36 protein-coding genes and 1 other annotated feature are annotated in these 45,696 nt (G+C 38.3%); of the genes, 12 read left to right on the top strand and 24 right to left on the bottom strand.

The genetic code is table 11. The annotated features are described in order from the left end of the window. Positions 1 to 250: 250 nt before the first annotated feature. The 5 genes from H514_RS0103340 to ezrA all read right to left on the bottom strand — a co-directional run bounded on the left by H514_RS0103340 (position 251) and on the right by ezrA (position 5,713). Positions 251 to 451: an alpha/beta-type small acid-soluble spore protein gene (locus H514_RS0103340; RefSeq protein ID WP_027445667.1), complete on the bottom strand. Its 201-nt coding sequence runs from the start codon at positions 449 to 451 to the stop codon at positions 251 to 253. An 86-nt stretch (positions 452 to 537) separates the two neighbouring features. After that, positions 538 to 1,740 (bottom strand): tRNA uracil 4-sulfurtransferase ThiI, encoded by a 1,203-nt coding sequence (thiI, locus tag H514_RS0103335; protein ID WP_027445666.1) that lies wholly within the window; start codon positions 1,738 to 1,740, stop codon positions 538 to 540. A gap of 5 nt (positions 1,741 to 1,745) precedes the next feature. Further along, positions 1,746 to 2,885 (bottom strand): cysteine desulfurase family protein, encoded by a 1,140-nt coding sequence (locus H514_RS0103330; RefSeq protein WP_027445665.1) that lies wholly within the window; start codon positions 2,883 to 2,885, stop codon positions 1,746 to 1,748. A 777-nt stretch (positions 2,886 to 3,662) separates the two neighbouring features. Then, positions 3,663 to 4,010 (bottom strand): hypothetical protein, encoded by a 348-nt coding sequence (locus tag H514_RS0103325; RefSeq protein ID WP_027445664.1) that lies wholly within the window; start codon positions 4,008 to 4,010, stop codon positions 3,663 to 3,665. Positions 4,011 to 4,018: 8 nt separating this feature from the next. Beyond that, positions 4,019 to 5,713: a septation ring formation regulator EzrA gene (gene ezrA / locus H514_RS0103320; protein ID WP_027445663.1), complete on the bottom strand. Its 1,695-nt coding sequence runs from the start codon at positions 5,711 to 5,713 to the stop codon at positions 4,019 to 4,021. Between the two features lie 259 nt (positions 5,714 to 5,972). Here ezrA and hisJ point away from each other — a divergent pair, with 259 nt between their 5' ends. Beyond that, the gene (gene hisJ, locus H514_RS0103315; RefSeq protein ID WP_324604027.1) at positions 5,973 to 6,776 is read left to right on the top strand and encodes a histidinol-phosphatase HisJ; all 804 of its coding nucleotides are present in this window, start codon (positions 5,973 to 5,975) and stop codon (positions 6,774 to 6,776) included. On the opposite strand, the gene refZ is transcribed toward hisJ, so the two are convergent. Continuing rightward, entirely contained in the window at positions 6,769 to 7,398 is a 630-nt protein-coding gene (gene refZ, locus H514_RS0103310) for a forespore capture DNA-binding protein RefZ (RefSeq protein WP_036843082.1), read from the bottom strand. The genes hisJ and refZ overlap by 8 nt on opposite strands. A gap of 135 nt (positions 7,399 to 7,533) precedes the next feature. Between refZ and H514_RS0103305 the strand changes: the two genes are divergently transcribed. Further along, positions 7,534 to 8,013 carry a GAF domain-containing protein gene (locus tag H514_RS0103305; RefSeq protein WP_027445660.1) on the top strand — a complete coding sequence of 160 codons (480 nt, stop codon included), beginning with the start codon at positions 7,534 to 7,536 and terminating at the stop codon, positions 8,011 to 8,013. 41 nt (positions 8,014 to 8,054) lie between these two features. On the opposite strand, the gene H514_RS0103300 is transcribed toward H514_RS0103305, so the two are convergent. Next, positions 8,055 to 9,968, bottom strand: coding sequence for a sensor domain-containing diguanylate cyclase (locus tag H514_RS0103300; protein WP_036843084.1), 1,914 nt, complete (start codon positions 9,966 to 9,968; stop codon positions 8,055 to 8,057). A gap of 591 nt (positions 9,969 to 10,559) precedes the next feature. Here H514_RS0103300 and rpsD point away from each other — a divergent pair. Further along, complete coding sequence (gene rpsD, locus H514_RS0103295) at positions 10,560 to 11,162, top strand: 30S ribosomal protein S4 (RefSeq protein ID WP_027445658.1); 603 nt, start codon at positions 10,560 to 10,562, stop codon at positions 11,160 to 11,162. A 141-nt stretch (positions 11,163 to 11,303) separates the two neighbouring features. Further along, positions 11,304 to 13,598 carry an ATP-dependent DNA helicase gene (locus H514_RS0103290; RefSeq protein WP_027445657.1) on the top strand — a complete coding sequence of 765 codons (2,295 nt, stop codon included), beginning with the start codon at positions 11,304 to 11,306 and terminating at the stop codon, positions 13,596 to 13,598. A 50-nt stretch (positions 13,599 to 13,648) separates the two neighbouring features. Here the strand turns inward: H514_RS0103290 and H514_RS0103285 are convergent, their stop codons facing one another. Both H514_RS0103285 and tyrS read right to left on the bottom strand, forming a co-directional pair. Further along, on the bottom strand, positions 13,649 to 14,218 hold the full coding sequence (locus H514_RS0103285; protein ID WP_051255015.1) for a GNAT family N-acetyltransferase: 570 nt from the start codon (positions 14,216 to 14,218) through the stop codon (positions 13,649 to 13,651). Between the two features lie 888 nt (positions 14,219 to 15,106). After that, positions 15,107 to 16,375: a tyrosine--tRNA ligase gene (gene tyrS / locus H514_RS0103275; RefSeq protein ID WP_027445654.1), complete on the bottom strand. Its 1,269-nt coding sequence runs from the start codon at positions 16,373 to 16,375 to the stop codon at positions 15,107 to 15,109. A gap of 168 nt (positions 16,376 to 16,543) precedes the next feature. Continuing rightward, positions 16,544 to 16,754: a binding site (T-box leader), on the bottom strand. Positions 16,755 to 16,982: 228 nt separating this feature from the next. Here tyrS and H514_RS22430 point away from each other — a divergent pair. The 4 genes from H514_RS22430 (at position 16,983) to H514_RS0103255 (ending at position 22,737) form a co-directional block, all read left to right on the top strand. Then, a complete protein-coding gene (locus H514_RS22430) occupies positions 16,983 to 20,072 on the top strand; it encodes a transglycosylase domain-containing protein (protein WP_081672920.1) in 3,090 nt (1,029 codons plus the stop codon). Positions 20,073 to 20,262: 190 nt separating this feature from the next. Further along, positions 20,263 to 20,916, top strand: coding sequence for a GNAT family N-acetyltransferase (locus tag H514_RS0103265; protein WP_027445653.1), 654 nt, complete (start codon positions 20,263 to 20,265; stop codon positions 20,914 to 20,916). Position 20,917: 1 nt separating this feature from the next. Then, positions 20,918 to 21,565 (top strand): acetoin utilization AcuB family protein, encoded by a 648-nt coding sequence (locus H514_RS0103260; protein ID WP_027445652.1) that lies wholly within the window; start codon positions 20,918 to 20,920, stop codon positions 21,563 to 21,565. Next, positions 21,535 to 22,737 carry an acetoin utilization protein AcuC gene (locus tag H514_RS0103255; protein ID WP_051255014.1) on the top strand — a complete coding sequence of 401 codons (1,203 nt, stop codon included), beginning with the start codon at positions 21,535 to 21,537 and terminating at the stop codon, positions 22,735 to 22,737. Before H514_RS0103260 ends, H514_RS0103255 begins: the two co-directional genes overlap by 31 nt. Positions 22,738 to 23,118: 381 nt before the next feature. Here the strand turns inward: H514_RS0103255 and motS are convergent, their stop codons facing one another. From motS to H514_RS0103235, 4 genes are all read right to left on the bottom strand, one after another. Beyond that, on the bottom strand, positions 23,119 to 23,940 hold the full coding sequence (motS, locus tag H514_RS22425; protein ID WP_051255013.1) for a flagellar motor protein MotS: 822 nt from the start codon (positions 23,938 to 23,940) through the stop codon (positions 23,119 to 23,121). Further along, entirely contained in the window at positions 23,930 to 24,751 is an 822-nt protein-coding gene (motP, locus tag H514_RS0103245) for a flagellar motor protein MotP (RefSeq protein WP_027445650.1), read from the bottom strand. Before motP ends, motS begins: the two co-directional genes overlap by 11 nt. 55 nt (positions 24,752 to 24,806) lie before the next feature. After that, positions 24,807 to 25,802, bottom strand: a complete 996-nt coding sequence (gene ccpA / locus H514_RS0103240; RefSeq protein ID WP_027445649.1) for a catabolite control protein A — start codon at positions 25,800 to 25,802, stop codon at positions 24,807 to 24,809. Between the two features lie 214 nt (positions 25,803 to 26,016). Continuing rightward, positions 26,017 to 27,072 carry a bifunctional 3-deoxy-7-phosphoheptulonate synthase/chorismate mutase gene (locus tag H514_RS0103235; protein WP_027445648.1) on the bottom strand — a complete coding sequence of 352 codons (1,056 nt, stop codon included), beginning with the start codon at positions 27,070 to 27,072 and terminating at the stop codon, positions 26,017 to 26,019. A 110-nt stretch (positions 27,073 to 27,182) separates the two neighbouring features. On the opposite strand from H514_RS0103235, the gene pilM reads away from it, so the two are divergent. Next, positions 27,183 to 29,333: a cell division protein FtsA gene (pilM, locus tag H514_RS0103230; RefSeq protein ID WP_027445647.1), complete on the top strand. Its 2,151-nt coding sequence runs from the start codon at positions 27,183 to 27,185 to the stop codon at positions 29,331 to 29,333. A 731-nt stretch (positions 29,334 to 30,064) separates the two neighbouring features. On the opposite strand, the gene ytxJ is transcribed toward pilM, so the two are convergent. The 3 genes from ytxJ to H514_RS0103215 form a co-directional block, all read right to left on the bottom strand. After that, positions 30,065 to 30,394, bottom strand: a complete 330-nt coding sequence (ytxJ, locus tag H514_RS0103225; RefSeq protein WP_027445646.1) for a bacillithiol system redox-active protein YtxJ — start codon at positions 30,392 to 30,394, stop codon at positions 30,065 to 30,067. A 148-nt stretch (positions 30,395 to 30,542) separates the two neighbouring features. Further along, positions 30,543 to 30,983: a YtxH domain-containing protein gene (locus tag H514_RS0103220; protein ID WP_027445645.1), complete on the bottom strand. Its 441-nt coding sequence runs from the start codon at positions 30,981 to 30,983 to the stop codon at positions 30,543 to 30,545. A gap of 27 nt (positions 30,984 to 31,010) precedes the next feature. After that, positions 31,011 to 31,436 (bottom strand): DUF948 domain-containing protein, encoded by a 426-nt coding sequence (locus tag H514_RS0103215; protein WP_027445644.1) that lies wholly within the window; start codon positions 31,434 to 31,436, stop codon positions 31,011 to 31,013. A gap of 209 nt (positions 31,437 to 31,645) precedes the next feature. Between H514_RS0103215 and H514_RS0103210 the strand changes: the two genes are divergently transcribed. Then, positions 31,646 to 32,761, top strand: coding sequence for an aminopeptidase (locus tag H514_RS0103210; protein WP_027445643.1), 1,116 nt, complete (start codon positions 31,646 to 31,648; stop codon positions 32,759 to 32,761). Positions 32,762 to 32,801: 40 nt separating this feature from the next. On the opposite strand, the gene murC is transcribed toward H514_RS0103210, so the two are convergent. The 7 genes from murC to H514_RS0103175 form a co-directional block, all read right to left on the bottom strand. Continuing rightward, a complete protein-coding gene (murC, locus tag H514_RS0103205; RefSeq protein WP_027445642.1) occupies positions 32,802 to 34,091 on the bottom strand; it encodes a UDP-N-acetylmuramate--L-alanine ligase in 1,290 nt (429 codons plus the stop codon). A gap of 247 nt (positions 34,092 to 34,338) precedes the next feature. Then, a complete protein-coding gene (locus tag H514_RS0103200) occupies positions 34,339 to 35,454 on the bottom strand; it encodes a nicotinate phosphoribosyltransferase (protein WP_027445641.1) in 1,116 nt (371 codons plus the stop codon). 105 nt (positions 35,455 to 35,559) lie between these two features. Next, complete coding sequence (locus H514_RS0103195; protein ID WP_231566644.1) at positions 35,560 to 38,352, bottom strand: DNA translocase FtsK; 2,793 nt, start codon at positions 38,350 to 38,352, stop codon at positions 35,560 to 35,562. A 184-nt stretch (positions 38,353 to 38,536) separates the two neighbouring features. Continuing rightward, positions 38,537 to 39,145 carry a YtpR family tRNA-binding protein gene (ytpR, locus tag H514_RS0103190; protein ID WP_027445639.1) on the bottom strand — a complete coding sequence of 203 codons (609 nt, stop codon included), beginning with the start codon at positions 39,143 to 39,145 and terminating at the stop codon, positions 38,537 to 38,539. A 22-nt stretch (positions 39,146 to 39,167) separates the two neighbouring features. Beyond that, complete coding sequence (locus H514_RS0103185; protein WP_027445638.1) at positions 39,168 to 39,983, bottom strand: DUF1444 domain-containing protein; 816 nt, start codon at positions 39,981 to 39,983, stop codon at positions 39,168 to 39,170. Positions 39,984 to 40,095: 112 nt separating this feature from the next. Further along, positions 40,096 to 40,413: a thioredoxin family protein gene (locus H514_RS0103180; RefSeq protein WP_027445637.1), complete on the bottom strand. Its 318-nt coding sequence runs from the start codon at positions 40,411 to 40,413 to the stop codon at positions 40,096 to 40,098. Positions 40,414 to 40,429: 16 nt separating this feature from the next. After that, on the bottom strand, positions 40,430 to 41,446 hold the full coding sequence (locus tag H514_RS0103175) for a PTS transporter subunit IIC (RefSeq protein WP_027445636.1): 1,017 nt from the start codon (positions 41,444 to 41,446) through the stop codon (positions 40,430 to 40,432). A gap of 352 nt (positions 41,447 to 41,798) precedes the next feature. On the opposite strand from H514_RS0103175, the gene H514_RS0103170 reads away from it, so the two are divergent. Continuing rightward, positions 41,799 to 43,994: a methyl-accepting chemotaxis protein gene (locus H514_RS0103170; protein WP_027445635.1), complete on the top strand. Its 2,196-nt coding sequence runs from the start codon at positions 41,799 to 41,801 to the stop codon at positions 43,992 to 43,994. A 38-nt stretch (positions 43,995 to 44,032) separates the two neighbouring features. On the opposite strand, the gene H514_RS22420 is transcribed toward H514_RS0103170, so the two are convergent. Next, positions 44,033 to 44,587, bottom strand: a complete 555-nt coding sequence (locus H514_RS22420) for a hypothetical protein (RefSeq protein ID WP_051255012.1) — start codon at positions 44,585 to 44,587, stop codon at positions 44,033 to 44,035. Positions 44,588 to 44,814: 227 nt separating this feature from the next. Between H514_RS22420 and H514_RS0103160 the strand changes: the two genes are divergently transcribed. Further along, the gene (locus H514_RS0103160) at positions 44,815 to 45,255 is read left to right on the top strand and encodes a YtoQ family protein (protein WP_027445634.1); all 441 of its coding nucleotides are present in this window, start codon (positions 44,815 to 44,817) and stop codon (positions 45,253 to 45,255) included. Positions 45,256 to 45,696: the final 441 nt, after the last annotated feature.

Genomic DNA, 45,696 nt, shown 5'->3' with positions numbered 1-45,696 from the left:
CGCGTGGAGGGAAGGAAACGGCAAACTGTCGTGGTAACAAAGGGAAGACGAGACCCCGCAGGCACGAGGAGGCTCGGCTTTTCTTCCACAACAGGCTTGCCGTTTCACTGACCGGAACAAATTACACAAAAGCAACGGACTCCTCTCAGTTTCAAGTCTTCAACATAACTGCCATATAATTGAATAAATCCAGTCTTAAAGTTAAAAAAGGGTAGTGAGCTAACTCACTACCCTCTTACCATATTATTCATTATTGTTGTTGACCGTTATACTGCTGTTCAGCAGCTTGAACTAAACGCTTGGTGATTTCACCGCCAACAGAGCCGTTTTGGCGAGACGTTGAATCTGGACCAAGTTGAACACCGAATTCTTGTGCAATTTCAGTTTTCATTTGATCTAAAGCTTGTTGTACACCAGGTACTACAAGTTGGTTAGAGTTGTTGTTTGCCATGATGAACTCACCTCCTTGTTACCTAGCATGTGTAACAAACCGAAAATAATCCATTCAGTTATTGGTAGTTCATGAAATCTTAGTCATTATAAAAGATCTGAGAACTCATCTTCTTGCTCTGCTTCTTCTGTGAACTCGATGACTTCAATGGATTCAAGCGTTTCTTCTAACTCCTCAGAGAAGTCAACTTTCGCCTCTAATTCATTAATCTTCTCACGGGTTGGGCGTGTTTTTGGCTGACTTGGCACGAATACTGTACAACAATCTTCATATGGACGAATGGAAATATCATACGTATCAATACGTTTTGAAATATCAATAATCTCAAGCTTGTCCATTGATACCAGTGGACGAATTATTGGATAATTGGTTACTTCGTTAATCGTATTCATACTCTCCATGGTTTGACTAGCTACTTGACCAAGACTCTCTCCAGTCGTAAAGGATAGGATGCCTTCTTTTTCAGCAACACGTTCACTGATCTTCATCATTAAACGACGCATTACAGTCATGCCGTATCCTTCAGGAATTTCACGATAAATCGTTTGTTGCAGCTTTGTAAATGGAACCACATGAACACGTAGCTTATGACCAAAACGAGTGAGTTGCTTTGCAAGGTCCATTACTTTTTGTTTAGATCGTTCACTTGTATAAGGCGGGGAATGGAAATGGATCGCTTCCATTTCAACACCTCGCTTCATTGACAAGAATCCAGCTACCGGACTGTCGATACCTCCAGAAAGCAGTAATAAGCTCTTCCCGGAAGTACCTACTGGTAAGCCACCAGCTCCCGGAATTTTTTTAGATGTAATATAAGTTCCATCTTTACGAATTTCAACTTGAAGCTCAATATCTGGATTATGAACATCTACAGAATATCCTTCTGTATTCGATAAAAGATGTCCACCAAGAACACGGTTCATATCTTGAGAACCAATAGGAAAGTCTTTGTCTACACGTCTTACTGAAACTTTAAATGTTTTCACATCTTCTGGCTCTGTTAAAGCAAACATAACCGCTTCTTTAATTTGTTCTTCTTCACTTTCAGATTTTATTGCTAAACTGAAGGATTGTATCCCAAATACATCTTTAAGCTGTTCCATGATTGGCTCAGGATCTTCTCCATTTAGCAAAATGTACATACGACTTCGATTACGTTTAATTTGGATGTTGGAAAAATTAGCGAGCTTCATTTTAACGTTCTCATACAAACGAGCTACGAAGTGCTTCAAGTTTTTCCCTTTTAACGACATTTCACCGTACCGGATTAATATATGATCATAGTTCATGTTATCTACCCCATTACTTCACTTAATTGATTCATGACGTCTTTAAACGCCTCACAAAAGGTTTTCGCTTCTTCTTTTGTACTATCATAAGATAAACTAACTCTTAGTGCAGATGAAGATCGTTTAAACTGATGTCCACATGCAGATAATACAGCACTTTCATCCGCATTTTTAGAAGAACAAGCGGACTTGGTTGATATATAAATGCCTTTTTCTCCAAGAGCATGAATCACAACTTCAGGTTTATAACCTGGCACTGAAAAATTCAAGATGTGAGGAGCACTATCCTCTGGTGAATTTATCATGACCTGAGGAAGATCCTTAAGACAATCTCTTAACTGTTTATTTAAGTTTTCAAGATGTCTGTACTGACTTTGTTGTTTATCTAAAATCATTCGTAAGGCCTTAACCATTGCCACAATACCAGCTAGATTTTCAGTCCCTGCTCTGTAAGAAGCCTCTTGGCTACCTCCATGGAGCAACGGAAACAAGGAGGTGTTTCGCTTTACAAATAACATCCCTGCTCCTTTTAATCCATGTATTTTATGACTCGACATCGTACATAAGTCAATGTGGGAGCTATGGAAATCAAGCGGAAGTTTACCTAATCCTTGTACGTGATCCACATGGAAAAACATTTTAGGATAATGACTTGCAATACGACCTATTTCTTCTATAGGTTGGACAGTCCCTAGCTCATTATTGACATGCATGACACTTAACAAAATGGTATCGTTTCGGATTGCATTCTTAACTTCCTCGACACGTAATCTTCCTTCTTCGTCAACGGGAAGGTACGTAACTTCAAAACCTAAACTTTCTAATGAACGACATGCTTCCAATACAGATGGATGTTCAATTGTTGTCGTAATAATGTGTTTGCCTCGATTCTGGTGCTGAAGAGCAATTCCTTTAATCGCTAAGTTATTTCCTTCAGTTCCACCAGATGTAAATATGATCTCTTCTTGATTCACATTTAGAAGCTGAGCTGCCTGCTTCTTGGATTGAAGCAAAAGCTTTTCAGTTTCACTTCCAAAACTATGAATGGAAGATGGATTTGCATAATAACGTTCGGAAACCTGTTGAAAACTTTTTAACGCTTCGGGAAAAGGCTTCGTCGTTGCACTATTATCAAAATAAATCATATCGCCCGAACCCCTTTATTATCATTTGCATTCCAATATCGTATCACAACTTGATTACTTTTTAAATATATCTCAGTAGAGAGATGACCTCTCTTTTAATATGGATCCAGAATAGAAAACAAATCCATCTATGATCTTTATTATATCAAACCAATTCCTTAAATAATCAAAAGGTATAGCTATTGGGAGTTATTCCGTTAAATGGCAGGATTGTGGAAGACTTGAAACTGAGAGGAGTCCGTTGCTGTTGTGTGATTTGTTCCGGTCAGTGAAACGGCAAGCCTGTTGTGGAAGAAAAGCCGAGCCTCCTCGTGCCTGCGGGGTCTCGTCTTCCCTTTGTTACCACGACAGTTTGCCGTTTCCTTCCCTCCACGCGATTATGAAGATTAACGGACCATAATTTGGACTTTCTCAACTCATATTGATTGGATATCAGATTCAGAGAAGTTGCTCAGAACCCTGGCATGATAGTGTTACACTACCAGGAATCCGACCACCTCATCCCAGAATTACGGCGGTTCCGTTATTCACCATTCGGCAAAGGTGGGCTGTGGAACGGGTTGACTCCAGCGGAAAAACGGGCTAGCGAGACCCCGCAAGGAGCGTAGCGGATGAGGAGGCTCGATAGTTCGTCCGCAGGAAAGCAACCCGTTCCACAGCCCGCCGCTCTTCACATAGCAACGGAACCATACGCACTCTATCTCGAATCCAAGTCTTCAATATAAGGAGGCTATAGCGGAATAAGAAAGAGAGGCTAAATAAACAAAAAACCCTCTCTTATTCCTTCTTGGAATCGAGAGGGGGTTTCTGTTCTTGTTCTATAGAAGCTAATAAATCATCAATAGAGAATTTATCTTTTCCCATTTCATTCACCCATTCACGCGTTATTCCACCACTAACAGTAATCTTACTGTTGTGTGGAAGAACTTGAGGCGAACGGATTTCTGCTAAATGCTCAACTAACATCCCATAATCTTGAGGAGCTTTTGTTTCTACTGTAACCTCCGCACGACTTATATGTGACGTAGCTTTCAATTGATCACCTGGGAAAAAGAACAACAATATAACCGATGACCAAACAAGCCCTGATATAACAGTTAAACTAATTAACAATCTCTTTTGCATAACATCACCTATCCAACGGGGGTTTTCATGTTGCTCTCAATTCGCTGTAGTGCCCCTGGTTCCACATTCTCCAAGGCTGCTGATGCTTGTTCTAGTGCCACATCATATTCATATGAACGAAATGCACCTTCTGATTCAGCTAATTTAGCAGCTAAGAATGGGTCTTTACTGCGATACCTATTGGCATATTGAATGACTTGCTCCGCCATATGAGCTTGGTCTAATAGTAGCTCTGTTTGCTCTTTTGCTTTACTTGCTTCTTTTTTAGCGTGATCAAGTGATTCATGTACTTTAGCCATATCCAGTGGCTGACAATCTAAGTGTTCTTCCACTTTAGCTAAGGCTTCAGTTGCTGCTTGCAATACATCTCTAATGTATACAGGAACTCCAGGCAAATTACTTTTTTGTAGTTTACGGTGAACAGTTAGAAGCTCTTTTTTCATTTCGTTTATGTGATCTGAGGCTTCTCGTTCACCTTTTCTCAAGTTGTAAAGACGTTCTTTAAATTGTTCATGTTGGTCGACTAATTCTGCTAACTGTGTTTCCCAGTTTTCTAAATCAGAACGGATAGAAGAATGAGCTGTTTCTTCTTTTTCCATATTCGTCTTCAACTCATCAAAGTGTTTGGTTAAGAGGCTTAACCATTTCTCCAAACTCATATGCATTTCAAGGTCTTTATCTTCTAGTTGATATGTATCTTGTAGTCGTTCAAGTTCATTTTTTGTTTCTTTCATGTCTTCTTTAGTCGTTTGTAATTGTTTGTATAATTGTGGTTGATGATGATCAATATAGTTCTTTGCAATAGCTTCCTTTTCCAACTCGCTATAAATCTCTTGGATTCGTTCTTCAATCTCTGGAACACGTGATTTCACATTATCCAGTTCAGCTTTCTCAAGAGATGAAACAAACCCTAAAAGCTCCTCTTGATAATTTTGAATCTCTTTATCAAACCCAAAGAGTTCAATATGGTAACCATCTTCTTTCATCTGGCGTATTCCAGCTTGTAGGTCATCCAACTCTGATGGAAGCTCTTGGTGGCACGCTTTATAAAGTGCTGGGAATTCTTCTAGTTTTTCTTCAAGTTGTTCCATTTTTTCCTTGGTTTCTTGAACAACCGATTGAGCTTCGAAATAATCTCCTTGCTCGACCAGTTGATAATATTTAAGCATCAATTCTTCAAGTTCATCAATCTGCATTTCAAATCGAACTTCTGCCTTGCCGTATCGATGTCGCTGTTGTAAAAGCTTTTTTCTAAACTCTTTAATGTTAGGCTGTAGAGCTTCAATGTCTTTTCTACTATTTTCTTCAGAGTGTAATAGGGTGTCTACTTCATCAAACATACCATTGATAGAGTTTTCAATAGATTGAAGTCTCTCTTCAACCTCATTGGTAACTTTTTTGGCAGATCGGAATCGATATTTATCAGCATATTCCTCTGCATCAAACAATCCTTCCTCAAGGTCCGGTAGCTGTTTGGCTAAAATATCATCCCACTCTTCACGCCAAGATTCAAATTTTTCTTGTGTCTCACCTGAAAGGTTCAAATTTTTAATTTTAGCCAGTTCTTCTGTAACCGGCCGATTGGTTATCTGCATTTTCCAGCTTTCTAGTCGGTCGACAGCATCATATACTTTTTTCCTCAACAACAAACCATAAATAATAAATACAATCAAAGTGAGTATGACAGCGATGACGTACCCCATAAAAAGCCTCCTAACAGCAAAGTCTTTCAAATTAAATTTTAAGTTCAATCAGGATGCAAAAGTAACCGAAATCATCCGAATATAGTGATAGGATTACCTTTGACATAACCTAATCGAACAACCGCAATCCTCTAAAATGTCAAATCGAGTCTAGTTATGTAGAGATATTGCCTTTATGATACCATGTATACAGCCTATTTGGCTAAAATTTTTCAAAATTATTAAGTAAATGTCATTTTTTTCTACAAGGAGCGAATAAATGATGATTATAGACGGGCACGTCCACACACCGTTTTGCCCTCATGGAACACGCGATACCCTAAAACAATACGTTGAAAACGCCATTTTTTTAGATTATCATTCAATTAGCTTTACAGAGCATGCTCCATTACCAAAAAATTTTCATGATCCAGTACCTACAAAGGATAGTGCGATCTCATTAAAGGACATGGAATCTTACATTAAAGCAATTCAGGATATAAAAGAAACGTACAAAAAGGATATTAATGTTCATATCGGTTTGGAAGTAGATTATATTGAGGGATATGAAGGAGAAATTAGGGAATTTTTGAATACCTATGGACCTATGTTAACAGACAGTATCCTTTCTGTTCATTTTTTAAAGGCTAGCGAGGATTATGTATGTATGGATTATGGGGTAGAAGCTTTTAAGGAGCTTGTACAATGCCTGGGTTCGGTGGATGCTGTTTATAAGCGATATTTCGAGACAGTTTTAAAATCAATATCGGCTGACTTAGGAACTTATAAACCTGAACGTATCGGACACATGACACTAGTCCAAAAGTTTAAAAAGCAATACCCGGCTACTACTTCCTTTCAGCAGGAGATAGACCATATACTAGATAAAGTGAACGAGCAAAACTATTCCTTGGATGTGAATAGTGCCGGGTTACGTAAACCATACTGCCTTGACAGTTATCCGCCAGACAGTGTGATAGCTAAAGCTAAGAATAAGGGGATCAATTTAGTGTACGGTTCTGATGCCCATAAAGCAGAGGACTTAGGAAAAGGTTACGAGCACCTAGAACATTATGTTAAATAATCCCCTCTTTCTTATAAGAAATTTTATGACTTTCTATTAAGTGATCAAACCATCGAATAATGGTTTGGGAATATTGTTCTGAAAAATAATTATCTGAGTGATCCAATACGTTCTGATCTCTCATATCATAAGGCATCATAAAAGGCGTCATAAGCATTCCTTTAAATTGGAGGAATAAATATTGGAGCTGAGTACCTTTTATCCCTGAACCATGTAAACATTGTTTAAACAAACGATAGAGAATATATTTTTCCTTAGCCAAATACGTCACCATCATTTCACGGACCAGGACGTTATCGAGTGTTAGTTCACGGTGAACGAAACATGTAAATTGATAGTGCTTCTTTTTATACTGTATAATGAGCTCTATTAATTGATAAAATGATTCTTTTGAATCCTCTTTTTGAGCATATTCTTCTAAAAGCTCAATATAAGGTTCAAAGTACTCTACCATTAAAAATTCAAGCAGGCCTTGCTTATTTTTAAAGTGATAACTAATCAACGAGACATTCACTTTGGCTCTGCCTGCGATATCACGTACAGAAGTGCCATGGTAACCTTTAGTAAAAAACAAATATCCAGATGCATCCATCACTTTCTGTTTCGTTGAAGCATTTCTCATCAAAATCCCCCTCCTATTAGACTGATTTCGCCTTAGAGAGGGGGATTCCTGCAACATTCTCTCGTCACTTTCCGAGCTGAATCTGTCGAAAGAATCAGAACCTAATATATTTATGACTACTGAGGAGGATTACTGATGTTTCATGTCGAGCAGTATAATGGCACAAAAGAACAAAATTATGAATTTCTTTTAAAACAATTAAAATCTCTTTTAGAGGATGAAAAGGATCAGATTGCTAACCTTTCTAATGCCTCTTCTTTGCTCAATCAATTCTTAGACCAAGTTAACTGGGTTGGATTTTATATTTGGAAGCAAGATGAATTGGTACTTGGACCTTTCCAGGGACTACCTGCATGCGTACGTATCCCATCTGGAAAAGGTGTTTGTGGAACTGCTATAGCTGAAGGTAAAACACAAGTTGTTGCAGATGTTCATCAATTCCCTGGGCATATCGCATGTGATGCAGCTAGCCAATCTGAAGTTGTCGTACCAATGTATGTAAACGGAGAACTATTTGGGGTATTAGATATTGATAGCCCTATTAAAAATCGTTTTGATGAAGTAGACGAAAAATATTTAAACCAATTTGCAGAATTAACATCAAAATATCTTTAATAACAAAAGCCATGGAATCAACTCCATGGCTTTTGTATGATTTAGTATTGAATACAACCCATTTCCCCTTCATGGCGAACCTGGTTTTTCCCTGCTTCTTTCGCTTCATATAGCGCTTTATCTGCACGTATAAAATAATCTTTCAAGTTATCTTGATTACCACGCCAATAAGAAACACCACAAGAAATCGTTACCGTTGGATTTGTAGAAGATTCGATTGTTGTTCTTAAACCTTCAGCTATTGCAAAAGCTTGTTCTAACGAATGCCTAGGTAAATATATAGCTAATTCTTCGCCTCCCCAACGAGCAACAATTCCCGCTGAACCAATCGTTTCATTCAACAAGTCACCTACTTGGACAATAACTTGGTCGCCAACTTGATGACCATACCGATCATTGATTTGTTTAAAGTTATCTATATCAACAATCATAAATACACCATAAGTTCCTTGACTAATGGAATCACTAATCGTTTCATCTAGGTACTTTCTAGAATAAAGTTTCGTTAAGTAATCCGTACGAACAAGTTGCTCTAATTCCTCTCTTAACATAGAGTTCGCAAATGCTAATGTTGAATGATGGACAAGCGACTGTAACAACTTAAATGTTTCAAAGGAAAAGAAATAAGGTGTAGGATGAAGGACAATTACGACACCTTTTACTGTTCCTCTTTGAATCATCGGGATCGCCATTACAGATTGATAATCACACTTCAAATTTGGGTTTTTAACAGAAAAATCTCCGATAAATAAGGCATCTTGATGATTACTTAACCTGTCATTGAGGTGATGTATAAATTGCTCAGCTTCAGCTGTATGAAAATATTCAGTACTTTCTTCTAGTATTTGATATGAAGTAACTTCCTCATCTTTAAACAGAACAAATCCAACTTCTTTTGCATCGAAAGAGTGTTTAATTTGATCTGCCATATAGGTTATGGTTTCAGATAAACGTAAATTTGAATTAAGCTTATGTGAAGTTTCATTTATTAGCTGAAGATCCGAGATTAAACGCTTCGATTGTTGGTACAATCTCGCATTTTCCAAAGCATTCCCAGCAGTATTGGCTAATAGTGTTATAAATTCTATATCATCATCAGGGAATAACATGGAGTTTGGCGCAATAACTTGTAAGACCCCATAAACTCCTTGCTTGCCTTTTAATGGTGCATATAAACAGGATTTTCTCTGGTCCATACGATCCTCGAATTGAATTTGCCCAGTTAGATAAGCCTGAGCACTAGCCTTACTCGTAATATCTTGATCATACATTAACTCTTTTATTGGCAAATCACGTTTAGTGGAATAATCATGGGATAATAACAGGTAGTATTCAAATTTCGGATACACCTCCCGAAGTGTATCTATGATTTCAGCAAGAACATCATCCATATTCATAGAAGAATGAAATTTTGATGTTACCCGAAATAATAATTCGTACTTTTTCTCTTCATCTAACGTTCTATAATAGCTTTCCATTTTCATCAAAACTTTTAACACTTCAAACCCTATAGCCTGAAGGTCAGTACAGAATTCTTTTGTAAAAGTGAAATCAGAAAAAGCTAGAAATAGAAAACCAAAGACACGATTTTCTACCTTTAAAGGGATAACAAAATTTGAATGATCATTATTGTCATTTCTTAATTGGTAACCATTTAGTATTTCTGTATCCCAAAGTCTATTCTCACCTTTGAATTCTACCCATTCAGAGAGAGTAAATGGAGATCGTTTTATGCGATGTGAATCAGGGGTTGCATTTGACTTTAAATGAAACTTGTCTTCCCATTCATCATAAATGTAAATTCCAATTTCAGAAGGACAAAGGATTTTTGTCATTTCTACTGTCATTTCATCAAGAAATTGTTCAAATGATCGATTTGATTTAGATGTGAACAGATCATAGAATCGAACTTTGAGATCGCTATAAATTTGAGGTTGAAAGTTATTCGTAATCATCCATACATCACCTTATCTCCCATGGAGTTTTACATTATAATAGGTTTTCTCATTATTATATCGGTAATAGTCTTAATTTCCTAATCATTTTGACTTATTTTTTTAAAAAAGTTTAATCTAATATATGATCCGCGATTTTTTTGTTTTCCCCTATTTAGGTATTTAAAACTTTATAAATATGTTGTTCATAAGCCTTTTGTACCAAAAACTTTCTTTAAAATATTCTCTTCATTATCTTGATATTGATATAATGCACATTATATCATGATATAAGTTACTTTGATTATAAAAATCATATTCATACTCTATTCTAATTTCTTCTATAAACCTCTACCCTCTTTTGCAATCATAATATAATTCATTCTTAAGTTTTCTTGACTTATTCATATAAAAAACTTATAATAGCCTTTGTGTAAAATAAAAGGCAGCTTAGGTGAACCACCGTTGCACTAGTTTGTTCCTCATATAGAGGTGTATTGCGTAACCCTCTGCTGCTGGGGCGAAGATACATGAAAAACAAAATGGTCTGCGAGATCGGTACACTCTGTTTTTATTTTATGCAAATAAAATAGATAAAGGAGAGATGACCCAATGGCACGTTTCACAGGTTCCACTTGGAAAAAATCTCGTCGTCTCGGTATTTCCTTAACAGGTACTGGGAAAGAATTAGAAAAACGCCCTTACGCTCCAGGACAACATGGTCCTAACCAGCGTAAAAAACTTTCAGAATATGGCATGCAGCTTCAAGAGAAGCAAAAGCTTCGTTTCATGTTCGGAATCAACGAACGTCAATTCCGTAGCATGTTCGATGAAGCAGGTAAAATGAAAGGTGTTCATGGTGAGAACTTCTTAACACTATTAGAATCTCGCCTAGACAACGTCGTTTACCGCATGGGTCTTGCACGCACTCGTCGTCAAGCTCGCCAACTTGTTAACCATGGTCACATCGTTGTAGATGGTGGTCGCGTAGACATCCCATCTTACCGCGTTAAGCCTGGTCAAACAATCGGTGTTCGTGAAAAATCAGCTAACCTTGACATCATCAAGGACGCTGTAGAAGTGAACAACTTCGTACCAGAATACCTTTCTTTCGACGAAGAAAAGCTTGAAGGTTCTTATGTACGTTTCCCTGAACGTTCTGAAATGCCTTCTGAAATCAACGAAGCGCTTATCGTTGAGTACTACTCTCGTTAATATGCTTCAGAAAAACCTGGTCTGTTTACAGATCAGGTTTTTTTATTATTTAATTTTATTACAAAACTCTCTCCAATAACATGATCCCCTTAAACATGATATACTAACAGAACATACGTTTGAAAAAAGATTGGTGATAACATGGAGCAACACATACATATTTCTGTAAGGTCTCTAGTCGAGTATGTTTATCGAAGTGGATCAATAGATACTGGTTTAAAAACTGCAACCTCTATGCATGAAGGGACTCGGCTTCATCAAGAAATCCAAAATGATTATAAAGAAGATGACCAAAAAGAAGTCTATCTCAAAACAAACATAGACTTTAATGGGATAACCTACACAGTGGATGGTCGATGTGATGGGGTATTAACAGAAGGTGAAGCTACTATAATAGACGAAATAAAGTCCACTTCTCTCAACATAAGTGATATTGACCATAATCACTCCCCAGTTCATTGGGCACAAGTAAAATTTTATGCTTTTATGTATTTACTTGAGCATGATCAGCAGGATATCACCATACAGCTCACATATATTCAGAATCAGTCTAAAGAAAAGAAGCGATTCAAAGAAGCTGTTTCATTAAGTGAATTGCACCCTTATGTTGAATGGATCATCCACGAGTATTCACCCTATGCCAAGTTAATGTTAGAACATAAAAAGAAACGAAACGAGAGTACACAAGCACTCCCCTTCCCATTTCCTGAATTTCGTAAGGGACAACGAAAACTTGCCGGAGCTGTCTACAAAACCATTCAAGACAAAACAAATCTATTTGCCAATGCACCAACTGGTACAGGAAAAACAATCTCTACCCTATTTCCATCTGTTAAAGCAATAGGTGAAGGACACTTAGAGCAGATCTACTATTTAACCGCCAAAACAACTACAAGACAAACTGCAGAAGAAACATTCTCTTTAATGGCTCGTGAAGGTTTATCCATGCACACTGTTTCTATAACTGCAAAAGATAAAATTTGCTTTAAAGAAGAAACCATTTGCCAAAAAGATTATTGCGAATTTGCCAATGGTTATTATGACCGAATTAACGGTGCTATACTTGACCTTTTCAAACATGAAACCAACATAAGTCGTGAAGTAATTGAATCTTATGCTAGAAAGCATCAAGTTTGCCCTTTTGAATTTTCACTAGATGCCTCCTATCAAGCTGATGCTATCATTTGTGATTACAATTATATTTTTGACCCTCGTGTTTCTTTAAAAAGAATGTGGAACGAATCGAAAGCTAAAACAGCTTTATTAATCGATGAAGCTCATAACCTTGTAGACCGTTCACGTTCTATGTTTTCAGCTGAGCTTTTTAAATCCGAATTTCTTGACCTAAAGCGTACCTATAAAAATCATAATGAAGACCTTTTTGAGTCCGCTAAAGCTATTAATGACCGGATGCTTCAGATGAAAAAAGAAATGATGGAAAATGAAACAGAAAAGAAGAGTGAGCATAAGCCCTCTTCATTGATTGAATTGGTTGAGCAGTTTAATGAAAGTGCAGAAAAAGAATTAGTTCAATCTCAGCAATCAGTGGATCAGGATAAACTCTTAGAAGCTTATTTTAATACGTTAAGTTTTATACGAATCGCAAAACTGTATGATTCATCATTTATTACGTACCTACAACGATACAAAAGTGAAGTACGTATAAACCTATTTTGCGTCGATCCTTCAGGTTTACTTCAAAAGATGGGCAAAGGATATAGAGCAAAAACCTACTTTTCAGCTACGCTTATGCCCATGCCCTATTACCAAAACATGTTAGGCTGGAAAGATGAAGATTATCGGTTAAGCATCCCTTCCCCCTTTCCTGTTGAAAACTCTGAGGTCTATGTGAAACCAACCTCAACACGTTACCGTGATCGTGAAAAATCTATAAAACCTATTATTCAAACTATCGGTGAATTTACTAATAATGCTGGTAACTTTCTTGTATTCTTTCCATCTTATCAATACATGAATGAGGTTTATGAGGCATTTTCTATGGAATACGAACACATTGAAACGATACTACAGGAAAACCAAATGAACGATACTGAACGGGAAGCATTTTTGGCACGTTTCCAAGAAGGACGTACACAGCCGTTAGTTGGCTTCGCTGTACTAGGTGGAGTCTTTTCTGAAGGTGTGGATCTAAAGGGAGACCGTTTAAACGGCGTTCTCATCATAGGAACAGGAATGCCAAAGTTAAACTATGAGCGAGATATCATTAAAGATTACTTCCAGGAGAACTCGGGCCAAGGGTTTGACTATGCTTATGTCTATCCTGGTATGAATAAAGTGCTTCAAGCTGGTGGCCGTTTAATCCGAACAGATACAGACAATGGATTTATCGTACTGATCGATGACCGTTTTTTACAACCGAAGTACCGAACTCTTTTACCCCCTGAATGGAGAGACTTTACATTATTATCAAAGTAGAATCTCTCATACTAAAACACATGTGAATTCACATGTGTTTTTGGTTTCCTTTAGTTTTTTAGCCGCTTTTCATATTCAGGTTTTAACATGGAGTATACCTCAGTATTATGAAAATGTTTCCCATCGAAATCTGTTTGTCGAAGTACACCTTCTTTGATGAATCCAAACTTTTTCAATAACGCTCGAGAAGCTACATTCCCTGAGAATATATCTCCTACTATCCGATTTAACCCTATTTCATTAAAGGCGTAAGCTAAGGCACGTTCTAAAACCTGTGACATAACACCACTATTTTGAAAATCAGGGTGTATAATAGCTCCTAATTCAGCCTTCTTATGCCACATATGTAGCTTGTGAAGCCGAAAAATCCCTATGACATTGTTACTTTCTCGGTGAACAATTACCCAAGGTATTTCTTTTTCATCTTTAAAACCTTGAAGATAATCAATGATTTTCTCTCTCATTTCAATAAGAGATTGAATAGGATGGGGTGTGATGTATTTCATAGTAGTTTCATTTTTCAATATTTGATATAGAGATTCAGCATCCTTTTTCTCTAATCCTCTCAAGAAGTAATGTTCAGTTCGAAGTGTTGGAATGGTTTCTGTATTTATGTCCAAACCTCTCCCTCCCTTTATTGTTAACTGGATTATTCTACATCTATTATCTGTTTACCTTCTTAGTTTATTTGGTTCTTCAATTTAAGCCCCCTATTGTTGAAGACTTGGTTTCGAGATAACTAGTGAGGTGGAGGTCCGTTTCCGGAAAGAGAGTAAGGGGTTCAGTGAAACGGCAATACTCCTGCTGCCCCACACGACGTGGGGTAGGTCGACGTTGCCACACGATGTGGCGGGTTTAGTCGATCTTCCTTGTTTATTTTCAGCTTCCTCGTTCGCAAGCTCTCTGCGGGATCTCGTCCGCCCTTTCTACCGCGGGAGTTTGCCGTTTCCCTCACCCCTTTCCCTTTATGGAAATTAACGGACCCTAGTATTGTGAGCTCTAAACCTTACGGACATCTGTTCCGTTATTTTGAACTTTAAGGGCATTTCGAGATTCATTACGGACATATGGTACCTTATTTGTGACAAATCGGGCTATTTCAAGGTGATTTGAAGCAAATAGGGGAATGAATGTCCGTAAGCTCTTCAGAAAAATCATTTTAAGGTAAAATAACGGAACAAATGTCCGCAAGCATCTCCTCTTAACGCGCTGCGGTTCCGTTAGTCACCATTCGGCTAAGGTGGGCTGGGAAACGGGCTGACTCCTCCGGAAAAACGGGCGAGCGAGACCCCGCAGAGAACAGAGTGAACGAGGAGGCTCGATCGTTCGTCCGGGGAAAGTAGCCCGTTTCCCAGCTCACCGAACTCCACAAAGGGAACGGAACCGCCTCTTCTGCGAAAACAGTTATCCCAGATAACTTCCATTTAATGGAATAAACCACCTTCCTAAAGTATTAAAAAAGCCGTATGTGAACGATTCATTCACACACGGCTTTTCTTCAGTTCATCTTACTCATAACGAATTAAGAAATACTTCTTTTTCCCTCTACGGATAATGGTGAATTTGCCATCAATTCGATCCTCATCATCTACAGTGTACTTAAGATCCTGTTGACGCTCACCATTAATATAAATCGCACCGTTCTGGATATCCTCACGAGCTTGGCGTTTAGAAGAAGAAATTTTAGCTTCCACTAGAAGGTCAATTAAGCCTTTTTCATCTTCAGAAAAAGAATGAGTTGGAACATCTTTAAAACCTTGCTCAATCTCTTCTCCAGTTAGTCCTTTAAGATCTCCACTAAACAATGCTTCTGTAATTTTTTGAGCTTGTTTTAGTGCGGCTTCATCATGAACCATTTTTGTTACTTCTTCAGCTAAACGACGTTGAGCAACTCGTTTTTCTGGCTGATTTTCAACTTCTTTCTTAAGCTCATCAATCTCTTCAAGACTTAAGAATGTAAAGTAATGCAAGAAGTTAATAACATCACGATCATCCGTGTTAATCCAGAATTGGTAAAATTCATAAGGTGTTGTTTTCTCTGGATCTAACCAAATTGCTCCTCCAGCTGTTTTACCGAATTTGCTACCATCCGCTTTTGTAATTAACGGTACCGTTAGGCCAAAAGCTTTTGCTTCTTCCCCTTCTTCTGAGGAGCGACGAATCAACTCTAAACCTGCAGTGATATTTCCCCACTGATCACTTCCACCAATCTGTAATGTGCAATTTTCTTTACGAAAAAGGTTTAGGAAGTCGTAAGATTGTAAAATCATATAACTAAATTCAGTAAATGAAATACCGTGTTGAATACGAGATTCAACTGAATCTTTTGCTAACATGTAGTTAACTCCAAAGTGTTTACCAACATCACGCAAGAACTCAATCATCGTCATGCCTGAAAGCCAGTCTAAGTTATTTCGAACAGTTGCAGCATTTCCAACCTTTTCAAAATCAAGCACTTTCGCAAGTTGACCAGCTATTTTCTCACTATATTCGCGAACAGTACCCTCATCATTAAGTTGACGTTCACTTGAACGGCCACTTGGGTCACCGATTAAACCCGTTCCGCCACCAACAAGAGCGAGTGGACGGTGTCCTGCCTCTTGGAAACGTTTTAAAATCAAGATGGCTACTAAATTTCCGATGTGTAAGCTGTCTGCTGTTGGATCGAATCCACAGTATAATGTGACTTGGTTATTAGCCAAATGTTCTTTCAAACCAGCTTCATCAGTCGTTTGGTTTAACAAACCACGAGCTTGTAAATCTTGTAAAATATCCATGATTACACTCCTTGTTTACATAGGTCTATGTTTTGATTTTTCCATAAAAATATTTATTACGTGTTTACAGTATTTACGTCTTCCCTTATAAGGTGAACAAGGAAGATTATGGTGCAAATAACGTATCCTAGGAGGTTTAAGGCATATAAAAAACCCCGCCCTACATAAAAAAGGGACGAGGTTTGATCGCGGTACCACCCTTGTTGTAACAAGAAATCTTGTTACCACTCGGAAAAAATAACGGTTTTTAACCGTCTTCTGATTTCGCAGAAGATACTCCAGGACGTAATTCACAATTTGTTCTGTACTGACTTTCACCAACCGTCAGCTCTCTAAAATCAGAAAACAAATCATTACTGCAACCCTTCAACGCTCAATATTTAAATACTGTGAGATATTTATATCACATATTAAAATGAAAAGCAATATTCAAAATGCGGAGATTCTCCTAAAGATTGTGAGAAGCAATTGTGTAAAAACAAGGTATAAAAGTATGAAAGAATAATAGATTTAACCTATTATTCTTCATGAAAAAGGAAAGTAGAATCATGTCTCCTTATGGGGGATTATGGTATAATGGCAAGTGTTATTATTAGGGGGTAATAGTATGAGTAATAACCAGTCAAATGGTTCGAATAGATCACGCTTTAAAGAATGGTGGCAAACAGGGAAAATCCAAAAAACATCCCGAATCACCTATGATGTCATTTGGAACATTGTCTTGTTTTTCATCATTGTTGGCGTGGTGGGTATCTTCTTTGCTGGGGGGCTGGGTGCAGGGTATTTCGCATCACTTGTAAAAGATGAGCCAGTCCGTGCAGAAGAAGATATGAAGAAAGATGTTTATAACTATGAAGAAAACACAGAACTCTATTTTGCACAAGAAAAGTACTTTGGTAAAATACGCTCTGATTTATATCGTGAAGAAGTAACTTTAGATCAAGTTTCAAAGCATTTAAAAAATGCTGTTATAGCTACAGAAGATGCATACTTTAGAGAGCACAACGGTATTGTACCTAAAGCAATCATGCGTGCAATCTTCCAAGAACTCACAAACGCTAGTGTTAAAACTGGTGGTAGTACTTTAACGCAACAGTTAATCAAGAACCAAATATTAACAAATGAAGTGTCATTTGAACGTAAAGCAAAAGAAATGTTATTAGCTATGCGTTTAGAGAAATTCTTTGAAAAAGATGAAATACTTGAAGCTTACCTTAATGTCGTACCATTCGGACGAGATTCTTCAGGTCGAAACATTGCAGGTGTTGAAACAGCAGCACAAGGTATTTTTGGTAAAAGTGCAGATGAACTCAACCTTGCACAAGCTGCTTATATTGCAGGAATGCCACAAAGTCCATTCCTTTATACACCATTTAAAAATAATGGTGAAGTGAAAAGTGTTGAAGGGATTACCCCAGGAATGGAACGGATGAGAACCGTTCTATCTCGTATGAAAGAAGCTGAGATGATTACATCAGAAGAGTACGAAAAAGCAATCAATTACAACATAGCTGCTGATCTTGCTGAGCCTCAGCCTTCACCTATTCAAAAGTATCCGTGGTTAACGATTGAAATTGAAAAGAGAGCTACAAAGATTTTAGCCGATAAATTAGCTGAACAAGATGGCTATACAGAAGAAGACTTAAAAGCAAATGAATCCTTACGCGAACAGTACAATATCCTTGCAGATCGAAGCTTGCGTCAAGAAGGCTATAAAATTCATACAACAATAGATAAAGAAATCTATGACAAGATGCAACAGATCGCAAAAGAGTATAAGCAATATGGGCCTGATAAACCTCAAAAGGTTACAGACCCTGAAACCGGAGAACAAAAAACAATCATGGAACCCGTCCAAGTCGGTGGAATGCTACTTGAAAATAGCACAGGGAAAATTATCGGCTTTATTGGTGGTCGTGATTATGAAAAAGAAAACTTAAACCACGCAACAGATGCATTACGTCCAAATGGAAGTACAATGAAGCCACTTCTCGTATATGCACCAGCCATTGAACTGGGTGAAGCCCAGCCAGGCTCTGTTGTAGCAGATATTGAAAAAGAATTTGATGCAGGTACAGATACTTGGACACCTGGAAACTATACAGGTCGTTTTCACGGTTTAACTTCTGTACGTTATGCCTTAGCCAAATCATTTAACGTTCCAGCCGCTAGAACTTATGCTGATATTATTGATCAAAACCCAGGTTCTTTCTTAGAAAAAATGGGTTTCACATCATTAGTTGAAGAAGATAAGCACATTTTGTCTGCTTCTCTTGGAGCTACTAGAAACGGTGTAAGTATTGAAGAAAACACAAATGCTTATGCTACATTCGGTAATATGGGTAAATTCGTAGACGCTTATATGATCGAACGAATTGAGTCTCCAGACGGGGACGTCCTTTATGAGCATGAAAGCAAAACTCAAGATGTATTTAGTCCTCAAACATCTTATTTAACAATTGATATGATGCGCGACGTTTTAGAGTACGGAACAGCAACTTACGCTCAATATCAACTGAACAATAAAAATGTGGACTGGGCCGGAAAGACAGGTACCTCTCAGGATTGGCATGATACTTGGTTCGTCGCTACAAACCCTAATGTAACAATGGGGATGTGGATGGGCTATGACACACCTAAATCAATTAATCGATGCTATGAATGTAATCTTGGTTACAGTAACCGAAACGTAAACCTTTGGGCCAAAGTTGTTAATGCAGCAACAGAAATCCGACCAGAACTAATGGCACCAGAAAAAGACTTCAAACGTCCTGGTGGTATCGTAAGCAGTTCATACTGTGCTTCTTCTGGTAAATTGCCAACAGAACTTTGTCAGCAGCTTGGATTAGTAAAAAGTGATATCTATTACGCCAAGCATGCACCGACCAAAAAAGACGATAGTTTAATACAATCACAATACGTTACAATTGGTGAAACAACTTACGTAGCTGGAGCATCAACACCAGCTGAATTCACAAATGAAGGCATATTCTTTAACCCAGAGTGGCTAAAAGAGAAAGGCTATGACAATTTAGAAGACTACAGTAAACTTGTACCAAACAACGAGCGTTGGGCAGACATTCGCGTTCCATCAACTGAAGAAGTACCAAATGATGGTCAGGCACCTGCAGCACCTGCTCAAATATCAGCAAGTGGTGGAACTTTAAATTGGTCACCTTCTGAAAGTTCAGATGTCGTGGGTTATCGCGTATATCGTGCTAGTGCTCCTGGTGGGGTTTATCAACTAGCAGGAAGCTCTGGAGGAACAAGTATTGGTATTTCTGGTAGAGGTGTATATATCGTCCGCGCGGTAGACTACTTTGGAATGGAATCAGGATCATCTCCATCTGTGGTATATGGTGACTTTACTCCAGATGAACCAGAAGATAACGATAATGGTGGTCAAAACGATTCTAATTCAGGGTCTGATTCAAATGATGATAATTCATCTGATAATAGTGATAATGACTCTGGCTCGGATGATAATTCTAACAATGACTCGAATGACGGATCGAATGATGATTCTACTAACGATGATAGTTCAACCGATCAAAACAACGATAGCGGAGGAACAAATGACGGAGGATCTGACAGTGGATCTGACAGCGATTCCGGCTCTGACAGTGGAGGCCAAGACTCAGGAGGATCAACTGACAGCGGATCCGATTCCTCTGGCTCAGATAATACCGAAGAATAACTTTTGCTACTCTTCGAAAGAGGAATGATGTGTACACATCGTTCCTCTTTTTTTATATACCAGGAAACTGTTAAGCTATACTTACAGAATTGGCAATCGCTACGTTTTCTTTATGCGTTATCCATTAAATCTCACAAGATTTCATGTATAATAGGAAGAAAATCATGGTTGCTTGTAAGGTGGTGTATAAATGATTCATCATAAAACGTATTACTCCAAAGAAATTGAAACAGAAAAAGGAATCATTACAATCGAAGGACCTCTTTCATCTACTGAATTAGCAAACTACCATTTTCATGAGGGATTGCGTGCATTCCGACCAGCTCCTAAGCAGTTTGAAGCAGTTCAAAAAATTGCAGATTTTGATGAGGGGCGTATTATTATAGCTCGAACGGAAGACACCATTATTGGGTACGTTACCTTCCTCTATCCTGACCCACTTGAGCGTTGGTCAAAATTTCAAATGGAGGATCTCATCGAATTAGGTGCCATTGAAGTCATCTCAGAATTCAGAGGATACAAAATCGGCTCATGGTTATTAAAGGTATCTATGATGGATGATGAAATGGAAAACTTTATCATCATTTCTACTGAATACTATTGGCACTGGGATCTATCAGGTACGGGATTGAACATATGGAACTATCGCAAAGTTATGGAGAAAATGATGGGAGCCGGTGGGCTATCCCCCCAACCTACTGATGATCCAGAGATCGTTTCCCACCCAGCCAACTGTTTAATGGTAAAAGTCGGAGAACGTGTGCCGCAAGAATCGATTGACCGTTTTGAAGATCTACGCTTTTTAGCTAGAAGAAAAAGTCGTACAGAGAGAGGCGGAGTGTAGCATGCTAGTTGAAGATATCATGAAAACGGAGGTTATCAAACTTAAACCTCACGAAACGATTGAAACTGCTTTAAAGCTACTTAACCAATATCATATTCGTCATATACCAATTGTAGATGACCAAAATCAGGTGATTGGGATTGTGTCAGACCGTGATGTACGTGACGCTAGCCCATCTATCTTTTATCAAGACGAAGATCGTAGTGAACTTCAAAACACGCTAGAAACGATCATGACCACACCTGTTATAACCGTTCACCCACTTGACTTTGTAGAGGAAACAGCATCAATCTTTTATGAACAAGAAATAGCTTGTGTCCCTGTAACAAAATCAAATAAATTAGTCGGTATCGTAACAGAAAAAGATATGCTTTATACAATGATTCAACTCACAGGGGTTCATGTACAAAGCTCTCAAATAGAAATCAAAGTGTATGACAAACCTGGTATTTTACCTGAGGTAACGGCTGTTTTAGGTAGACGAAAAGTTAATATCACTTCGGTCTTGGTCTATCCATACCAGAAGGATGAGAAGTATAAAATCATCGTATTCCGTGTGCAGACTATGAATCCAAATCCAATCATAGAAGATTTAAAAGCAGAAGGGTATGAAGTACTATGGCCAAACTTGCCAGGGATCGAGACGTAAATTGCCATTCAGCTTTTGTGTATTCAGATGAAATAACGAAATATCGCTTTCGGGATGATCATCCGTTTAATCAGATGAGGGTCATTTTAACCTACGAACTTTTAAAACATAGTAATGCTCTTGATGAAGAAAATATTATTCCACCTCGATTGGCATCAGAAGAAGAACTTCACCTTGCTCACAATAAGGCGTACATAAATGCTGTAAAAAAAGCTAGTATTGGAGAGTTATCTGAAGATGATGGGTTGGAATATGGCATAGGTACAGAAGACACGCCTATGTTTGAAAACATGCATGAAGCAGCCTCTTTGCTTGTTGGAGGTACATTAACTGCAGTCGACTCTGTCATGCAAGGAAACGTTAAGCATGCGTTAAACCTAGGAGGCGGCCTTCATCACGGTTTTCAGCGTAAAGCTTCAGGTTTTTGTATTTATAATGATGGTGCAGTAGCTATTCAATACTTACGAAAGCATTACGATGTAAAGGTTCTCTATATCGATACAGACGCTCACCATGGTGACGGTGTCCAATGGGCATTCTATGATGACCCTAATGTTTGTACCTTATCCATTCATGAAACAGGCAGATATCTTTTTCCTGGTACCGGGAACGTGAATGAACGAGGGATAAAAGAAGGATATGGATACAGTTTCAATGTACCTATCGATGCCTTTACAGAGGATGAATCTTTTCAACAAGTTTATGATAGCGCTTTCCGAGAGGTTGTTGAATATTTTCAACCTGACGTGATTATCTCTCAAAACGGGGCTGATGCGCACGTACATGATCCATTAACTCACTTGTGCACCACAATGAGTACATTTGAGTTAATCCCCCAACTTGCTCATGAGCTTGCACATCAATATTGTGATGGAAAGTGGATTGCATTAGGTGGCGGAGGTTACGATATCTGGCGTGTGGTACCGAGAGCTTGGGCTCAAATATGGAAGGTTATGAGTACCTCTACTCCATTTTACGGTGAGTTACCAGAACAATGGCTATCAAAATGGAATGAAAAGTCACCGGTCCAGCTTCCGACTCATTGGAATGACCCAACTGGAATGTACAAACCTATTCCTCGCAAACCTGAAATAACCGAAAAGAATGAAAAAGCATTAGAAAAAGCCCTTCAGTTCATTCGTCTTAAATACAATTCAGGACAAAGCTTATAAGAAAAGCGAAAGCGCCCGTTTAGCAACGAAGGGACTGGACTGAGCCCGTAGTACGATTAACAAAACTTGCTGATTGGCAAGCCACAGGCGCAGACAGAAGCTTAGTTGCTGTGGTACTTTCACCTAGAAATTTTAACTACTTCGAGTTCCTTCTTTGTTAAAATTTCATATCGCAAACGTGTAAAGGAAACACGATGAACCTTGGTGAATCGATGTTGACTTATCGTACGGAGAAAGAATGATCGACTAAGTTCGTCACGTCCTGTGACAACGTCGATCTGACCCACGTCGTGTGGGCCCAAGTCCATTCGTTGCTGGGCGCTGGAGCTAGACATCTAAGAGCTACATCTTATACTTTCTTTACCTTATAAAAAAGCGAGCTCATGATTCTGAGCTCGCTTTTTTTTGAGTGGATTGATTTGTATTGTCTTCATAAGTAGGGTCTAGTATTACGATTTCTACTCTACGGTTTTTATTCCAGTTCTCTGGACTGTCATTAGGCGCAATAGGACGTGTAGCACCATATCCTACCGCTGTAAATCGTGAACCTTTGAGTTGTTCAGCGTCTGTTAGATACCTAATAACACTACTTGCACGAGCAGCCGAGAGCTCCCAGTTAGATGGATAACGAAAAGTTGAGATAGGGCGATTATCCGTATGACCTTCTACCTTCACATAATTCGGTATTCTATCTAACAGTTGACCAACCTTATCCAAAAACGGTCTACCTGCTTGAATAATTTCAGCATTACCTGTCTCAAATAGGACTTGCTCTTGAAGAGTTAAGACAACGCCTCGATCTGTTCGGTCAGCCGTAATGTCTTTAGTCATCTCGTTGGTATCTAAAAAGCTTTTTACATCTTTAACTAACTTATCTAAGGAATCTTCGTTTTGGTCGCTTCCTTTTTCATTCTGATTCACACTATTTTTAGAGGGTGAATCATATTCACTTACATCTTCTTGCTCTTGCTCACTACTCCGACGTTGAGATGGGTTTTCAAACTCCATCATTGATGGGTAAAAGTCGAAAATCGCTCTACTCCGAAACGATTCAGCAACAGCCTGAAACTTTTGCAAATCGATTTGTGACATGGAGAACAATAGAATAAAGAATACAAGAATGAGTGTCATCATATCCGAAAAGGTCACCATCCATTTCGGTGCGCCTTTATCTTGTTGCTTCTTTTTACGTCTAGGCTTCATTAGCCGCTTCCCCCATGAAATCCTCTTCTTCATCTTCTTGCTGAAGCTTATCATCTTCAGAAAGGAAAGCACTTAACTTTTCTTCTAAGATTTTAGGGTTTTGTCCGGATTGAACTCCAATGACACCTTCAATAATTACTTGCTTCATAAACATCTCTTGATCCGTCTTATTCTCCAACTTCCCTGCAATAGGTTGGAAAACAAGGTTAGCAAGAATGGTTCCATATAATGTTGTTAATAATGCCACAGCCATGTTTGGCCCTAATGTTGACGGATCAGTTAAATTGTCTAGCATTAATACTAGTCCAATTAACGTACCAATCATCCCCCAGGCAGGTGCGTATTCCGCTGCCTTATCAAAGATTGCTCGTCCTTTTGTGTGACGCTCTTCAATAGCAGAGATTTCAGCATTCAGAATGTCATTAATCACTTCTGGTTCAATGCCATCTACTGCTAGGAGAATTCCCTTTTTAATAAAAGGATCCTCAACCTCTTCTAGGTCGGTTTCAAGAGCCAATAATCCTTCTCGTCTGGCACGCTCTGATAAGCGTACGAACAACTGGATTAGCTCACGAAGGTTTTGTTCATCACGAGTAAAAGCTTCCTTCAAAACCTTCCATGTGATTTTGATTTCTTTTAAGTTAAAGTTAACCAAAAGCGCTGCGGATAAGCCTCCAAGCACAATAACAATAGACGTAACTTGGACAAAGGATAAAACACCAGCGAATCCACCATTCGAATAAATGCCCACCATAATCATGGTGACACCCACAAATATGCCGATTGGGGTTAATAAGTCGTTTCGTTTCATAGTCTCTCTCCCTAATCTAACCCTTATGAACTACTTCTCTATATCGACATATTTATTATTTTGTTGAGTTTCTTTCAATATTTCTATGCGGAAGAATGACATTTTGCTCAGCTACTTCCTCATTATTCATATATTTCGTAAGGAGACGCATGGATACCGCTCCTATATCATACATTGGTTGAACGACTGTGGATAATGTCGGACGGACCATTGTAGCAAGACGTGTATTGTCGAACCCAAAAACTTCTATATCTTCCGGTACTTTCATACCACGGTCTTGAGCTCCATGGATGACACCAAGAGCCATTTCATCTGAGGCTACAAAAATGCCCGTTGGTTTCTTATCAATAGCCATTAATTGATCTAATGCTTCAATTCCACTGTCATACGTATAGTCACCACGAACGATATATTTATCAGTGTAAGACTTTCCTTTTTCTTGTAAAGCACGTAAATAACCATTGTACTTTTGTTCATTAATGTTCGTTTCTATTGGACCAGAAACAAAGGCAACATCGTCATTCCCTTTTCCGAATAATGTCATTGTAGCATCGTAAGCCGCTTCTTCATAGTTAATATTCACAGAAGGCACAGAGTTCGTTTCATCTTCTGTAGCTGCTAATACAACAGGTACAGAAGCATTGTTAAACTCACGAATGTGATCTTCTGTAATCTTTCCACCCATAAATACAAGTCCATCTACCTGTTTCCCTAGCATGGAATTGATTAAATGAATTTCTTTTTCTTTATTTTGGTCAGAGTTACTTAGGATAATGTTGTAATTGTACATGGTTGCAATATCTTCAATACCACGTGCTAGTTCTGCAAAAAAGATACTTGAGATATCTGGAATAATAACGCCTACAGTCGTTGTTTTCTTGCTTGCTAAACCACGAGCAACAGCATTTGGACGATAGCCAAGGCGCTCAATTGCGTCTAATACCTTCTTACGTGTAGCTGGCTTAACATTCGGATTTCCATTCACGACTCTTGAAACTGTAGCCATGGATACATTCGCTTCACGGGCTACATCATATATTGTTACGTTCATTTCGTTACCTCCTCAAAATATTCGTCTCTATACGAGATTTTCCCCTATTTTGTCTTTAAATAATCATACGATACTATGCATGGTTGTGCAATTCTCGACATTCCTGAAATTCATAATGGTTTTCTAATTTCTTTTTTCCACAAAAAGAATACGCCAACCCTATGTTGGCGCATGTACAAGTTTATTTCACAAATTTGCAAAAGACAAGCTTAAATTACCTTAACTCTTGCATAAAGTTTTTGAACATCTCTATGTCCATCTGTTGAGCAGAATCTGATAAGGCAACAGCTGGATCAGGATGTACCTCAGCCATAATGCCATCCGCTCCAATTGCCATTGCAGCTTTAGCTGTTGGTAAAAGTAAATCTCTACGGCCGGTTGAATGTGTTACATCGACCATAACAGGTAAATGCGTTTCTTGTTTTAAGATTGGAACTGCAGAAATATCGAGTGTATTTCTTGTTGCTTTTTCATATGTTCGTATTCCGCGTTCGCATAAAATGATATCGCCGTTTCCTTTAGAAATAATGTACTCAGCTGCATTGATAAATTCAGATATTGTAGCAGCTAGTCCTCGTTTAAGCAAGACAGGTTTATTAACAGACCCTGCAGCTTTTAACAGTTCAAAGTTCTGCATGTTACGTGCGCCAATTTGAATAACATCAACATATTCTACAGCTGTTTCAATGTCTGCAGGATTTACAATTTCACTAACTACAGCAAGATCATACTCATCTGCAACGCGTCTTAATATTTTCAATCCTTCTAGACCGAGCCCTTGGAAATCATAAGGAGATGTTCTTGGCTTAAAGGCTCCACCCCTCAATAAGGTTAAGCCTTGATCTTTTACTTCCTTAGCTACTCTTGCTACCTGATCATAGCTTTCCACTGAACATGGTCCCATAATAAAATGAGGATTCCCATCTCCAATGGTTTCTCCTTTTATATCAATAATCGTATCCTCTGGCTTTCTTTTACGAGATACAAGAAGGGCTTTTCGATGGTCATCTTCCATCAATTCGAGACCCGCTTTAAAAATTTCCTTAAAAATATGCTCCACAGTACTATGTTCAAAAGGTCCAGTATTTTTCTCTTTAATGGAATCTAGCATGTCTCTCTCTCTAACAGGATCATACCTATTCATACCTTGTCTCTGCTTTATTTGACCAATTTGTTGAACGAGCTTGGCACGTTTATTGATGACATCTAATAAATCTTCGTTAACCTCATCTAATTCTCTTCTCAGCTTGTCTAGTTCTTCGTTACTCACGATTTTGAGCCTCCATTATAGTTTATAGAAAACAGAAAATATGATAAATTCATAATGATTAACATAATTTTCGTGTACTTGGCACTTCTCAACGAAGGGATCGAATCGAAGTGAATGAAAGAATATTTGCACTGGATATTGGTACAAGGTCTGTTGTCGGCATTATTTTAGAGAAAAAAGCGACTTCGTATCAAGTAATAGATATTATATCAAAAGAACATGATGAAAGGTCAATGGTAGACGGTCAAATTCACGATGTTCTATCTGTTTCAAAGGTTATTTCTTCAGTAAAAGAATCTCTGGAAGAAAAGCATGGTCCATTACATAAAGTATGTGTTGCTGCGGCAGGCCGAGCCTTGAAAACAAAACGAACAAGAGTCGAAGTAGATATTGAGAGTCAACCTTTAATGAACCAAGACGATGTTACACATCTAGAACTAAGCGCTGTGCAACAGGCACAATATGATTTGGCCAAACAGGAAGAAGATACACAAAGTACTCATTATTATTGCGTCGGTTACTCTGTTATTCACTATCACCTAGATGGAGAGGATATAGGGTCCCTTATTGATCAGCAAGGGAAAATAGCATCTGCTGAGATTATTGCTACGTTTTTACCTAAGGTAGTCGTAGAATCACTCATTTCAGCTCTGCAGCGTTCTGGGCTTGAAATGGAAGCTTTAACACTTGAACCTATTGCAGCAATTGATGTGCTAATCCCTGCATCCATGAGAAGGTTGAATGTGGCTCTCGTAGACATTGGTGCTGGAACTAGTGACATAGCTATCACTGAGTTAGGAACGGTTACAGCCTACGGTATGGTTCCGAATGCAGGTGATGAAATAACGGAAGCCATTAGTGACCAATATTTGCTTGACTTTCCCCTTGCCGAAAAAGCAAAGCGGGATCTCTCTACCCAAGATGCCATTACAGTAACAGATATTCTTGGGTTTGAAACGGATGTCCCTTATGAAGAAGCAGTTGGTTCTATTCATGAATCTATCAAGAATCTAAGTAATGCCATTCATGAAGAGATACTTAGCCTGAATAATAAACCACCTAAAGCAGTCATGCTCGTTGGAGGTGGAAGCTTAACCCCTGAACTCCCTAAACAACTAGCTGAGAGTCTAGGGTTACCAGAGAACCGTGTAGCGATCCGTGGCATCGATGCTATTCAATCTCTTGAAAAGACAGACAACTTACCAGAAGGCCCAGCTTTTGTAACACCTATTGGTATCGCTATCGCAGCTAAGCAAAATCCAGTTCACTATATAAGTGTTCAGGTCAATGAACGTACGGTTCGTTTATTTGATATGAAAACTCTCACAGTCGGGGATTGTCTTTTAGCAGCAGGAATTGAAATGAAGAAGCTCTACGGGAAACCTGGCATGGCTTACATGATTAAACTGAACGGAAAAGATATGACACTCCCTGGTAATTACGGGACTGCCCCAACCATTGAGTTAAATGGTAAACCTTGTTCGTTAAACGAAACCATTCAAAATGGCGATGTAATGAATGTGAGTAAAGGTGAAGATGGTGCTCCACCTGAATTTACATTAGAAGAGCTTATTGGAGATATGCCTTCTTTTTCTGTTTTATGGAACGAAGAACGCTACGATCTACAACCTAAACTTCTTGTTAATGGCGTAGAAGCTCCTTCTGATTATCAGATTAAAGATAATGACCAAATCGAATTTCAATCAATAAAAACGATCCATGATTTTTTTGAATCCATTGACGAAAAGGGTATAATCAATCAGTTTTCACCCTTTACCATTTACCTGAATAATCGTAAACAGAAAATGAAAGATCAAAAGGTTTCGCTTATGAAAAACAATGATAAAGCTAAGCTGGATGACCCATTACATCATGGAGATCAAATCACCACAGAGAACCTTACTCCTTTACCATTAGCGAAGTTAATGAATCAGTTCGACCTTTCGTTTTACTATACAATTACGGTGATTTTTAACAATGAGTATATTACCCTTTCTAAGCCACAAATCAAAGTGTTTCGAGATGGGGAGTCGTTAACGGAAGATGATCTGATTTATCCAGATAATCAATTGCTTACAGAGGAAGTAAGTGTTGAACCATTTATATTCCAGGATGTATTCCGATTTGTAGATATTGATATTCAAGCTACACAAGGCCGTCGTTTTCGAATAACCAAAAACGGTGAAGAAACGACCTTCTTTGAACAGATATCACCTGGCGATAAACTAGAGTTAGAATGGGAAAAATCAAGTCAATATTAGAATGTAAAGCCCTCCGATTAGAAATCAGAGGGCTTATTTTTATGGAGGTTTTATTCAACAAACTGGCAGGATTGTTGAAGACTTGATTCCGAGATATTGGTTGGGAGAAGTCCGTTACTTTTGAGTAGTTTGTTGCGGTCAGTGAAACGGCAAGCCTGTTGTTGCCCCACACGACGTGGGGTAGTTCTACGTTGCCACATGATGTGGCAGTTTTAGTAGAACCTCCATTGTATAGCCGAGCCTTCTCGTGCCTGCGGGGTCTCGTCTTCCCTTTGTTACCACGACAGTTTGCCGTTTCCTTCCCTCCACGCGTTTATAGAAACTAACGGACCATAATTTGACTATCCCACCTCATGTTGGTTGGAAATCATATTCAGAGAAGTTGTTCAGAGCCTTGTCATGATAGGCTTATACTACCTGGAAACAGAACACCTCATCCCAGAATTACGGCGGTTCCGTTAATCTCCATTCGGCTAAGGTGGGCTGTGGAACGGGTTGACTCCTCCGGTAGAAAGGGCGAGCGAGATCCCGCAGGAACGAAGTGACGAGGAAGCTCGATCGGTCTTCCGGGGAAAGCAACCCGTTCCACAGCCCGCCGATCTCAACAAAAGCAACGGAATCATACGCACTTTATCTCGAATCTAAGTCTCCAACAACAGGGAGCTATCCTTGAATAAATACACAAAAACAAAAAGTCCAAGGAGCGTATCCCTGGACTTTTAACGCTTTTGTTATGACTGATCATCAGCACGTTCTAGACTATCTGGAGTGATGTTCCAGTGTGAGGTGTGCCACACAACTTCATGATCTTTGAATTGTAGAATTTGAGGGCTTTCATGCTTCACATCGTGACTATTGGCAATCTGTTGTGAAAGATCTCGAGCTTCTTGAACATGTAAAATGTAAGTTGGAGTTCTAGTCGTTTCAGCAAATCTTTCATACGCTTGTTTAGCCGTTGAACTAATCGGACAGGTTAGGCTATGTTTTAACAAGAAAAACTGTTCATTCGTTTCCAAAGCTTGCTCAAAATCTTTTTGACTCTGCAACTGTTGAATGTTCATATGTATTCCTCCTGTAAAAGATCAAAAAAATGATGACAGAAATATAAAGAACCTTACTGACAATAATTAAGTCTTTTGTGTTTTAAACTACAAAAAGGTTGTTGGGTTAGTTATAGCATACCCAACAACCTTTTTTCTATCATATTGCTTATAAGTTAGAAGTAGTAGATGGTTCTTGTTGTCTTTCAAGTTCTTCAGCTGCTTCTTCAATTGCTTCCGCAACTTCTTCAGCTGCCTCTTCTGCTTCGTCCTTACTTCTGAACTCACTCACTTTATCTTTTACACGCTCTTGAATGTCTTGAGACTTTTCAGAAAGGTTTTGAGAAAGTTGAGCAGAAGATTCACGTGCACGGTCTTTCCATTCGCCACTCTTTTCGTAAGCAACATCTTTCCACTCACCTGCACGTTCACGCATGTAGCTTGCACCTTGGTTTAAGTCTTCGCGAACTTCACGACCAGACTTTGGAGCAAATAATAGAGCAGCACAAGCGCCTACTAAACCACCAATTAGTGAACCGATTAAGAAATCCTTACTGTTCATGTCATTTTGATTTTGACCTTGGTTCTGATTCTGATCTTGATTACTCATAATACGAACTCCTCCTCTAAATTTTAATTATTGATTGCTTTTGGGTTTCTGTGTTTGCCATTTCTTATACAAATCAATCCCAACTTGGCCCCACTTCATAGCTTGTGCAGCATTATCCGTGTTGCTTTGGGCTGATTGCTTCAGATTACTAGATATAGAATGAAGTGATTCGTTGAAGTCTTGAACAGAATCTCCAATACCTTTAACACCATCTACTAGCGTATTAAGCTTTTGCGATTTATCACCTAAATCATCAGCTAGGTGATTTGTTTTGTTTAATAAAGCAGTGGTTTCAACAGAGATCCCTTCCATTTGTTTCTCTAAACCACCTAATGTTGTTGCTACATTGTCCAACGTGTGTTGAGCGGCTTTTAACGTTTTCGATAAATAGACCACTAGAACAGCGAAGGCTAGGGCAAAAATTAATGCAGCAATGTAAAGTATTATGATCATTTCCCCCTGCTCAACTCCTTTATGTATATGTTTTATAATATCATATACCCGATTCGGAAACCCGTAAACCTATTTTTTATGAATTTCGTTTATAAAAGTGTATTACATATATATATTCTCTGAAAACCGTTCAAATCCTCTATCTAAATTCTTTTTTTAATTATGAAAATTCGTTATGATAAAACTAGTACATAAAAGGAGGAAGATTCATGCGTGACCCTAGAATCCAACAACTTGCTCAACAGGTTGTACATTATTCTGTAAGCCTACAAAAAGGTGAAAAATTATTAATTGAAAATACAGGCCTTCAACAAGAGCTCGTTTCAGCTATTGTTGAAGAAGCATATAAAGCTGAAGGACTGCCATTTGTCTCTCTTAAAGAACCAAAAGTTCAACGTTCTTTACTGCAAAATGCTGATGAAGAACAAATGAATGTGTTAGCTGAACATGAGGCATCCCTTATGAAACAGATGGATGCTTACATAACAATTCGTTCAGGAGATAATATTTCAGAGCTTGCTGATGTACCTGCTGAAGGAATGAAGTTATATAACCAAACAGTCGGTCAAAAAGTACATAGAGAATGGCGTGTTCCTCATACGAAATGGTGTGTCCTCCGTTTCCCTAATGAGTCTATGGCTCAATTGGCCAATATGAGTACTGAAGGTTTTGAGGACTTTTATTTCAATGTATGTACCTTAGATTATGAAAAGATGAGCCAAGCTATGGATGCACTTGTTAAGCGTATGGAACAAACGGATAAGGTCCGTATTACAGGTCCAAACACAGATTTACAATTCTCCATTAATGGAATTCCGAATGTGAAGTGTGCAGGTAACTTAAATATTCCAGATGGAGAAGTGTACACAGCACCTGTTAAAGATTCTGTAAATGGTACAATCCATTACAATACACCATCTCCTTACAACGGCTTTACTTATGAAGACGTAAAACTTACATTCAAAGATGGGAAAATTGTTGATGCAACAGCAAATGATACGGAGCGCATCAACAAGATCTTTGATACAGATGAAGGTGCAAGATACGTGGGAGAATTTGCCATTGGATTAAACCCTTATATCCAACATCCAATGAAGGATATCCTATTTGATGAAAAAATTGATGGCAGCTTTCATTTTACTCCAGGACAGTGTTATGATGAAGCACCAAACGGAAATAACTCTGCCATCCACTGGGATATGGTTATGATCCAACGCCCTGAATATGGCGGAGGAGAGATATATTTTGATGACGTACTCATCCGTAAAGACGGACGTTTCGTCGTGCCAGACCTTGAAGCATTAAACCCTGAAAACCTAAAATAGAACGTAAAAAAGCTTGGCTTACGCCAAGCTTTTTTACGTTCTATAAACTTTCATAGGCTTTTTGGAATTTTTGAATATCGCCTGCGCCCATAAAAATTAATACGCTATCTTTATGTTGTTGTAAAACAGAAGTTTCATCAAGCTGTAATAAATGAGCTCCATCTATTTTACCTTGTAAGTCTTCAATCGATAGTTTTCCAGACTCTTCACGAGCTGAACCGAATATGTCACATAAATAAACTTGATCAGCATCATTCAAGCTATCCGCAAATTCTTGTAAGAACATTCTTGTTCTTGTAAAAGTGTGAGGCTGGAAAATCGCAATAACCTCTTTATTCGGATATTTTTTCTTGGCTGATTCGATTGTTACTTCTACTTCTTTTGGATGGTGGGCATAGTCATCAATAATGACTTGGTCATTATGCTTTTTCTCAGTAAAGCGACGCTTAACACCTTTAAATTCCCTAATATGCTTCATATCTTCAGAAGCGATCTGTTCATACTGGCATAATGCGATAACGGACAAAGCATTTAGGACATGGTGTGTTCCGTATCCCGGAATCGTAAATGAATCATAAAATGTGTTACGAACATATACATCAAAAGTCGTTCCATTTTCATCTTCACTAACATTTTGTGCTTGAAAGTCGTTTCCTTCTGACAAACCATAGTATAATACAGGAACCTTCGCTTGGATTTGTTGAAGTTGTTCATCATCTCCACAAGCAATAATCCCTTTTTTAACTTTAAGAGCCATTTCTTGAAAGGCATTAAAAACATCTTCTAAGCTTGTGAAATAATCAGGGTGATCGAAATCAATATTCGTCATGATTGCATAATCCGGCTCATAGGCAAGAAAATGGCGACGATATTCACATGCTTCAAACACAAAGTACTGGCTATCTTCATGGCCTTTTCCTGTGCCGTCACCAATCAAATAGGATGTTGGATGCACACCACTTAATACATGAGCAAGCAATCCTGTCGTTGATGTTTTTCCGTGCGCTCCTGTTACAGCGATGCTCGTATAATTTTGTAACCATTCACCTAAGAATTCATGGTACCTAAAGAACGGCACACCTAACTCTTTGGCTGCTTGAATTTCTTCATGGTCTTCGCCAAACGCATTTCCTGCTATTACAGTTAAACCTTCTTCAATGTTTTCTTTTGAAAACGGTAAGATTGGTATTCCTTTTGATTCTAATGATGCTTGTGTAAAAAATGTCTTCTCCACATCAGAACCTTGAACCTTTTCCCCCGCATCATGAAGAATTTGCGCTAGTGCACTCATTCCCGTACCTTTGATACCAATAAAATGGTAAGTTGTCATATAGAAGAACCTCCACAATTATACAGTCGTATCTGTTTGCTATTATATGTATATAGGCAAAACTTGCGCCTACTTCTTTTGATATTACCCGTTCCTTTATTATAGCAAAACCTCAAATAGGAGTGAATGGTATCATCAAAACTGTAATATGTTGAAATATTTATTAGAAAAGCGCAAGCGCCCGTTTAGCAACGATGGGCGCTGGAGCTAGACATCCAAACGTGTAAAAAAGCTGACACATCATGTGTCAGCTTTCTTGAGGAATGTATTCCACTTTTTCTAGCCTTGGATTTGGACGGTAACGACGTCCTTCTTTGGCTTCATTTTGTCCATTTAATAAAACATTATCTCCTGTAAATGAAGTGTCGATGGTGAGCAAGCTACTTCCTACACCATAAATATCAACAGGAACTTTCCGTTCTTCAAATTCACGGATGCGATCTTCTGTAAAACCGCCACTTGCAACAATTTTTACATGGTCATAGCCTTCAGAATCCAAAGCTTTTCGAAGTGCAAAAATTAATTCAGGATTCACACCTCGAGGATCAAACGTCCCCATAAGGTGTTGGTTACGTAGGAAATACTTGTCTACTAAAGATCTTGATGTATCCACACGTACTCCTTTTAGTTCATCACCAAACTCACGTGCCACTTTTAAAGAGTCTGTGACAACATCATTGTTGTAATCCACTAATGCCATTAATTCATCATCTGGAAACTGTTCTTTGTAGGCTTTCGTTGCAGCAACTACATCTCCCTGGAACATTTGAATTAAGGCGTGTGGCATGGTACCCATTCCTTCTTTCCCCCACCATTCATTCATGGCGTGAGTGGCCTGGGCAGTGGAGCCGCCAATATAAGCTGCGTATCCGTCACCTGCCTGTTGAGTGTAATGGTCATCACGGTCACCCATAAAGATAACAGGCTTCTGCTTCCCCGATGCTCTTGCAGATTTAACAACATTAAATACATTCGTGGATACAGATGTTCTTCGTGATAAAATACCGTCGATTATACCTTCTAAGTATCCAAAGTGTTGGTATGGACCTGTGATTGTTAATACTGTCTCAAACGGACGAATTCGATCTCCATCCTTCAATGAATAGATGGAGAGTTCTTCTGGATGATCAGCGAATGTGTGGATGAGTGCAATCGCCTCATCAGTCCCACAAAGAACAGCATCATTCTTTTGGAAAAATTGCATCGTTACATAATTATCTGGAAGGGTATTCTCGACAATCTTACGCGTTTTAAGGAAATAAACAGCAGAAAACCAACCTTCTGCGATACGTTCATCAAATTTAAACGTCTTGTTGGTTAACCGTTTGATGTCGCCCTTCATTTTCAGTTCGATTTCTTTCATATCTACGTTATACCCCTTATCGTCAATCTCCTCATTGTACCTATTTACTTATAGTATAAAATTCCTTGGAGTTCGACAAGTTATGTGTGAAAATCCTATAATTTTTTATTCTTTTTCTCGTGCTAAATATTCTTCAAAGCTAGCATGCGTCATATACACTTCTCGAGGCTTACTACCTTTTGAACCAGAAATGATCCCTTTTTCTTCCATGGTGTCAATGAGTCGAGCTGCACGATTATAGCCAACCTTAAAACGTCTTTGTAACAATGAAGCACTAGCACCGTTCTGGTTGATTACAAAGTCCACGGCCTCTTCAAACAGCTCGTCTTCTTCCTCTTCAAAACTTGTTTGCTTCATTAACTCTTCTTGTTCAAACATGTAATTAGGTGGTGCGATTTTTTTAACATAATTCGCAATACGTTCAATCTCATCATCTGAAACAAAAGCACCTTGAATTCGCTGCCCTTTTCCAGATCCATTCTCTAAGAATAACATATCACCTTTACCAAGTAATTTTTCAGCACCATTGGTATCGATAATCGTTCTTGAATCTACTTGGGATGATACGCTAAATGCTACACGAGTCGGGATGTTTGCTTTAATTAAACCAGTAATAACATCAACAGATGGACGTTGTGTAGCTAGAAGCAAGTGCATACCACATGCACGAGCTTTTTGAGCTATACGACAGATCGCGTCTTCTACGTCCTGAGGGGACACCATCATAAGGTCTGCCAATTCATCAATCACAATGACCATATAAGGCATTTTTTCTGCCTGACGACCCTTCTCTTTCATTTTGTCATTATATCGGTCGATATCGCGAACGCCTTCTGCTACAAACTTTTCATAGCGTTCTTCCATTTCTTTCACAGCCCATTTAAGAGCTGATGTAGCTGCTTTTACATCTGTTATAACAGGTGCCACTAAATGTGGTAGGTCATTATAAGGTGCTAGTTCGACCATTTTGGGGTCAATTAATAAAAATTTCACATCTTCATAGTGTGCTTTATATAACAAGCTAATTAAAATTGTATTGATACACACACTCTTACCAGATCCCGTTGCTCCAGCTATTAACCCATGCGGCATTTTTTTTAGGTCTGTTATAACTGGAGAACCAGCAATATCTAAACCGAGACCAACAGATAACGGTGAATCGTTATCTTTAAAAGAAGGACTTTCTAAGATTTCTTGTAAGCTTACAGGCTGTGCTTGTTGATTTGGAACCTCTATACCAATTGCATTTTTTCCTGGGATAGGGGCCTCCATACGAATGTCTTTAGCAGCAAGACTCAATTTAATGTCATCCGCTAAGTTCGTTATTTTGCTTACTTTCACACCAGGTTCAGGCTGTACTTCGAAACGCGTTACAGCAGGTCCCTTCATAGCATTAACCACTTTTGCTTTAACATGAAAGTGTTGCAACGTGGTTTCTAATAATTGCATCTGATCTTCAATCCAAGCATCATCATTCTCATCTCGTGAAATCGGATCATTTAACATGTGGATCGGTGGTGTAGAATCTTTCACTACTTCATCAAAAGGGGATTCTACGTTTTCTTCTTGTTTGCCCTCTTCTATTTCAACAGGAGCTGATTCTTCAGCCTTTTGTTCCTGTTGCTTTACTTCTTGACTAGCTTTTAGGTCACGATTTCTTTTATCTCTTGGTGTCATGATTACATTGAAAGGGCGTCTATTTTTTTCAGGAGAACGCTTTGGTTCTTGCTCAATTTCTGACGTTGATTCTGATATTGTTTCGATCTCTGAATCTCTTTCAGTTTCATGTTCAGATTCAGATGTTGACTCTAATTCTGTCTCTTCTTGCATTTCGGTTTCAGGTTCTGTTTGTGGTTCTGTTTCTGACTCAGATTTTGTTTCAATTTCTGTTTGTGGTTCTTCTTCTGATTCTGATATGAATTCTGATTGTAGTTCTTCTCCTGACTCAGTATCAGATACAAATCCTGATTGTGATTCTTCTTGTAATTCAGTTCTTGACTCTAATTCTGGATGCGGTTCTCTTTCAGGTCCTGCTTCCGCTTCTTCTTGCTGAGCTATGTCTCGAGATTCTTCTTGGAAAGGTTCCTCTACATTTATAGATTCTTCAACTGACTCTTTTTCTCCAAAATCCATAAAAAAGCTTTTCTTCTCTTCTGTATCCGGTTTGGTACCTTCATGATCTTCTTCAACCTCATATTGAGGACTTTCATGTTGTTCATCTTCATTAACCACTTCAGTAGAGCCTTCTTCTTGTACACGTAAAAAAGGAACAATATTATCCGATTGATTTACTGTTTCGTGCTCGGTAATCTCGTTAGAAGATTCCTCCATTGACTCCTCATGAAAGTCTTCTCTTGCTTCTTCTGAAGGAGTCGCTTGCAAACTCGTTTCTGGTGACTCCTCATTTTGCTTTCGTAAAAAGGCTGGGAGATCTTCTATACTTATTGAATTTTCATCTTGTTCGGATCTACTTCCAAATCCATAGATAGGAGATGGAACGTCACTCGGAACAAAAGGATAAGGCATGTCTTCTTCTTTCTTTTGATGACTCGTATTCTCGGTATAGGATTCCTTGTAAGAGGTATTGTAGGGTTGATTTTCTGAATCTCTATACTCTTTTCTGGTATATGTATCTGTTTGGTTATTTTGATAAGGTTGTTTGTAGCTATAACCTTCTTCCTGATGTTGCTTAGGTTCATTTGACCTACTTCGTTTCATCCCCTTTTTATCATCAGGAATAACTGGAAAACGAAACTCTCCTTGTTTGGGATATTGATAAACCATTTTCGTTTGAAATTCGTTAGTTAGTTTCTTTCCTCCAACAGATTGTGAAGAATCGGGCAGTTCATCTTCAGTCGATGTATCTTCTTGGAGTACGTGATGTAACCATTTTTTCATTCGATTCCACATCAATGCTCACTCTCTCTATTAAAATATTGAATACACCTATTTTAACAGTTTTTTTAGGATTTTGGGAAAGTAGAGGTGTGCTATAAAGGAAAATCCCTCTTTAGATGGATATAGCTGCGTAGTTAAAAAATAAAAAATCCACGATGATAAACATCGCGGATTTTCTTCAGTATTATTGCTCAAATGGCTGACCAACCTCATAGCTATCTTCAAGTACAAGAATCCCCTTTTCTTTAGGAGCATTTGGTAAACCAAGTTCTTTTGCCGAACAAATCATGCCATTAGATGGTACGCCACGTAATTCAGTCGCTTTAATTTCCATCCCACTTGGCATAACTGCACCTACTTTAGCCACCACGACTTTTTGGCCTGCATCTACGTTAGGAGCGCCACATACAATTTGCAGTAACTCGTCTCCTACATCAACTTTACATACACTAAGCTTATCAGCGTTTTCATGCTGATCCTTCTCTTTCACATAACCAACAACAAATTTTGGTGAAAGATCAATATCAAGCTTGTCATCTAGTTCGTTTTTTTGAAAAACTTCTTGGATTTCCTTAAGAAAATCTTCTGTTAGAGCAATCGCTCCATTTTCCTGAAGGTTAAAATAAGTAGATGCTTGGAAAATATTATAACCTAAGGTGTGACCACTCTCACTATCTGTAATCTTAATAACATCACCATGTTTTTCGTGATGAACATTGTCACGATCTTCCCCTTTTTGTAATGGGAAGATGAGTACATCTCCTATTCCTGAATGGTTATAATACACTTGCATAAGCTATGACTTCCTTTCTCCACTATTCTTGATTTTCATCTTTTGGTTTATTTTTGGCTAAAATAAAGATCGGTTCTAACTGCTTATCCTCATATAGAAATGGTAAAGAAGTAATTGGTACACGGCCTTCAGCAAAGAATTTCATTGTCATTTGGGCTAAGATATCGTACCCCATGTCATTTTGAATATCAGCAAAAATACACACATCTCCATGTGGCACAGCTACTGCTAACTCTCCAAGACTTTTTGCCTTCATTTCTTCAAGTAAAGCTTCGTTCAATATACGGGAAGCATCGTAGCCATCGCTTGATGAAACAAAATAAAATGTATTACCAGCAACATCATCTTGTTTCATGTTCTGATCTAATGATCGTACATTAAACTTTGCAATTTCTCGGATCCGATCCTGGTCCCAACCTTGCTCCTGTAGCATTTCTTCATCAATTAAACGATAAGATTTCCCTAAATCTAACGCATAATAAATACGGGTTTCAGCTGTATGCTCATCTGTAACAAGGGGCTTTCCTTCGTTAGATTCTGTCGGGAATGATGCAGCTCGAATTACAGGAATGATACTCTTTTCTTTACCTACAAGATCATGCGTCTCGTTCATGATTTTAAGAGCTTCTTCAATATGTTCTTCCAACTCATCAAGAGCAGCATCTTGCTTCTGCTCGTATTTCGAAATGATACCTGGCAGAGAAATTTCAATACCTTTTTGTGTATCCTTCCATTCAATACGATAAATATCTTTATCTCGATTAAAAGAAGTACGCCATTCTGGGTTCTGAAGACGCTCGTCCAATAATCGTTTCATTTTAATACTTGTCATCTTCATTTCCTTTTCCTCCTTTTCTGTTTGAAGGAAACGTTCATGTAGCTATTTTAGCATGAATTGTTTTTGATAAAAAGCAAGCCTTGCTACAACGTAACAAGGCTTTCATTAATGATTAGGAGCATAAACCTTCTATAAAGTTCTCAATTTCCTCTTTTGTTTTACGATCCTTGCTTACAAATCGGCCAACTTCTTCGCCCTCATGAAAGGCTACAAAGCTTGGGATCCCAAATACGCCTAAATCTCTGCACAGTTCTATAAAATCATCACGGTCCACATAAACGAATTGGTAGGAATTATATTTTTCTTCTAGTTCTGGTAGAAATGGTTCTATTACACGGCAATCTGGGCACCAATCAGCAGAAAACATGAAAATCGTTTTGCCTGACTGAGATAATTCTTTATATTCTTCTAATGATTGTAAAGTTTTCATGGATATAACATCCTCCTTAATACTCGATTTTTAAATCTCCTGGCTGAATCCAACCTTTTTTCCTAAACCATTCCGATAATAGCAAAGTTATAACAAGAGGACCAACAATGTGCAACGCCAGAATAGCCCAAAAAATTTCCCAGGAAAAGCCCATTTGTTGAAATGTCATGATCTGACCTACAAATCCACTTGTCCCCATACCTCCACCAGGTGCGTTATTCACCATTTTGAGCCACACTGAAGCAAATGGTGCTAGAACTGCCCCAGCAACTGTAGGTGGTATGATTAAAAGAGGTTTTCTTATAACATTGGCTACTTGAAGCATAGATGTACCGATTCCTTGAGCAATCCAGCCTCCTATTCCATTATCACGATAGCTCATCGTTGCAAAACCAATCATTTGTGCAGCACAACCAACAGTCGCTGCCCCTGCCGCAATCCCGCTTAAGTCCAACATTAAAGCAACTGCTAAGCTTGAGATTGGCGCTGTTAGAGCCCATCCCATTAGAACTGCAACCAAGATCCCCATAGTAAATGGCCGTTGATTTGTAGCCCACTCAATAATATCTCCAAATGCAAGCATAAAAGCATTTACAGAAGGACTAATTAAAACGCCTACTAAATACCCAACCATGATTGTAATGAAGGGTGTAAGAATGATATCAATTCTAGTTTGTTTACTTACAAGTTTCCCGATTTCAATGGAAAGAAGTGCAGCTATGTAACTCCCTGCAGGCCCACCACCAATTTCAGCACTAAAAGCACCGCTAAAGAGAGCAGCAAACACAACAAGAGGCGGTGCTTTTAACCCATAGGCAATCGCTACGCCAATGGCACCTCCCCACACTTTTTTCTCCATCGCAAATGATCCCATCTCGATAAGAGGTTGAAACCCAATCTCTTGACCAATGGTTTTTACAATTAAACCTATAATAAGGGATGAAAATAGACCTAATGCCATATAACTTAAGGCTGTTATAAAGTATTCTTTTGCAGACAAAGTGACCCCTTGTTTGTCTAAAAACTTTTTTATAGATGAAGTGTTTTGAGTCATCATCATTCCCTCTTTCTTTTATTGAGTGCCTAACTTTATCATAACCAATTCAAAATGCTTACTCAATCGTTATTGGTTATCCTCTAAATCTCTCTTATCTATTTTAGCTTATTCTATTAAGGTTTAAAGATTGATGTCGAAATAAAAGTTAGATCTATTCTTTTACTACTTAAATTAAGTAGACAAAAATCCCGAAACGCAATTGTAATCCTGAATAAATAGTTCTATAATTAATAGATAAATTAACAATTTTTTAATAATTTCGTCATATATTTCACAAGAAATGACGAATACTAACTTCACTTAAATATTACAAAGGGGGACTTACATCTTGAGATCGATACGTAATCGAGTACGCTTAATGCTAGGTTTATCCCTAGCTAGTTTAATTGTCCTAATAGGTTTTTCATTTTATTTTTTAACCGAGCAAAAGAAAATGAGCGAAGCACAAGAAAATGTGCAACAAGCACTCCAGCAAAGTGATGACATTAAATACACGGTCTCTTTAACAAGAAACGCAGAAAAGACATTCTTTAATGACCCATCCATAGAAAATGGAGAAGCGATGAGAGAGGCAATCCAAAAGCTACAAGAAAAGGCTACTAAATACGCTAAAGAGAATCATGATTACCCTGAAATTTCTAAGTCATTCAACTCTATCAAAGAAAGTGCTGTAGCTTACGAAGAACAACTGGATCCACTAATTGGCATGTATGATATTGTTGGTTTTTCTGAAAATGAAGGAATGTACAAACGAATTAATGATACAGTTGACTCGTTTTATACGATTGTTGAAAAAGCAAACAACCCTGAACTAAGTAACGCTTTTATTCAACTAAAACTAGTACAAGAAGACTACTTGAAATCAGGTAGTGAAGAAGACATGAATAAGTTCAACTCGATATCAAATGAAATGCGTGATTTAGTGAGTGAAGCTGATCTACCTTCTGAAGATACGAGTAACTTTAATATGAACCTACTTAAGTTTAAGCAAAACCTAAATACCATAACCAATACCAAACTTCAGGCTAGTAACCTCACTAGTACGTTTAGTGAAATTGCTAGTAACATTACAAATCAAGCAAATTCCGTAACTGTGAGTGCCAATGCGAAAAGCACTGCAATGCAAGAAGAAGCAGAAGCAACGAATCAAAAAACGGTTACGATGCTACTCATTATTAGTGGAATTGCCATTGTATTACTGCTAGGTACTGGAATCTTCTTAATCCGTTCCATTAGTCGCTCTATTAAGAGTCTTAAAGAAGGTGCGGAAATTATCGGTAACGGCAACCTATCCTACCGTGTAGAATTGAAAACAAAAGATGAAATGGCTGAACTAGCTACCACATTTAACAATATGGCAGATCGAATGCAAAACTCACTATTAAAAGTGAATCATGCATCAAACGTTCTTTCTTCTTCATCCTCTAACCTTGCTGCGGTTTCTCAGCAAACAACAGCACAGTCACAAGAGGTAAGTGAAGCCATTAACCAAGTAGCCGTTGGTTCTCAAGAACAAGCAAGCCAGATTGAAGAGAGTACGAAGTTAATTGAAGACGTTTCTGGGGCAATTAAGCGTACAGATGATTACGCTAATGAAATTTCTGAGTCACTTACCTCTGCAAAAGATGATGGAGAAGCAGGAATTGAAACCATGAATGAGCTTCAAGAAACATCCGATTCCTTTATTGGTTTAGCATCTCACCTAACAAATGAGGTACAACAAGCTACTGAACAATCAAGAAAAATTAATCAAATTGTTTCGACCATACAAGAAATTGCTGACAACACCAATCTTTTAGCACTTAACGCAGCAATAGAATCTGCCCGCGCAGGTGAATCAGGCCGAGGTTTTGCCGTAGTTGCTGATGAAGTAAGAAAGTTAGCTGAACGATCAAAACAAGAGGCTCAAGAAATTTATCAACTTGTTAATGGCATGTCAGAGCAAATGTCCTCTTTATCTGAGGAAGCTGAGAAATTCCATACCTATCAAGAAAATCAATCTGAGTCTGTTAATAAAACGAAAGAGGCGTTTGATCGCATCGCAGGTCATGTAACAAGCATGAACAGCCAAATCACCAATGTAAAACAAGCTGTAAGCGAAGTAGGAGGATTTAACAACGACCTTAAAACGAAGTTACATGAAATCAGTGTAATCTCTGAGGAGTCAGTCGCAACAGCAGAAGAAGTTGCAGCATCCTCTGAAAACCAGCTACAAGCTATTTCTCAAGTGAATTCATCTGCAATGGATCTTCAAAACCTATCCCATGAGCTTGACGAAGAAGTAAGTCAGTTTGAATTGGGTGAAGAAGAACAATCAGAAGAGTCTACAGTCACTCTAGTTGAAGATGAGTCATATACAGAAGAGCTTTCCGCTGAAGAAACTGATTACGAAGAAAAGCTAGATGAAGAACATAATAATGATGAAGATGATTATTTCGATCAAGTTGCTAGCTCTTCTGAGGAAGATGAGAACTTAGATAATGAATTAGACGATGAACATGAAAATCAACAACATAGACAGTAAACAAAAAGCTCTCCCAATGGGAGAGCTTTTTGTTTACTTTATTTTGATTTTGTTGTTTCGATCGTCGAATAAGCTATTGAACGAACAATCTTCATCATTTCATGTGCATCTTCTTTTAAATCATTCTTGTCCGTTTCGGTAGTCATCCTAACGCCACCAACGCCAACCTGAAGTTCATAAGTCTCCTCATCTAACTTAATGACGCGAATATATCCGAAGCGCTCTTCATTCCTAAAGGTTTCAATCAACTCGATATCTTTAGCTTTTTTAGCATCCTTATAAAAGGTGTCACTTTTTAACTTCTCAAAAGGATTATAAAAAAGAATATATCCTTGTTCATCTTCTCTAAGTATAAGATTATTGGCTGAATTAGACACAATCTTCATCGTTTTCGGCATATACAAGGATATGCTTTCTAATTCTTTCGTGAACGGAACTTCTTCTTTGTTAAAAGCCTCTTTTGCTGCAGATTTTGCATTTTGCATGGCTTGTTTCTCTGATACAAAGAACCCTGACAAGAACAAAATCAGCAGGACAGTAATGGCTACACCAACTAAGCCCACTAAAAGCCATTTTGGATTAAACTGTTTCAATGCGACTCTCCCCCTGCTTCAATCTTCAACAAGTGTCTCTTTTAAATCTTCTATTTCTATCATACTATGAGATTGTCATTTGACAAGGATCGATTTTCTAAGTGTAAAAAAATTCATACTCTCATTGCAGGTTATAACCTATTAACTGCCCTATATAACCGTTTATGCTAAACTTAATAAGGGAAATAATTAACAGATTTTGTTTCAGTTAGAGGAGGAATATCATTATGGAGCTAACCGTCTATCTTGCAGGACAAATTCATGATTCTTGGAGAGATGATGTAAAAGAAAAAGCATCACAAAAGGATTTACCCTTACACTTTGTAGGACCTCAAGAACAACATGATCGTTCTGATTCAGTTGGAGAAGATATTTTAGGAGAACAACCTAACCCTGTCTATCGGGATGATGCTGCTTCAAGTATTAATAATTTGCGTACACAAGTGTTAATGCAAAAATCTGATGTTGTCATTGCTTTGTTTGGAGACAAGTACAAACAGTGGAACACAGCAATGGATGCAAGTACTGCATTAACAATGGGCAAGCCGGTCATATTGGTTCGTCCAGAATCTTTACACCACCCATTAAAAGAGTTATCAAATAAGGCGAATGTAACGGTAGAAACGATTGATCAAGCTTTAGATGTCATTTCTTATATTTTTGAGTAGCTATTTACTAATTCCATTGATTTGAAGACGAAATCGAATTTGATTTCGTCTTCTTTTTATATCAAGAACAAATGAAAATGGTGAAGTCCTACCTTAAAGTTATTCAGCTTTATGGCAGGATTGTTGAAGACTTGATTCCGAGATATTGGTTGGGAGAAGTCCGTTGCTGTTGAGTAATTTGTTCCGGTCAGTGAAACGGCAAGCCTGTTGTGGAAGACAAGCCGAGCCTCCTCATACGCTACGCTCCTTGCGGGGTCTCGTCTTGCCTTTGTTACCACGACAGTTTGCCGTTTCCTTCCCTCCACGCGATTATGGAAACTAACGGACCATAATTTGGCTTTCCCCACCTCATATTGATTGGAAATCATAGTAAGAGAAGTTGCTCAGACCCTTGTCATGATAGGATTAACCTGGAATTAGAACACTCTCTCCCAGAACTAC

The organism is Pontibacillus marinus BH030004 = DSM 16465 (genome assembly GCF_000425225.1).
GTDB classification, from domain to species: domain Bacteria; phylum Bacillota; class Bacilli; order Bacillales; family BH030062; genus Pontibacillus; species Pontibacillus marinus.
This window is presented reverse-complemented; position numbering and strand designations above follow the sequence as displayed.

Bases quoted from the DNA above. Each gene is read 5' to 3' on its own strand.
- H514_RS0103290 (WP_027445657.1), top strand. From the start codon at position 11,304: ATGGAGCAACACATACATATTTCTGTAAGGTCTCTAGTCGAGTATGTT.
- ytxJ (WP_027445646.1), bottom strand. From the start codon at position 30,394: ATGAACATTCAACAGTTGCAGAGTCAAAAAGATTTTGAGCAAGCTTTG.
- H514_RS0103265 (WP_027445653.1), top strand. From the start codon at position 20,263: ATGATTCATCATAAAACGTATTACTCCAAAGAAATTGAAACAGAAAAA.
- motP (WP_027445650.1), bottom strand. From the start codon at position 24,751: ATGAAACGAAACGACTTATTAACCCCAATCGGCATATTTGTGGGTGTC.
- thiI (WP_027445666.1), bottom strand. From the start codon at position 1,740: ATGAACTATGATCATATATTAATCCGGTACGGTGAAATGTCGTTAAAA.
- H514_RS0103325 (WP_027445664.1), bottom strand. From the start codon at position 4,010: ATGCAAAAGAGATTGTTAATTAGTTTAACTGTTATATCAGGGCTTGTT.
- H514_RS0103305 (WP_027445660.1), top strand. From the start codon at position 7,534: ATGTTTCATGTCGAGCAGTATAATGGCACAAAAGAACAAAATTATGAA.
- H514_RS0103185 (WP_027445638.1), bottom strand. From the start codon at position 39,983: ATGAAGATGACAAGTATTAAAATGAAACGATTATTGGACGAGCGTCTT.
- H514_RS0103210 (WP_027445643.1), top strand. From the start codon at position 31,646: ATGCGTGACCCTAGAATCCAACAACTTGCTCAACAGGTTGTACATTAT.
- H514_RS22430 (WP_081672920.1), top strand. From the start codon at position 16,983: ATGAGTAATAACCAGTCAAATGGTTCGAATAGATCACGCTTTAAAGAA.
- hisJ (WP_324604027.1), top strand. From the start codon at position 5,973: ATGATGATTATAGACGGGCACGTCCACACACCGTTTTGCCCTCATGGA.
- H514_RS0103340 (WP_027445667.1), bottom strand. From the start codon at position 451: ATGGCAAACAACAACTCTAACCAACTTGTAGTACCTGGTGTACAACAA.
- refZ (WP_036843082.1), bottom strand. From the start codon at position 7,398: ATGAGAAATGCTTCAACGAAACAGAAAGTGATGGATGCATCTGGATAT.
- tyrS (WP_027445654.1), bottom strand. From the start codon at position 16,375: ATGGATATTTTACAAGATTTACAAGCTCGTGGTTTGTTAAACCAAACG.
- H514_RS0103180 (WP_027445637.1), bottom strand. From the start codon at position 40,413: ATGAAAACTTTACAATCATTAGAAGAATATAAAGAATTATCTCAGTCA.
- ezrA (WP_027445663.1), bottom strand. From the start codon at position 5,713: ATGGGGTACGTCATCGCTGTCATACTCACTTTGATTGTATTTATTATT.
- H514_RS0103260 (WP_027445652.1), top strand. From the start codon at position 20,918: ATGCTAGTTGAAGATATCATGAAAACGGAGGTTATCAAACTTAAACCT.
- H514_RS0103330 (WP_027445665.1), bottom strand. From the start codon at position 2,885: ATGATTTATTTTGATAATAGTGCAACGACGAAGCCTTTTCCCGAAGCG.
- rpsD (WP_027445658.1), top strand. From the start codon at position 10,560: ATGGCACGTTTCACAGGTTCCACTTGGAAAAAATCTCGTCGTCTCGGT.
- H514_RS0103195 (WP_231566644.1), bottom strand. From the start codon at position 38,352: ATGAAAAAATGGTTACATCACGTACTCCAAGAAGATACATCGACTGAA.
- ytpR (WP_027445639.1), bottom strand. From the start codon at position 39,145: ATGCAAGTGTATTATAACCATTCAGGAATAGGAGATGTACTCATCTTC.
- H514_RS0103200 (WP_027445641.1), bottom strand. From the start codon at position 35,454: ATGAAAGAAATCGAACTGAAAATGAAGGGCGACATCAAACGGTTAACC.
- H514_RS0103215 (WP_027445644.1), bottom strand. From the start codon at position 31,436: ATGATCATAATACTTTACATTGCTGCATTAATTTTTGCCCTAGCCTTC.
- H514_RS0103300 (WP_036843084.1), bottom strand. From the start codon at position 9,968: ATGATTACGAATAACTTTCAACCTCAAATTTATAGCGATCTCAAAGTT.
- ccpA (WP_027445649.1), bottom strand. From the start codon at position 25,802: ATGAACGTAACAATATATGATGTAGCCCGTGAAGCGAATGTATCCATG.
- motS (WP_051255013.1), bottom strand. From the start codon at position 23,940: ATGAAGCCTAGACGTAAAAAGAAGCAACAAGATAAAGGCGCACCGAAA.
- H514_RS0103160 (WP_027445634.1), top strand. From the start codon at position 44,815: ATGGAGCTAACCGTCTATCTTGCAGGACAAATTCATGATTCTTGGAGA.
- H514_RS0103255 (WP_051255014.1), top strand. From the start codon at position 21,535: ATGGCCAAACTTGCCAGGGATCGAGACGTAAATTGCCATTCAGCTTTT.
- murC (WP_027445642.1), bottom strand. From the start codon at position 34,091: ATGACAACTTACCATTTTATTGGTATCAAAGGTACGGGAATGAGTGCA.
- H514_RS0103220 (WP_027445645.1), bottom strand. From the start codon at position 30,983: ATGAGTAATCAAGATCAGAATCAGAACCAAGGTCAAAATCAAAATGAC.